At 67.0% G+C, this 56025-nt stretch carries 54 protein-coding genes and 1 pseudogene (2 of these 55 running past the window's edge); 26 read left to right on the top strand and 29 right to left on the bottom strand.

All coding sequences use genetic code 11. The features are described from left to right. Nucleotides 1-402, top strand: the 3' portion of a protein-coding gene (recG, locus tag PW734_07565) for an ATP-dependent DNA helicase RecG (protein MDE1171049.1). The gene continues 1689 nt to the left of window position 1, outside the view; the window shows 402 of its 2091 coding nt (coding positions 1690-2091); its start codon lies beyond the left edge, outside the window; its stop codon occupies nt 400-402. On the opposite strand, the gene PW734_07560 is transcribed toward recG, so the two are convergent. Both PW734_07560 and PW734_07555 read right to left on the bottom strand, forming a co-directional pair. Next, nucleotides 403-942 (bottom strand): hypothetical protein, encoded by a 540-nt coding sequence (locus PW734_07560; protein MDE1171048.1) that lies wholly within the window; start codon nt 940-942, stop codon nt 403-405. 45 nt (nt 943-987) lie between these two features. Further along, nucleotides 988-1518: a hypothetical protein gene (locus tag PW734_07555; protein MDE1171047.1), complete on the bottom strand. Its 531-nt coding sequence runs from the start codon at nt 1516-1518 to the stop codon at nt 988-990. Between the two features lie 100 nt (nt 1519-1618). Between PW734_07555 and PW734_07550 the strand changes: the two genes are divergently transcribed. Next, nucleotides 1619-1792, top strand: coding sequence for a hypothetical protein (locus PW734_07550; protein ID MDE1171046.1), 174 nt, complete (start codon nt 1619-1621; stop codon nt 1790-1792). 32 nt (nt 1793-1824) lie between these two features. Here the strand turns inward: PW734_07550 and PW734_07545 are convergent, their stop codons facing one another. Next, a complete protein-coding gene (locus PW734_07545) occupies nt 1825-2013 on the bottom strand; it encodes a hypothetical protein (protein ID MDE1171045.1) in 189 nt (62 codons plus the stop codon). A 5-nt stretch (nt 2014-2018) separates the two neighbouring features. Continuing rightward, nucleotides 2019-2756, bottom strand: coding sequence for a hypothetical protein (locus tag PW734_07540; protein ID MDE1171044.1), 738 nt, complete (start codon nt 2754-2756; stop codon nt 2019-2021). Nucleotides 2757-2841: 85 nt separating this feature from the next. On the opposite strand from PW734_07540, the gene purB reads away from it, so the two are divergent. The 4 genes from purB to purL are packed head-to-tail and all read left to right on the top strand — an operon-like array spanning nt 2842 to nt 7378. Further along, nucleotides 2842-4164, top strand: coding sequence for an adenylosuccinate lyase (gene purB, locus PW734_07535; GenBank protein ID MDE1171043.1), 1323 nt, complete (start codon nt 2842-2844; stop codon nt 4162-4164). Between the two features lie 2 nt (nt 4165-4166). Then, nucleotides 4167-4412: a phosphoribosylformylglycinamidine synthase subunit PurS gene (purS, locus tag PW734_07530; protein MDE1171042.1), complete on the top strand. Its 246-nt coding sequence runs from the start codon at nt 4167-4169 to the stop codon at nt 4410-4412. Continuing rightward, nucleotides 4413-5126, top strand: coding sequence for a phosphoribosylformylglycinamidine synthase subunit PurQ (gene purQ, locus PW734_07525; protein ID MDE1171041.1), 714 nt, complete (start codon nt 4413-4415; stop codon nt 5124-5126). Continuing rightward, complete coding sequence (purL, locus tag PW734_07520; GenBank protein ID MDE1171040.1) at nt 5123-7378, top strand: phosphoribosylformylglycinamidine synthase subunit PurL; 2256 nt, start codon at nt 5123-5125, stop codon at nt 7376-7378. The genes purQ and purL overlap by 4 nt, the downstream gene beginning before the upstream one ends. A 17-nt stretch (nt 7379-7395) precedes the next feature. Here the strand turns inward: purL and rbfA are convergent, their stop codons facing one another. Continuing rightward, nucleotides 7396-7779 carry a 30S ribosome-binding factor RbfA gene (gene rbfA / locus PW734_07515; GenBank protein ID MDE1171039.1) on the bottom strand — a complete coding sequence of 128 codons (384 nt, stop codon included), beginning with the start codon at nt 7777-7779 and terminating at the stop codon, nt 7396-7398. Between the two features lie 62 nt (nt 7780-7841). On the opposite strand from rbfA, the gene proS reads away from it, so the two are divergent. After that, nucleotides 7842-9359 carry a proline--tRNA ligase gene (proS, locus tag PW734_07510; GenBank protein MDE1171038.1) on the top strand — a complete coding sequence of 506 codons (1518 nt, stop codon included), beginning with the start codon at nt 7842-7844 and terminating at the stop codon, nt 9357-9359. Here the strand turns inward: proS and PW734_07505 are convergent. Together PW734_07505 and PW734_07500 are read right to left on the bottom strand one after the other, a co-directional pair. Continuing rightward, nucleotides 9356-9613, bottom strand: a complete 258-nt coding sequence (locus PW734_07505) for a hypothetical protein (protein ID MDE1171037.1) — start codon at nt 9611-9613, stop codon at nt 9356-9358. The genes proS and PW734_07505 overlap by 4 nt on opposite strands. Next, on the bottom strand, nt 9610-10200 hold the full coding sequence (locus PW734_07500) for an SIS domain-containing protein (protein ID MDE1171036.1): 591 nt from the start codon (nt 10198-10200) through the stop codon (nt 9610-9612). The genes PW734_07505 and PW734_07500 overlap by 4 nt, the downstream gene beginning before the upstream one ends. A gap of 19 nt (nt 10201-10219) precedes the next feature. On the opposite strand from PW734_07500, the gene PW734_07495 reads away from it, so the two are divergent. The 5 genes from PW734_07495 (at nt 10220) to PW734_07475 (ending at nt 14078) form a co-directional block, all read left to right on the top strand. Next, nucleotides 10220-11320 (top strand): LptF/LptG family permease, encoded by a 1101-nt coding sequence (locus tag PW734_07495; GenBank protein MDE1171035.1) that lies wholly within the window; start codon nt 10220-10222, stop codon nt 11318-11320. 1 nt (nt 11321) lies between these two features. Further along, on the top strand, nt 11322-11792 hold the full coding sequence (gene bcp, locus PW734_07490; protein MDE1171034.1) for a thioredoxin-dependent thiol peroxidase: 471 nt from the start codon (nt 11322-11324) through the stop codon (nt 11790-11792). Nucleotides 11793-11896: 104 nt separating this feature from the next. Continuing rightward, nucleotides 11897-12388, top strand: coding sequence for an ankyrin repeat domain-containing protein (locus PW734_07485; protein ID MDE1171033.1), 492 nt, complete (start codon nt 11897-11899; stop codon nt 12386-12388). A 14-nt stretch (nt 12389-12402) separates the two neighbouring features. After that, the gene (locus PW734_07480) at nt 12403-13179 is read left to right on the top strand and encodes an ankyrin repeat domain-containing protein (protein MDE1171032.1); all 777 of its coding nucleotides are present in this window, start codon (nt 12403-12405) and stop codon (nt 13177-13179) included. Nucleotides 13180-13193: 14 nt separating this feature from the next. Continuing rightward, a complete protein-coding gene (locus PW734_07475) occupies nt 13194-14078 on the top strand; it encodes an ankyrin repeat domain-containing protein (GenBank protein MDE1171031.1) in 885 nt (294 codons plus the stop codon). Here the strand turns inward: PW734_07475 and PW734_07470 are convergent. Genes PW734_07470 through fsa form a run of 8 tightly spaced genes read right to left on the bottom strand, consistent with a single transcriptional unit; the run spans nt 14075 to nt 24456 of the window. Then, entirely contained in the window at nt 14075-15211 is a 1137-nt protein-coding gene (locus PW734_07470; GenBank protein ID MDE1171030.1) for an Lrp/AsnC family transcriptional regulator, read from the bottom strand. The two genes, PW734_07475 and PW734_07470, sit on opposite strands and share 4 nt — an antisense overlap. A gap of 10 nt (nt 15212-15221) precedes the next feature. After that, complete coding sequence (gene leuB / locus PW734_07465) at nt 15222-16301, bottom strand: 3-isopropylmalate dehydrogenase (protein ID MDE1171029.1); 1080 nt, start codon at nt 16299-16301, stop codon at nt 15222-15224. A gap of 3 nt (nt 16302-16304) precedes the next feature. Next, complete coding sequence (locus PW734_07460; GenBank protein ID MDE1171028.1) at nt 16305-16853, bottom strand: 3-isopropylmalate dehydratase; 549 nt, start codon at nt 16851-16853, stop codon at nt 16305-16307. 31 nt (nt 16854-16884) lie between these two features. After that, nucleotides 16885-17538, bottom strand: a complete 654-nt coding sequence (locus PW734_07455) for a hypothetical protein (protein MDE1171027.1) — start codon at nt 17536-17538, stop codon at nt 16885-16887. Continuing rightward, nucleotides 17528-20068 (bottom strand): DEAD/DEAH box helicase, encoded by a 2541-nt coding sequence (locus PW734_07450; GenBank protein ID MDE1171026.1) that lies wholly within the window; start codon nt 20066-20068, stop codon nt 17528-17530. The genes PW734_07455 and PW734_07450 overlap by 11 nt, the downstream gene beginning before the upstream one ends. After that, nucleotides 20065-22746, bottom strand: a complete 2682-nt coding sequence (locus PW734_07445; GenBank protein ID MDE1171025.1) for an ATP-dependent DNA ligase — start codon at nt 22744-22746, stop codon at nt 20065-20067. Before PW734_07445 ends, PW734_07450 begins: the two co-directional genes overlap by 4 nt. A 50-nt stretch (nt 22747-22796) precedes the next feature. Beyond that, the gene (locus tag PW734_07440; protein ID MDE1171024.1) at nt 22797-23804 is read right to left on the bottom strand and encodes an aspartate-semialdehyde dehydrogenase; all 1008 of its coding nucleotides are present in this window, start codon (nt 23802-23804) and stop codon (nt 22797-22799) included. Nucleotides 23805-23808: 4 nt separating this feature from the next. Further along, the gene (gene fsa, locus PW734_07435; protein ID MDE1171023.1) at nt 23809-24456 is read right to left on the bottom strand and encodes a fructose-6-phosphate aldolase; all 648 of its coding nucleotides are present in this window, start codon (nt 24454-24456) and stop codon (nt 23809-23811) included. A 124-nt stretch (nt 24457-24580) separates the two neighbouring features. Here fsa and PW734_07430 point away from each other — a divergent pair, with 124 nt between their 5' ends. The 3 genes from PW734_07430 to PW734_07420 all read left to right on the top strand — a co-directional run bounded on the left by PW734_07430 (nt 24581) and on the right by PW734_07420 (nt 28117). After that, complete coding sequence (locus PW734_07430) at nt 24581-26197, top strand: family 1 glycosylhydrolase (protein MDE1171022.1); 1617 nt, start codon at nt 24581-24583, stop codon at nt 26195-26197. Continuing rightward, a complete protein-coding gene (locus tag PW734_07425) occupies nt 26194-26841 on the top strand; it encodes an MBL fold metallo-hydrolase (GenBank protein ID MDE1171021.1) in 648 nt (215 codons plus the stop codon). Before PW734_07430 ends, PW734_07425 begins: the two co-directional genes overlap by 4 nt. A gap of 112 nt (nt 26842-26953) precedes the next feature. Then, nucleotides 26954-28117 carry a fatty acid desaturase gene (locus tag PW734_07420; GenBank protein MDE1171020.1) on the top strand — a complete coding sequence of 388 codons (1164 nt, stop codon included), beginning with the start codon at nt 26954-26956 and terminating at the stop codon, nt 28115-28117. 23 nt (nt 28118-28140) lie between these two features. On the opposite strand, the gene PW734_07415 is transcribed toward PW734_07420, so the two are convergent. The 3 genes from PW734_07415 to PW734_07405 are packed head-to-tail and all read right to left on the bottom strand — an operon-like array spanning nt 28141 to nt 31050. Further along, nucleotides 28141-29565: a hypothetical protein gene (locus PW734_07415; protein ID MDE1171019.1), complete on the bottom strand. Its 1425-nt coding sequence runs from the start codon at nt 29563-29565 to the stop codon at nt 28141-28143. Continuing rightward, nucleotides 29552-29806, bottom strand: a complete 255-nt coding sequence (locus tag PW734_07410; GenBank protein ID MDE1171018.1) for a hypothetical protein — start codon at nt 29804-29806, stop codon at nt 29552-29554. Before PW734_07410 ends, PW734_07415 begins: the two co-directional genes overlap by 14 nt. 44 nt (nt 29807-29850) lie before the next feature. Beyond that, complete coding sequence (locus PW734_07405; protein MDE1171017.1) at nt 29851-31050, bottom strand: DEAD/DEAH box helicase; 1200 nt, start codon at nt 31048-31050, stop codon at nt 29851-29853. An 81-nt stretch (nt 31051-31131) separates the two neighbouring features. Between PW734_07405 and PW734_07400 the strand changes: the two genes are divergently transcribed. The 3 genes from PW734_07400 to PW734_07390 all read left to right on the top strand — a co-directional run bounded on the left by PW734_07400 (nt 31132) and on the right by PW734_07390 (nt 34638). Beyond that, a complete protein-coding gene (locus tag PW734_07400; protein ID MDE1171016.1) occupies nt 31132-32382 on the top strand; it encodes a DNA recombination protein RmuC in 1251 nt (416 codons plus the stop codon). A 9-nt stretch (nt 32383-32391) separates the two neighbouring features. After that, complete coding sequence (locus tag PW734_07395; GenBank protein MDE1171015.1) at nt 32392-33117, top strand: SIMPL domain-containing protein; 726 nt, start codon at nt 32392-32394, stop codon at nt 33115-33117. Nucleotides 33118-33210: 93 nt separating this feature from the next. Continuing rightward, the gene (locus PW734_07390; GenBank protein MDE1171014.1) at nt 33211-34638 is read left to right on the top strand and encodes an aspartate aminotransferase family protein; all 1428 of its coding nucleotides are present in this window, start codon (nt 33211-33213) and stop codon (nt 34636-34638) included. 9 nt (nt 34639-34647) lie between these two features. On the opposite strand, the gene PW734_07385 is transcribed toward PW734_07390, so the two are convergent. From PW734_07385 to PW734_07365, 5 genes are all read right to left on the bottom strand, one after another. After that, nucleotides 34648-35412 (bottom strand): hypothetical protein, encoded by a 765-nt coding sequence (locus tag PW734_07385; protein MDE1171013.1) that lies wholly within the window; start codon nt 35410-35412, stop codon nt 34648-34650. Between the two features lie 97 nt (nt 35413-35509). Beyond that, nucleotides 35510-36412 carry a hypothetical protein gene (locus PW734_07380; protein MDE1171012.1) on the bottom strand — a complete coding sequence of 301 codons (903 nt, stop codon included), beginning with the start codon at nt 36410-36412 and terminating at the stop codon, nt 35510-35512. 8 nt (nt 36413-36420) lie between these two features. Beyond that, a complete protein-coding gene (locus tag PW734_07375) occupies nt 36421-39198 on the bottom strand; it encodes an MMPL family transporter (GenBank protein ID MDE1171011.1) in 2778 nt (925 codons plus the stop codon). A gap of 10 nt (nt 39199-39208) precedes the next feature. Then, entirely contained in the window at nt 39209-40360 is a 1152-nt protein-coding gene (gene lpxB / locus PW734_07370) for a lipid-A-disaccharide synthase (protein ID MDE1171010.1), read from the bottom strand. Beyond that, the gene (locus PW734_07365; GenBank protein MDE1171009.1) at nt 40357-41337 is read right to left on the bottom strand and encodes a Gfo/Idh/MocA family oxidoreductase; all 981 of its coding nucleotides are present in this window, start codon (nt 41335-41337) and stop codon (nt 40357-40359) included. The genes lpxB and PW734_07365 overlap by 4 nt, the downstream gene beginning before the upstream one ends. Nucleotides 41338-41459: 122 nt before the next feature. On the opposite strand from PW734_07365, the gene PW734_07360 reads away from it, so the two are divergent. After that, complete coding sequence (locus PW734_07360) at nt 41460-42644, top strand: acyltransferase (GenBank protein ID MDE1171008.1); 1185 nt, start codon at nt 41460-41462, stop codon at nt 42642-42644. Here PW734_07360 and lpxI read toward each other — a convergent pair. After that, nucleotides 42619-43467 (bottom strand): UDP-2,3-diacylglucosamine diphosphatase LpxI, encoded by an 849-nt coding sequence (gene lpxI, locus PW734_07355; protein ID MDE1171007.1) that lies wholly within the window; start codon nt 43465-43467, stop codon nt 42619-42621. The two genes, PW734_07360 and lpxI, sit on opposite strands and share 26 nt — an antisense overlap. A 153-nt stretch (nt 43468-43620) precedes the next feature. Here lpxI and nusA point away from each other — a divergent pair, with 153 nt between their 5' ends. The 4 genes and pseudogenes from nusA to PW734_07335 all read left to right on the top strand — a co-directional run bounded on the left by nusA (nt 43621) and on the right by PW734_07335 (nt 47588). Continuing rightward, entirely contained in the window at nt 43621-44895 is a 1275-nt protein-coding gene (gene nusA, locus PW734_07350; protein ID MDE1171006.1) for a transcription termination factor NusA, read from the top strand. Nucleotides 44896-44927: 32 nt separating this feature from the next. Beyond that, nucleotides 44928-45242 (top strand): annotated as a pseudogene (locus PW734_07345) (hypothetical protein). 295 nt (nt 45243-45537) lie between these two features. Then, nucleotides 45538-46908, top strand: a complete 1371-nt coding sequence (infB, locus tag PW734_07340) for a translation initiation factor IF-2 (GenBank protein ID MDE1171005.1) — start codon at nt 45538-45540, stop codon at nt 46906-46908. Between the two features lie 56 nt (nt 46909-46964). Further along, a complete protein-coding gene (locus PW734_07335) occupies nt 46965-47588 on the top strand; it encodes a hypothetical protein (protein ID MDE1171004.1) in 624 nt (207 codons plus the stop codon). 9 nt (nt 47589-47597) lie between these two features. Here PW734_07335 and PW734_07330 read toward each other — a convergent pair whose 3' ends face one another. Together PW734_07330 and PW734_07325 are read right to left on the bottom strand one after the other, a co-directional pair. Continuing rightward, on the bottom strand, nt 47598-48164 hold the full coding sequence (locus PW734_07330) for a hypothetical protein (protein MDE1171003.1): 567 nt from the start codon (nt 48162-48164) through the stop codon (nt 47598-47600). A 41-nt stretch (nt 48165-48205) separates the two neighbouring features. Then, complete coding sequence (locus PW734_07325) at nt 48206-49348, bottom strand: tetratricopeptide repeat protein (protein ID MDE1171002.1); 1143 nt, start codon at nt 49346-49348, stop codon at nt 48206-48208. Nucleotides 49349-49451: 103 nt separating this feature from the next. Between PW734_07325 and PW734_07320 the strand changes: the two genes are divergently transcribed. Beyond that, nucleotides 49452-51089: an NAD+ synthase gene (locus tag PW734_07320; protein ID MDE1171001.1), complete on the top strand. Its 1638-nt coding sequence runs from the start codon at nt 49452-49454 to the stop codon at nt 51087-51089. On the opposite strand, the gene PW734_07315 is transcribed toward PW734_07320, so the two are convergent. The 3 genes from PW734_07315 to PW734_07305 form a co-directional block, all read right to left on the bottom strand. Continuing rightward, on the bottom strand, nt 51079-51720 hold the full coding sequence (locus tag PW734_07315) for a hypothetical protein (GenBank protein ID MDE1171000.1): 642 nt from the start codon (nt 51718-51720) through the stop codon (nt 51079-51081). The two genes, PW734_07320 and PW734_07315, sit on opposite strands and share 11 nt — an antisense overlap. A 70-nt stretch (nt 51721-51790) precedes the next feature. Further along, nucleotides 51791-52222, bottom strand: coding sequence for a thioesterase family protein (locus PW734_07310; protein ID MDE1170999.1), 432 nt, complete (start codon nt 52220-52222; stop codon nt 51791-51793). Beyond that, nucleotides 52219-52932, bottom strand: coding sequence for a hypothetical protein (locus PW734_07305; protein MDE1170998.1), 714 nt, complete (start codon nt 52930-52932; stop codon nt 52219-52221). The genes PW734_07310 and PW734_07305 overlap by 4 nt, the downstream gene beginning before the upstream one ends. 100 nt (nt 52933-53032) lie before the next feature. Here PW734_07305 and gnd point away from each other — a divergent pair, with 100 nt between their 5' ends. Together gnd and zwf are read left to right on the top strand one after the other, a co-directional pair. Continuing rightward, a complete protein-coding gene (gene gnd / locus PW734_07300; protein MDE1170997.1) occupies nt 53033-54484 on the top strand; it encodes a decarboxylating NADP(+)-dependent phosphogluconate dehydrogenase in 1452 nt (483 codons plus the stop codon). Next, nucleotides 54481-56025: the 5' portion of a glucose-6-phosphate dehydrogenase gene (gene zwf / locus PW734_07295; GenBank protein MDE1170996.1), read on the top strand. It continues 3 nt past the right edge of the window; only the first 1545 of its 1548 coding nucleotides appear in the window; the start codon lies at nt 54481-54483; its stop codon lies beyond the right edge, outside the window. Before gnd ends, zwf begins: the two co-directional genes overlap by 4 nt.

The following is a 56025-nucleotide window of genomic DNA, read 5'->3' as shown; positions in this document are numbered from 1 at the left end:
GTGATCGAGAACGCGGAGCGCTTCGGCCTGGCCGCGCTGCACCAGCTGCGGGGCCGCATCGGCCGCGGGGGGAACAAGTCCTACTGCGTCCTCATCGGCCAGCCGCGCAGCGCCGACAGCTGGCGGCGGCTGAAGATCATGGAGGAGACGACCGACGGTTTCCGCATCGCGGAGGAGGATCTGCGCATTCGCGGCCCGGGGGACATTTTGGGAACCGACCAAAGCGGCCTCCCTCCCCTGCGCTTCGGCGATCCGGTGCAGGACTGGGAGATGCTGCGCCGCGCCCGGACGGACGCGGAGGCGCTCTTCCGGAAAGACCCGGCGCTCAAGAGCATGCCCGCCCTGCGCCGGCTCTTAGACCGGGGAGTGGCCGGGCATCACTCCCTGGCGGCCGTCAGCTAGTTAGCTGCGGTGCAGCAGCCGGTCCAGGAAGCTGGGCTTCTTTTCGGGCTCCACGGAGACGGCCTCGGCCCGGCGGGCCTGTCCGTTCATGGCGGCGGCCAGCTCCTTCCCCTTTTCCGTCTCGCGGAAAGCCCGGTAGGCGTCATGCCGCAAGTGGAGGAAAAGCGCAGCCTGGTCCCACAAAGGCAAGGTCGGGTATTGGAGATAGGCCTTGGAACCGTGGGGGTGCCAGGGCTCCTTGGCGTGGGCCCGCATGGTTTCCTTGCCGACGATCTCTTCGGCCTTTTTCGCAAGGAGTTGATGCGCGTCCACCACCGTCCAATCCGGGAAGTCTCCGCGGGAATCATAGACCGCCTTCAATAAATTGTGGGCCGCGGTATCGAGGCCGTCTGGATAGTGCCCCCCCGTCTGAATGCTCTCCTGGGCCGCCCCGATGGAGACCTCCGCCAGGGCGTCGGCCAATTCCCGGGGCTGGTTGCGAAGCCGGTTGGCTTCATGGGGCTCGGCAAAGCGAAGGGCGTAAGAGGCTTGGAATTTCATAAGGGGTGATTGGCTATGAGTGGCTAGCTGGCGGCCGTCAGCTAGTTAGCTGCGGTGCAGCAACCGGTCCAGGAAGCTGGGTTTCTTTTCGGGGGCGACGGCCTCGGCCCGGCGAGCCTGTCCGCTCATCACAGCGGCCAGCTCCTTCCCTTTTTCCGCGTCCAGGAAAGCCCGGTACGCATCGTGCCGCTGATCGAGAAAGTGCGAGGCCTGGTTCCACAAAGGCAGGGTCGGGTATTGGAGATGGGCCTTGGAACCGTGGGGGTGCCAGGGCTCTTCGGCGTGGGCCTGCATGGTTTCCCTGCCGACGATCTTTTCGGCCTTTTTCGCAAGGAGTCGATGCGCGTCGACCACCGTCCACTCCGGGAAGCCCTCGCGGGAATCATAGACCGCCTTCAATAAATTGTGGGCCGCGGCATCGAGGCCATCCGGGTGGCTCCCCTTTAGGATATTCTCCTGAGCCGCCGAGATGGAGACCTCCGCCAGGGCGTCGGCCAATTGCCGGGGATGGTTGCGAAGCCGGTTGGCTTCATGGGGTTCGGCAAAGCGAAGGGCACAAGAGGCCTGGGATTTCATGAAGGGTAATTCGGCTATCGGAGCGCCGTTTTCCCTAAAAAGCCCCACCTTGCCAATTTTCCCGGAACCCCTAGGCTAAGGGAAAAGGAGGATCCCCACCATGTCACCGACCAAGAAAAAACAGGGCGAGCATACGGGCGAAGGTTCCCGAAAGAACCAGCCGGTGGTGAAAATCAGCGAGACTCCCGGCCCCCAAAAGCCGGTCGAAGAGCTGGAAAAGGAATCCTTTCAGGCCAGCCGCAACGGGCGGCCTGCGCCGGAAAAAGACCTTTAAACGATAGAAAACCGCGGCAGGGCCGGGGCCTTTTACTGGCCCATCATGCTGCCGAGCGCCCCGCCCGTTTCCCAGGATTGGGGGCGGTTCCACGGAATCGTCGAGACGGGCTGGCCGCTGGCGTCGACGTCGTTGGAGGAGGCGCTGGCGGAGTCCCCGGAGCTGGCGCAGCCCACGGTAAGGGCGGCCAGGCAGGCGAGGCAAAAGAGGCGGAATTTCATTTCGGCTAGTCGAGGACGTCGTCCCCGGTTTCGATCTGGCCCTGGAGGGTGTTGACCTCGATGTCGGCCACGGCGGTGTTGGCCTCCGTGGAGACGATGCGGACGCGGCCGATGACCTGCTTGTTGCGGGAGACGATCAGTTCGCCGTTTTCCACCAGGCCGTCCTTCTCGCCGATGTTGAGGACGACGAAGTTCCAGTTCCGGTTGACGCTGACGATCTTCCCCATGATGCCGGGCGGCAGGGTGCCGGTCTTGGAGCGTTCCATGACGTCCTTCAGGCGGGAGGCCTCCGCGTTGGCTTTCTGGAGCTGGTCTTCGACTTCCCGGCGCTTCTTTTCCAGGTCGTCGGCCTTTTTCTTGGCCTCGGCCACGGCGGCCTTTTCGGCGCCGACCTGCTTTTCGGTGTCGGAAAGCTTGGCTTGGGCGGCGTTGGCCTTTTCCTCGGCGGCGGAGGCGCGGGTTTCCAGGTCGGCGGCCTTGGACTGGGCGTCCTTCAGCTGGGCCTGGATGCCCTGGTTCTTGGTCGTCAGGTCGGTGATCTTGCCGTTGGCGTCGGTCAGGCTGACCTGGACGGTCTTCAGGTCCTTGGAGGTCTTGGTGAGCTCCGTCTTGGTGGTGGAAAGGGAGGTCTCCGCCTGCTCACGCGCCAGTTCAGCCTCCTTCTTCTTGCCATTGGTGAGGAAGCCGAAAACGCCGGTAATAATCCCGCCCAATATGGCCAGGATGAGGAGGATGCGAACCATCTTGGCCGTGCTTATAATGTAAAAGCACCGTCCCGACAACCCAGGAGTTGATAAAATCGGCCCACACCCTAGCGTGGGCGGCTCGATGATCGAACGTTACACGCGCCCCGCCATGCGGGCCTTGTGGGAAGAAAAGACCAAGCTGGACCACTGGCTGGAGATCGAAATCCTGGCCGTGGAGGGCATGGCGCAGCTGGGCCAGATTCCCGCCGCCGACGCCCGCACGGTGCGAAAGAAGGCCGCCTACCGGATCGAACAGGTCCGCGAGAATGAGAAGCGGACGCAGCACGACGTGCTGGCCTTCCTGGAGGAAGTGGCCGTCCACGTCGGCCCCCCGGGCCGATGGATCCACCAGGGCCTGACCTCTTCCGACCTTCTGGACACCACCCTGGCCCTGCAGCTCCGGGCCGCCGCCGACATCCTTTTGGACGGCCTGCGCTCTCTGCGCCGGACGATCGCCGCCTCCGCCAAGAAGCACGCCTACGTCCCCATGATCGGCCGCTCCCACGGCATCCACGCGGAGCCCCTCACCTACGGGCTGAAGCTGGCCCTCATGTATGACGAGTTCGGCCGCGCCGAGGCGCGCCTGAAGGAGGCCCGGGCGCAGATCGCCGTGGGGAAGCTTTCCGGCGCCGTGGGCACGCACGCCCACCTGGACCCGCGGGTGGAGGCCTTCGTCTGCCGCAAGCTGGGCCTGACGCCCGCCGCTTTAAGCACCCAGATCATCCAGCGGGACCGGCACGCCCACTTCATGACCACGCTGGCCCTCATCGCCAGCAGCGTCGACCGCTGGGCAACGGAGTTCCGCCACCTTCAGCGGACCGAGGTTCTTGAGGTGGAGGAATACTTCGCCCCCGGGCAGAAGGGCAGCAGCGCCATGCCGCACAAGCGCAACCCGATCATCGGCGAGCGCCTCAGCGGCCTGGCCCGCCTGATCCGCGGCCATTCCGTGGCGGCGCTGGAAAACGTGGCCCTGTGGCACGAGCGGGACATCTCCCACTCCTCCGTGGAGCGGGTCATCTTCCCGGACGCCACCACCGCCCTGGACTACATGCTCTCCAAGCTGGACGGCCTGGTGGCCAAGCAGGTCGTCTACCCGGAGCGGATGCTCCGCAACCTGGAGCTGACGCGCGGCCTCTACGGCTCCCAGAGCCTGCTGCTGGCCCTCACCGACCACGGCACCCCGCGCCGGGACGCCTACGAGGCGGTGCAGGAAGCCGCCATGGCCTGCTGGAAGTCGGGCCGGCCCTTCGTGGAGCACGCGCGGGAATCGGCCGCCATCACGCGCCACCTCTCCGCCAAGGAGATCGCGGAGGCCTGCTCCCTCGACAAGCATTTCCGGCACGTCGCCGGGACCTTCCGCAAGCTCGGCCTCGGAACCCCCAAACCGCCCAAGAAAAAGAAATAGCCATGCCCATCGCCCGCATCATCGTCACGCCGAAGAAAAGCGTCCTGGACCCCCAGGGAGAGGCCGTCCGCCGCGCCATCGAGGCGCAGGGCCTCGTCGGCGTCTCCTCCGCCCGCGTGGGGAAGTTCATCGAGCTGGAAGTCGCCCAGGACGACGCGGAAACGCGCCGCTGCCTGGAATCGATCTGCCACGAGCTGCTTTCCAACCCCGTGGTGGAGGACTACTCCCTCCGCATCGAGGCGAAGTAAATGCGCTGGGCCGTCCTTCAATTCCCCGGCTCCAACTGCGACCAGGACTGCCTCCACGTCCTGCGCGACGTCCTTAAGCAGGACGCCCGCTACCTCTGGCACAAGGAGGAGAGCCTGCACGGCGCCGACGCCGTGATCGTCCCCGGCGGCTTCTCCTACGGCGACTACCTGCGCTGCGGCGCCATCGCCCGCTTCGCCCCCGTCATGGCGGCGGTGAAGAAGGCGGCCGCGGAGGGGATGCCCGTCATCGGCATCTGCAACGGCTTCCAGATTCTGTGCGAAGCGGGCCTCCTGCCCGGCGCCCTCCTGCGCAACCGCGACCTCCACTTCCGCTGCGAGACGGCCCGCGTCCGCGTGGAGCGGCCCGACTCCCTGGTCACCCGCCGCTACCGCACCGGCCAGGTCCTGGAGCTGCCCATCGCCCACGGGGAAGGCAATTACTACGCCGACCCGGCCACCCTGGCCGAGCTGCAGCACCACGGCCAGATCCTCTTCACCTACTGCGACGCCGACGGCAAGACCGTGCCGGACGGCCCGCTCAACCCCAACGGCTCCGCCCTCGGCATCGCGGGCATCTGCAACCGCGCCGGGAACGTCGTGGGCCTCATGCCCCACCCGGAACGCGCGGCGGAGCCCATCCTCGGCTCGGACGACGGCCTGGGCTTCTTCCAGTCCGTCCTCGACGCCGCCTCCGCCGGAAAGGCCCGCTCATGATCCAGGAACCCGCCATCACCCCGGAGCTCGTCGCCAAGCACGGCCTGACCCCGGAGGAATACCAGCGCATCGAAAAGATCCTGGGCCGCGCGCCGAACTGGACGGAGCTGGGCATCTTCTCCGTCATGTGGAGCGAGCACTGCTCCTACAAGAACTCCCGCCCGGAGCTCAGGCACTTCCCCACCACCGGCCCCACCGTGCTGGTGAAGGCCGGGGAGGAAAACGCCGGCGTCCTGGACATCGGAGAGGGCTGGGCCGTGGCTTTCAAGATCGAGTCCCACAACCACCCCAGCGCGATCGAGCCCTTCCAGGGCGCGGCCACCGGCGTGGGCGGCATCCTGCGCGACATCTTCACCATGGGGGCGCGCCCCATCTTCGGCCTCAATTCCCTGCGCTTCGGCGACATCCGGGGGGATTCCCCCGCCGCGCGGCACAACCGGCGGCTCCTCTCCGGCGTGGTGGGCGGCATCTCCCACTACGGCAACTGCATCGGCGTGCCGACCGTCGGCGGCGAGGTCCAGTTCGACGACTCCTACCAGGGCAACCCCCTGGTCAACGCCTTCTGCCTGGGCATCCTGCGCAAGGGGGAGATCCGCCTGGGGAAGGCCACCGGCATCGGCAACCCCGTCTTCTACGTCGGCGCGCGCACGGGCCGCGACGGTCTGGCCGGGGCCGCCTTCGCCTCCCGCGACCTGACGGAGGGCTCCAAGGCCGACCGCCCCGCCGTCCAGGTGGGCGATCCCTTCCTGGGCAAGCTCCTCTTGGAGGCCTGCCTGGAACTCTTCGCCCATCCGGAGGCCGTCGTCGGCGTCCAGGACATGGGCGCGGCGGGCCTGACCTGCTCCACCTGCGAGACCGCCGCGCGCGGCGGCGCCGGGATCGAGATCGACCTCCAATACGTCCCCCAGCGGGAGCCCGGCATGGTCCCCTACGAGGTCATGCTCTCCGAATCCCAGGAGCGGATGCTCATCATCGTCCGCAAGGGGCATGAGTCGACCGTCCGCGCCATCTTCGAAAAATGGGACCTTCCCGTGGCGGAAATCGGCCGCGTCACCGACGACGGCATCATGCGCGTGAAGGACCACGGCAAAGTCGTGGTGGAAATCCCCGCCCGCTCCCTGACGGACGAGGCCCCCATCTACCACCGGGAAGCCCGCATGCCCGACCACCAGGAGGAGCTCAACCGCTTTGACCCCTCCATGGCCCCGGAACCCGCCGACTACCGCGCCGCGCTCCTGCGCCTGATTTCCGCCCCCTCCCTGGCCAGCAAACGGTGGGTCTACCGCCAATATGACCACACCGTGCGCGTCGGCACCGCCGTTCCGCCGGGGAGCGACGCCGCCGTCATCCGCCTGAACCTGGACGGCAAACAGCGGTTCCTGGCCGCCACCGTCGACTGCAACGCCCGCTACTGCCTGCTGGATCCCCGGCGCGGCGGCCTGATCGCCGTGGCGGAAGCCGCGCGCAACCTGGCGGTGAGCGGCGCCGTCCCCCTGGGCGTCACGGACAACCTCAACTTCGGCAACCCGCACCACCCGGAGATCTTCTGGCAGCTGAAAGAGGCCGTGCAGGGCATCTCCCAGGCCTGCCGCTTCTTTGAAGTCCCCGTGACGGGCGGCAACGTAAGCCTCTACAACCAGTCTCCCGCCGGCCCCGTCGATCCCACGCCCACCATCGGCATGGTCGGCCTCATCGCGGAGGAAAAGCAGATCACCACCATGCCCTTCAAGCGGGAGGGAGACGCCATCGTCCTCCTGGGCGACTGGGGCTGGGAAATCGCCGCCACCAGCTACCTGCAGGAAATCCACGGCCACAAGCGCGGCCGCACGCCGGAGATCGACCTGGAGCGGGAGCGCCGCCTCCACCGGACGATCCTGACCCTCATCGGCTTCGGCTGGGTGCGCAGCGCCCACGACCTGAGCGAGGGCGGCCTGGCCCTGGCGGCCGTCGAGTCCTGCCTGGGCCTGCGCCGGGACCGCGCCCTGGGCGCCGTCATCGAGCTGCCGGAACATCAGCGCGCCGACGTCACCCTCTTCAACGAAAGCCAGAGCCGCGTCCTCCTCAGCGTGGCGGAGGAAAACCTCTGCCAGGTGCTGGAGCACTGCTCCGCCGCCGGGGTGCCGGCGTGGAAGATCGGGACGGTGGGCGGCCAGGAACTGGCCTTCCGCCACGGCGGCAGCCGGATGGCCTGGACCCTGGACGAGCTGGAAGAGGCCTGGGGCGGGACGATCGACCGCATCATGGCGGCCTAGGTGGCTTTAGGCAGGGATTAGCCCTGCTTCTCTTCGTCCGGGTGGATGGCCTGCTCGGCCTCCTTCTGGCGCTCGATTTCCTGCATCAGCTCCATCACCCGGTCGCCGCGCGCCTGCGCCTCGTCGAAGTGAAAGTGGAGCTTCGGCGTGAACTTCGCCCCGATGCGGTGGCCCAGGGCGCTCTGCCAGGCGGCCCGCGCCTTGTTCATGGCGGCCAGGATCTGGCCCTTGCCCATCTCCTGCTCGATCGCGCTCACGTAGACGTAGGCGTGCTTCAGGTCGGGGGAAGTCTCCACGCTGGCGATCGTCACGATCTGCCCTTCCAGGGAGGCCTCCCGCTGGATCAACGTGCTCAGTTCCCGCCGGATCACCTCCGACATACGATCGGTCCGTTCGCTCATATCCCTTACCTTATAAGCTGGCTTGAAATTGGCAACCGTCCCGCCAGTTTGATGCTTCCCTCATGAACGCCCCCGCCACCGCCATCACGCCGACCCGCTCCGCCGATTTTCCCGAATGGTACCAGCAGGTCATCACCGCCGCCGACATGGCGGAGAATTCCGAAGTCCGCGGCTGCATGGTCATCAAGCCCTGGGGCTACGGCATCTGGGAGCTGATCCAGCAGCAGATGGACCGGATGATCAAGGAGACCGGCCACAAGAACGCCTACTTCCCCCTCCTCATTCCCCTCTCCTACCTGGAAAAGGAAGCCCAGCACGTCGAGGGCTTCGCCAAGGAGTGCGCCGTCGTCACCCACCACCGGCTGGAAGCCGGCCCGGACGGCAAGCTGGTCCCCTCCGGCAAGCTGGCGGAGCCCTACATCATCCGCCCCACCTCGGAAACCATCATCGGCGCCGCCTACGCCCGCTGGGTCCAGTCCTACCGCGATCTGCCCATCCTCATCAACCAGTGGGCCAACGTCATGCGCTGGGAGCTGCGCCCCCGCGTCTTCCTCCGCACCACCGAGTTCCTCTGGCAGGAAGGCCACACCGCCCACGAAACCCAGGCCGAGGCGGAGGAGGAAACCGAGAAGATGCTGGGCGTCTACGAAACCTTCGCCCGCGAGCACCTGGCCCTCCCCGTCCTGACGGGCGAGAAATCGGCCAACGAACGCTTCCCCGGCGCCGTCCGCACCCTCTGCATCGAGGCGATGGTGCAGGACCGCAAGGCCGTGCAGGCGGGCACCTCCCACTTCCTGGGGCAGAACTTCGCCAGCGCCTACGGGATCAAGTTCCTGGGCCGGGACAAGAAGCAGGAAACCGCCTGGACGACCAGCTGGGGCGTCAGCACCCGCCTGATCGGCACCATGATCATGGCCCACAGCGACGACGACGGCCTGGTCCTCCCCCCGCGCGTGGCCCCCACGCAGGTGGTCATCATCCCCGTCATCCCGAAGGAGGACCAGCGCGAGGCCGTCCTGGACGCCTGCCATCAGCTGGCCGCCTCCCTCCGCGCCCAGAGCTACGCGGGCGAGGCCGTGCGGGTCGAAGTCGACGCGCGCGACCTGACCGGCAGCGCCAAGGGCTGGGAATGGATCAAGAAGGGCGTGCCCGTCCGCGCGGAGATCGGGCCCCGCGACCTCGCCTCCGGCAGCGCCTTCGTCGGCCGCCGGGACAAGGGAGCGAAGGAAAAGGCCTCCGTCCCCGTCGCCGAGCTGGCCGCGAACATCGCCGCCATCCTGGCGGAGATCCAAGGCAATCTCTACGCCCGCGCCGAGGCCCACCTGAAAGAGCACACGAAGCGGATCGACACCAAGGAGGAGTTCTACACCTTCTTCACTCCGCAGAACGCGGAGAAGCCGGAGATCCACGGCGGCTTCGCCCTCACCCACTTCGCCGGGGACACCGCGCTGGAAGAGCAGCTGAAGAACGACCTGAAAGTCACCATCCGCTGCATCCCCTTCGACAAGGGCGAGCCCGGCACCTGCCCCTTCACCGGAAAGCCGAGCGCCCAGCGCGTCGTCTTCGGGAAATCCTACTAGGACCCCTCGCCGGCCCGCGGCGTCACCTCGATGGTCGGCGCCGTCGGGGCAGGGGCGCTCTGCGGGGACAGGGAGGGCGCCTGCGGGCTGGCCGTGGGGGCCAGGGGCTGGAGTTCCTCCTCCTGGGCCTGCGGCTGATGAATGCCGTAGGCGGGGGCCAGATGGTCCAGCTCATCGCCGCGCTGGTGGAGGAAAAACCACAGCGCGGCAGCAAAGACCGCCAGCGACACCAGGTAATTCTTCCCCAAGCTCATGCCGCGGCGGGAAAGGCGACTTCGACGCACTCCAGGATGGAATGCATCGCCCACGTATGGAGCTCCTGGACGCGCGGGGAACCGCCGGGGGCGATCCAGGCGATGTCGGCCAGCGGGGCCAGCTTCCCGCCGTCCTTGCCCAGGAAGGCCAGGACCAGGATCCCCTTTCCCTTCGCCTCACGGGCGGCTTCCAGGAGATTGGCCGAGTTGCCGCTGGTGGAAAAGAGGACCAGAACGTCGCCGCCGCGGCCCAGGCCTTCCACCTGGCGGGAGAAAATCTTGTCGAACCCGTAATCGTTCCCGATGCAGGTCAGGGCGGTGGCGTCGGCCGTCAAGGAGATGGCGGGAAGGGAAACCCGGTTCGTCCGGTAGCGGCCCACCAGCTCCTCCGCCATGTGGAGGGCGTCGGCGGCGCTGCCGCCGTTGCCGGCGCAAAGAATTTTATTTCCGGCCCGCAGGGCGGCGACAACCGTCTCCGCCATCAGACGGACGGTGTCCAGGGTCTCGGCCAGGCGCCCGGCGGCGGCTTGCAACTCCCGCATCTGCGCTTCGACGATTGACCCGAACGGGACCTCTTCGCTAGCCATAATAGTTCGGGATCGTACCGTGAAGATTCTCCTGCGCTACCTTTTTGTTGCCCTCCTCCAGGCATTTATTTTCTGTGCGGTGGCGTGCCTTTTCCTGCCCTTCATCTTCGACCTCTTCAGCTCCCTCAACGAGTTCCTCCAGAACCGGAGCCAATACGACCTCCTTTTCAGCTACTACGAGGCGTTCTTCCCCTACATCCTGCCGATGGTGCTGCCGCCCGCGCTCCTCTTCGCCACGCTCTACACGCTGCTTTCCATGAACCGGACTAGCCAGCTGGTGGCCATGCAGGCGGGCGGGATCAGCGCCTTCACCCTCTTCACGCCCTTCCTGGGACTGGGGCTGGTGGCCACCCTCATTCTCTACGGCATCTCCCTGACCGTGGGCGGATCGGCCCGCGCCCGGCAGCGGGAAATCATGAACACGCTGCGGAACCCGGAGATCGCCCAGGGAATGCATCAGGCGCAGGTCTACCGCAACCGCGCCTCCCACCGCACCTGGTACGCGCAGACCCTCAACCCCCGGAAGAACAACGCCACCGGCCTCGACGTCGCCGACCAGGACGACGACGGCCGCGACGCGCAGAAAGTCTTCGCCCGCTCCGGCTCCTGGGACGGCAATTACTGGACCTTCCAGGACGCGCTGGTCGTCACGTATAATCCGGACGGCACCGTCGCCAGCCGCCAGATCTACGAGAACCTGCCGGAGCCCGACTGGCACGAGTCGCCCAAGGAGATGGTCCGCATCCTCCTGCGCCCGGACGAGATGACCGTGGCCGACCTGCGCCACACCCTGCACGACGGCGATGTGGAGGCTGCCCGCTCCGCCCCCTACCGGACGCGCCTGTGGGAACTTTTCTTTTCCCCGCTCATCGGCTTCATCCTCATCGGCTTCGCCTTGCCGCAGGGGCTCCAATACGGCCGCCGGGACGTGAGCTCGGGGGTCTTCAACGCCATCTTCCTGCTGCTCGCCTTCTACATCGTCTGGAACTTCTTCCTGGCCCTGGGGGCGGGCGGGCGCTTGCCCGCGCCGCTGGCCGTCATCATCCCCATCCTCGGCTTCGCCGGGCTGGCCCTCTGGCGGCTCGCTCCCCACGTCGGCTGGCGCCTGCCGGCCAAATAAGATGGCTTCCCAAAAAGTCGGCGGGAAAGCGCCCGCCTTCTCCGGCGAGACGCAGGACGGCGGGAAAATCTCCCTGAAAGACTTTGCGGGAAAGCCGCTCGTCCTTTTCTTTTATCCCAAGGACAACACCCCCGGCTGCACCGTGGAGAGCTGTGACTTCCGCGACCGGCACGACGCGCTCCTGACAGCGGGCGCCGCCGTCGTCGGCGTCAGCCCCGATCCGGTGAAATCCCACCAAAAATTCGCGGAAAAGTTCGGCCTGCCTTATCCGCTTTTAGCCGATGTGGAGAAGAAAACCTCCGAAGCCTACGGAGTCTGGGTGGAAAAATCCCTCTACGGCCGCAAGTACATGGGCATCGCCCGGACCACCTTCCTCATCGACCCGGCTGGGAAAATCGCCCGCATTTGGGAAAAGGTGAAGCCGGAGGGGCACGCCTCCGAGGTTTTGGCCGCTCTGAAAGACCTCTCTTAGCCTTCGGAAGGGCGGCTCGGCCTTGGGAATAGCCGAATTACTCTTTCATGCCCGGTGAAAGAGCCAAAAAATCCCTGCCTTTGAGTCCCAGGACAGCGGAACTATTGGTCAGATCCCTCAAAAACGATGCGTTTCTCTCCTTCAACCAGGACTACGCGCTTTCCCTGGAACATTTTCTCATCGAAAACCAGAACGGTCACGGCGACACCCCTTTGCATCAAGCCGCCTGGCATCGCCGCCTCGACCAAGTCATCGCCGCCCTGAAAGATTCCGGGGAAACATTCTCCCCGACGCATTTCCTGGTCAAAGACGATCATGGTTACACCGCCCTGCACGGCGCGGCCCGGGAAGGCCAGCTCGATCAAATCTTCCAGCCCTCCCTTTGGCAAGGCCGCCTGACGGAGATGCTCCAGCTCTGGAGCCACGTCCCGGAAAAAGACCGCTCCCAAATCGATTTTGAGCAGGTTTCCGGCGAAGCCTCCCTTTCCAGCCGTCCGGCGCTTCCCCGCCCCGCCGCCGACGCCTTCCGCGCCGCCCGCCGCCCGGGTTTCTCCCCGCCCGACGGGGAATCCCCCTCCCTTCAACGCGGCCAATAGCCGAATCAAGGTTCATGGACGCTCCCATCGAAAAAATCGTGCCGCTTCCAACCGTGGCAACCTCCACACGGTTAAGAAGCGCCATCCTGAACGGGGAGCTGCCCGCCTTAACCGCCGAGTTTGCCTTTTCCCGGGAACACTTCCTCTCCCTGGACGGGGACGGCTATTACCCCTTGGTGTGGGCGGCCCAGGAAGGGTGCCTCCCGCAGGTCGCTTCCGCCGTAAAGGAAGCGGGGCAAAGGCTCATCCTGGAAGATTTTCTTACCCCCACGCGCTTCGGAGACTCCTCCGTCCATCCCGCGGCGCTTACGGGGCACCTCGACCAAATCGCCGCCGTTGTGAAAGAGTCCGGCCAACGCCTGACACTGGAGCACCTCCTGGCCGGCAACGGATCGAATAGCTCCCCCCTCTATTGGGCGGCCCACGGCGGCCACCTCGATCAAGTCGCCGCCCTTCTTAAGGATTCCGGCGAAACACTCGCCGCCGAGCACTTCCTGGCACCGAATGCTTCCGGCAAGACGCCGCTGATCCAAGCGGCGGAGCATGACAACCTCCGCCAAGTCTTCCAACCCTCCCTCTGGCATGGCCGCGTGCCGGAAATGCTCCGCCTCTGGTGCCATGTGCCGGAAGAAAACCGCTCCCAAATCGACTTCCCCAAAATCACCCGGCAGACCCTTTTCTTAAGCCGCACCGTTCCTCCCCGCCTGGACCCCGACGCCTTCCGCGCCGCCTCCCGTCCGGCCATTGCCCTTCCCACCAGGGAAACCCCCGTCCGCGAACACGGCCAATAGCCGAATTGAGTCTCATGGCCGACGCACCCGAAAAAACCGCGCTTCCCCTTTCCCGGGAAACGGAATGGCGGATCTACGAGGCCATCACCGAATACGAGCTCCTCCCGTTCGCGGAAAAACACCAGCTCACCCACGCCCACTTCCTCCTGAAAAGCAACAAGGGGTACACGCCCCTGCATTGGGCGGCCCGGTATGGTTGCCTGAACCAGGTGGCCTCCATCCTGGAGGACACGGACCACCCCCTCTCTTCTAAGGACCTTTCCCTCCGGGACAGCGCCGGCGACACGCTCTACTATTGGGTGGCGATGTTCGGTCACTTCGATCAGGCAGCAGCCATCTTGAACCAGGACGGGGAAACCCTTTCCCTCCACCATCTGCTGACCCACGGCAGCCGGGGCAGGACTCCCCTGCATCAGGCGGCGGAAGAGGGGCACCTCGATCAAATCGCCTCCCTTTTGAGTCCGGGCCAGAAATTGACTCCCGAGCACCTGCTCCTCCCGGATGGCGATGGGTGGACTTCCCTGCATGCCATGGCCAGCAACGGGCACCTGGGACAGGCGGTGGCTATCCTGGGGCCGCAGCTGACCGCCCAGCACTTCCTGACCGCAAACGACGCCGGGCGGAGCGTTCTAAGCACCGCCACGCACGCGGGAAACCTGGAGCAGATCTTCCAGCCCGGCCTTTGGCAGGGCCGCATCCCGGAAATGCTCCAATTGTGGGAACAGGTGCCGGAGGAAAGCCGCTCCCAAATCGATTTCGGCCAGATCGCCGACGAGACGCTCCACCGCAGCCTCCCTTCCCTGCCGCGCCTGGAGAGAGGCGTCTTTCATGCGGCCGCCCGGGCCTCCCTCCCCGGCGTGGAGGCGGCGCTCCCGCCGCAAAAAACAAAAGGCCGTTAAGCCGTCATCTGGCGCCAGTCGACGCCGTTGGCCTCTGCCCAGGCCTTGTAGGCCTGAGGGGCGATTTCGGAGGGCTTGATCTCGCTCCGTCCGCCCCAAAAGATGTTGGTGTAGCTCACCGGGATGCCCATTTCCCGGAGATGGGCGTCGATGGCCGCCTTGTGGCCCTGGACCTTTTCCTTATCGGTGCCGTGGGCCACGGCCATGATGTTGACGTGGTTGAACTCCGGCCCGCCCTCCCGCCAGTAGGCGTGGGTGAGGATGTGGAAGCGGCCCACCTGGCAGCCCGCCTCCAGCTCGCGCCCCTTGGGCACGGCCCAGTGGAAGAGGGCGTTGAAGCGGGTGACCCGCTCCCCGGCCGCGTTGGCCTTCACATGCTCCAGGAAGGTGGAGAAACGGCCGACGACGCCGCGCTTCACCAGCCCCTCGGCCACCTCGTAGAATTTCTCCAGGGAGATCCCGGCCTCCGCCGCGCGGGCGGCCCAGAGGTCCGGCACCAGCTCCTCGACGGCGAATTCCCGCTTGAGGGCGACCAAGACCTGCCACTCCAAATCGGAAAGGGCCTGCACCTCGATGGCGTGCATCGCGGCGGGGGCCTCCCCCTTCGAGCCGAAGGGGATTTCCCGCCGCCGGACGTGGCCGACGCCCAGGACGAAGATGCCCTTGGCGGGCATCAGCTTGAAATGGTCGGCGCCGATCTGCCGGGCCAGGTATTCCCCGTGCTTCTGCATGGAGAAGCCCTGGGGAACCTTGAGGGTGGTCCAGAGCTTGTATTGGGAACCGGCCGTCTCCGCGTCCGTGGAGCGGACGACGACGTGGCCGCTGAAGGGGTCCTTTTGGAAGAGGTAGTCGAAGGCCGCGTCGAGCCGCTCCTGCGGCACCCGCCAGGCGACGAGGGCGCCGGGGGCCAGGTCGTTGGCCATCAGGGTCTGGCGGACGCGCCGGATGGTGCCCGCCTGAAGCATGGCGCGGATCCGCTCCACGACGGTTTCCAGCGGCACCTCGGAAAGGCGGGCGATCTCGTGCAGGGGCTGCCGGTGGAAGCCGCCGATGCGGTCCTCGGAAACGGCCAGGATCTGGGCGTTGACGGGGTCGTGCGTGCTGACAGGGACGGATTCGGCGGCGGCGGTCATGAATGGCGTTTTAGATTCGTTCCAGGATGGCCTGGCCCATCTCCACGGTGGAGACCTTCTTGGTGCCGGGGCTGTAGATGTCGCCCGTGCGGTAGCCGTCGGCGATGGCGCGGCGGACGGCCCCCTCGATGGCGGCGGCGGCCTCTTCCTTCCCCAGGCTGAAGCGCAGGAGGAGGGCGGCGGAAAGGATCTGGGCGATCGGGTTGGCGATTCCCTTCCCCGCAATGTCCGGGGCGGTGCCGCCGGAGGGCTCGTAGAGGCCGAAGCGGCCCTCGCCCAAAGAGGCGCTGGGCAGGAGGCCCAGGGAGCCGGTGACGGCGGCCACCTCGTCGCTGAGGATGTCGCCGAACATGTTTTCGCACAGCAGCACGTCGTAGGCGGCGGGGTTCTTCACCACCTGCATGGCGGCATTGTCGACGTAGACGAAGTCGAGGGCCACGTCCGGGAATTCCGGCGCGATCCGTTTCACCGTCTTGCGCCACAGGAGGCTGGTTTCCAGGACGTTGGCCTTGTCCACCAGGGTGACGCGCTTGCGGCGGCCCCGGGCGGCCTGGAAGGCGGAGCGGGTGATCCGCTCGATCTCCGGCGTCTCGTAAACCATGGTGTCGACGGCGCGCTCGCCGCGCTCCGTGGCGACGGTCTCCTTCGGCTTGCCGAAGTAGAGGCCGCCGGTCAGCTCCCGGACGACGAGGATGTCGAAGCCCTGGGGGATCAGCTCGTTCTTGATCGGGGAGGCGTGGATCAGCTCCTGGTAGCAGATGGCCGGGCGGAGGTTCGCGTAGAGGCTAAAGATCTTCCGCAGCGGCAGGAGGGCGGCGCGCTCCGGCTGCTCGTTGGGGGGGAGGTGTTCCCACTTCGGCCCGCCGACGGAGCCGAAGAGGATGGCTTCCGCCGCGCGGCAGGTTTCCACGGTGGCCTCCGGCAGGGCCTTGCCCGCCGCGTCGATGGCGGCGCCGCCGACCAGGGCCTCCGTGAACTCGAACGAAACGCCGAAGCGCCCGCCGATCTTTTCCAGGAGCGGCAGGGTAACGGACATCACCTCCGGGCCGATGCCGTCGCCGGCCAGCACCGCGATCTTATGCGCGCCCATGGACTAGGCGGAGGGGATCATGCCCGACTGGCGGGCGTAGTTGAAGATGCCGCCCGCCTCGATGACGGGGCGGACGTCGCCCAGGGGCTTGAGCTGGTAGGTCTTGCCGTTGGCGCGCAGCTGGTCCTTGTCGAAGTCGATCTCCACGTGGTCGCCCGTCTTGATCTCGTCGACCAGGCGCTCGTCGATGTCGTAGGGGAAGACCTCGCCGGTGGCGATGCAGTTGCGGAAGAAGATGCGGGCGTAGGACTGGGCGACGGCCACCTTGCACCCGGCGGCGCCCAGGGCGATGGGGGCGTGCTCGCGGGAGGAGCCGCAGCCCAGATTCTTTCCGCCGATGAGGATCGGGTACTTGGTCTTCGTCTCCCCCGCGGCGATGAAGCGGGTGGGGTATTCCCCCTCCGGCAGGCCGCACAGGGCGTAGGAGCCGAGCTTGTCGTATTCGGCCGGAACGGTGGGGACCAGCATCAGGTATTGGGCGGGGATGATCTGGTCGGTGTCGATATTGTCCTTCACCACGAAGGCCGGACCGGAGATGACTTTGGAGCTCATGGAATTGGGGAGGTTCCAGCCTACCCGTCCCCTACCCCGCCCGCCACGAAAAAATCCGGCGCGGGGAGAGCAGCCAGACTCGGTCCTCCCCCTTCAGATGGGGCGTCCAATCGGTCCCCGCCGCCCAGGGGGAAAGGGCCGGGACGATCCACCGGCCCGGTTCCTGGACCAGGACGGGCAGCTTCAGCCGCAGGCCCGCCCCGTCCCCCCAGGAGAGAGCCGGGTGGAAGTGGCCGACGACCTCAATGTCTCCCTCCCGCCGGGGCTCGGAGAATTTCTGGTGGCCATGGTGGAAAACGTAGCGTCCCAGGCGGCAGGAATCGGCCGTGACGGCGGGCCAACCCCGGTCGTGGTTGCCGGAAAGGACGACCTGCTCCAGCGAAGGGTCGAGGGAGGCGAGGAACTCCTCCGCCGGTTCCCGGCCCGCCGCGTCGTGGAGGGCGTCCCCCAGCCAGATCATCCGGGCGGGGGTGTAGGCTTCCAAAAGTTCCAGAAGGGCGGCGCGCAGCTGGGCGTCTCCCCAGTGGGGATAGAGATGCCCGCGGGCCCGGAAACTGCGGGCGTAGCCCCAGTGGAGGTCGGCCAAGACGAGGGTCCCGTGCTCCTTGAAGTAAAGGGCGCGCGCGGCGTCGAGCCAGACGCCGGGGGCGACTTCCTGGCGGACGCGCTTCGGCTCAGGCGGCATCGGCGGTCCTTTCCAGGTCGTGATAGAGCTCGTGGTAGAGGCGCTCGATGGCCGTCTCCGGGTCCTCCATCATCATCGTCTCCTTGATCCCGCTCACGTAGATGCCGAAGGAAAACGGGCTGACCCGCTCCACCGGCACCCAGCGGACGGGGAGCGTCAGCGCCTCCTCCATAAATGCGACAGCCCGCTTGATGTCGAGGAATCCGTGGGTGGCGTCCTCGTAGGCCTGTTCCAGGAGCGGGTGGTCGGGCTCGTGCTTCTGCAGGACCTCGAAGAGGATGTCGCTGCTCCACTGAAGGACCTTGGGCCGCCGCGCCTCCCCGCGCACCTGGCGCGGGACCATGAGGCCGGTCTGGGCCACGCCGCGAAAGTGCCATTTCACCAGGTCGGCCTCCCGCAGGGACTCGCGCAGGTCGGCCTCCGCCCCTTCCGGGTTGAGGAGGGCGCGCCAGTCCTCCGCGTCGAGGGCCTGGAAGTCCCTTAAGGAAAGGAGGAGACCGTAGTCGTCGACGGTGACCAGGGCGTTGCCCCCCTTCCGCCGCCGGACGCGCCAGGCCAGCACGCGGGAGAGCGCGTCGTTGGCGGAGCGTCCGATGAGGGAGTGGAGGAAGTAGTGGACCTTGTTCCCCTCCCGCACGATCTCCGCGACCAGCTCCCGCGTGGTGGGGATCACGGAGACGCGGGCCTGCATCGCCATCTGGCGGGCCAGGGCCTCCGCGTTGCGGACGGTGATGCCGTATTCCTCGACCAGCCATTCGATCGCGGGCGCCAGGTCGTGCGGGCCGCCCCCCTCCGGAAAGAAACGGGCCATCCGCTCCCGCATTCGCGCCACCTCCCGGGCCAAGCCGGAGGCCAGAGGCATCTTGTTGGCGAACCAGCGCGGCACGTTCGGCACCGCGCCGCGCGCATCGACGACGGTGGCGGTGAGGAACTGCGTCTTCACCAGCCGGACGGTCTGCCCGTTGAGGACGAAGACGCCGCCCGGCTCGACCCGCTTGATGAAGTTCTCCTCCACCTCTCCCAGGTTCCGGCGGCCCTTCCGCACGCGGACCATGCTCTCCGAGACGATGGTGCCGACATTCTGGTAGAACTGCCGCGCCACCTGGGGCCGGGGCAGCGCCAGCGCCCCGCCTTCCGCCAAGGCCACCTTGCCGAAGGTTTCCGTGTAAGCCTGTTCCAGGCTTTTCCCGCCCCCTGCCAGGTAGCGGAGGACGCGATCGAACTCCCCGCGCGGCAGATCGCGGTAAGGATAGGCGCGCCGCACCAGCGCGAAGGCGGCGTCCGGCGTGAAGCCGCCCCAGGCGGCCAGGGCCACTAGGTGCTGCGCCAGCACGTCCCGGTTGTTCCGCGGAATGCGGACCGGCTCCAATTCCCGGCGCTCCGCCATGCGGGCGGTGACGCAGCACTCGGCCAGATCGTTAATGTTCGTCGCCACCAGGATGCCCCGGCTGACGCGGTCGACGGCGTGGCCGGAGCGGCCGATCCGCTGCAGCGCCCGGGCCACCCCCTTCGGCGCGGAGATGAGGACGACCAGGTCGACCGAGCCGATGTCGATCCCCAGCTCCAGCGTGGCGGAGCAGACGACGGCCCGCAGCTCCCCGCGCTTCAGCCGGTCCTCCACGTGGAGGCGGATCTCCCGGTCGAGCGAGGCGTGGTGGACCTCGATCCGGTCGGCCAGATCCGGGGCAGCGTTTTTCAGCCCGTAGCCGATCCCTTCCGCGCCGCTGCGCGTGTTGGTGAAAATGAGCGTCGTCCGCGTCTCCGCGACCAGCGCGGCCAGCTCCTTCATGACCCGTCCGGCGGTGTACCCCGCGGACGGATAGGGATCCCGGCGGAGCGGGGAAAAAACCTCGATGAGGGTCTTCCGCTCCGCCTCCGCCGGCGGGGCGACGATGACGGGCCGCTTCCCCCCGCCTCCCAGGTAGGAAGCCATTTCCTCCAGCGGCGCGATGGTGGCGGAGAGGCCGATGCGGACCAGGCCCCGCGGGGCCAGCGCTTCCAGCCGCTCGGCGCTCACCATTAAATGAACGCCCCGCTTGTTCTCCGCCAGGGCGTGCAGCTCGTCGACCACCAGGTAGCGCAGGGAGGCGAAGGAATCGGCCAGCTTCGGCTGGGAAAGGAGGAGGAGCAGGCTCTCCGGCGTCGTGACGAGGATGTGGGGCGGCCGCCGCCGCTGGGCGGCCCGCTCCTTCGCCGTGGTGTCCCCCGTGCGGGAGCCGACGCGGACGAAGCCGAGGCCGATCTCCTCCAGCGGGCCCTGGAGGTTCTTCTGCAGGTCGTAGGCCAGGGCACGCAGCGGGGAAACGTAGACGGCGACAATGCCGGAGGGGAGCACCTGGGCCTCCTGCGCGCGCAGGAGGTGGTCGAAGACGCCCAGGAACGCGGCCAGGGTCTTCCCCGTTCCGGTAGGGGCGGAAAGAAGGACGGAGCGCCCTTCCAGGATCTCCGGGATCGCTCCCGCCTGTCCGGCGGTGAAGCGGCCGAACTTCCCCTCGAACCAATCCAGGATGCGGGGATGGAGGCCTTTCATGCCGGGGCCGCCGCCTCCATGCCCGCCGCCAGGCGGCGGCAGGTTTGCAGGGTGTCAATCTCCGCCGGGCTCTTGTCCGGCCGCAGGCGGGCGATACGCGGGAAGCGCAGGGCGTAGCCGGAGGCGTGCCGGTCGCTCGACTGGATGCCGTTGAAGGCGACCTCGATCACCACCTGCGGGTCGACGATCCGCCGCCGCCCGCGCGTTTCCAGGGTGTGTTCCAAAAAGAACTCGGTCAGCCGGGCGATCTCGGCGTCGGTCAGGCCGCTGTAGGCCTTGCCGACGGGCAAGAGCGCGCCGGTCTCCTCGTCCCGGACGGCGAAGGTGTAGTCGGAGAGGACGTCCCGCCGCTTGCCGTGGCCCAGCTCGACGGCGACGACGACCACGTCGAGGGTGGCGTAGGCTTTCTTGAGCTTGATCCAGGAGAGGCCCCGGCGGCCCGGCGTATACGGGCTCTCCGGGTCCTTCGCCATGAGCCCCTCGTTCCCCCGCTCGCGGGCGCGGAGGAAGGCGGCCTCCACCTCCACCGCGTCGGCGGCCAGGGAGCGCGGGGCCAGGCCCACGCCGGGCGGCAACGCCAGCTTTTCCAGCCGGGCGCGCCGCTCGCGCAGCGGGAGCTTGAGGAGGCTCTCCCCGTCCTGCCAGAGGAGGTCGTAGAGGAGGAGGGTGACCGGGATCTCCTGCCCCAGGAAGAAGTCGTCCCCCTGGCGGCCCAGCCGCTTCTGCAACGAGGCGAAGGGAAGGGCGCGGCCCTTTTCCCAAGCCAGGATCTCCCCGTCGGCGATCAGCTCCCCCGGCAGCCCGGCGGCCGCGCGGACGATCTCCGGGAACTGGCCCGTCGTCCGGCGCAGCTCGCGGGAGTAAAGCTCGACGCCTTTCGCACCTGCTCCTTTATGGATCTGGCAGCGGATGCCGTCGTATTTCTCCTCCAGCCAGACCGGCGCGCCGAGCCGCTCGACCACCGCCGCCGCGTCCGGCTCCGGGCTGGCCAACATGAGCTGGAGCGGATGAAAGAGGGAGGGCTGAAGGGAAGCCAGCGCGTCGCCCAAGGCGGCCCGGGCCACGGCGGACAGATCGCCCGCCAGGAGATTGGCTTCCCGCACCGCTTCCAGCGGGCGGCCCGTGGCCCGCGCGAGGGCCTCCTCCACCAGGCCTTCCTTCAAGCCGATGCGGAGGTCCCCTGTGACGATCTTGGAAAGATACTTCCCTTCCCGGGCGGAGAGGCGGCGGAGCATCGTCTCCAGCCGCTCGACCTTCTGCGCGGGACCGGAGGTGGCGGCCAGTTCCCGGAACCACCCTTCCAGCTCCGGCAACGGCAGCGGCGCGGGCCGGGTTTTGCCTTGCAGGAGCGCCTCCACAGTGTCGCCCGTGTCGCTGAAACGGCGATAGAGGGCGCGGAACTCTCCCTCATGCGTCCCCGCAATCGCCAGGACCGCCCGGCGGATGAGGGAGCTGCCCAGGTTGAGCGTAAGGTGGGCCGAGGAAGGGAAAGGCCGCCCGGTGAAGAAGACCGCCGCGGCGGCCAGGCCGTCGGCATCGAGCTGCCCCAGGTAATCGGCCAAGAGATCGCGCTTCTCCAATTTGCCGGAAACCTTGCCCACCGCCTCCGCCGTGGCGGCCAGCGCGGCGAAGGTCCCCGGCGCGGCCTCCGCTTCCGGGACCAAGGGAAAGGCGACCGGCACGGCGGGTTCCGGCGCGGCAAGGAACAGCTCGGTCTGGTTGTCCCCTTCCAGGGCCCAGGCCTCGATCCCCTGCGCGCGGAGGGTCTGCGCGAACTCGTGCGCGTAGCCGTGGACGGTGTAGACCCGTCGGGGACCGACCCGCTCAATGAATTCAAGGAGCTGCGGGAAATCGGCGTGGTCGGAAAGGGGGAAGGCCGCGTCGCACTGGTAGCGGTAGACGGCGTTGGGATCCATCGCCCAGCCGGTCACCGCCGCGACGCGCCGGGGCCGGATCCTTTTGAGCCACGCGGAACCGTTGGCCTGCGGCGGGCAGATGACGACGCGCCCGGCGCATTCCGGCAGGTCGAAGGAGCGGTAGGGCGGGAAGACGATCCCCATCGCCTCGTAGATCTTGGTCATCCGCTCCGTCTGCGGGTGGAGCATGAGGGGGAGCCGGGCCTCGGCCAGGCTGGCCAACAGCTCCTGGCTCTTCCCCAGGGAGTAGCCCAGGAGGACCGGCACCTCCCCTTCCTCCAGCGCGGCGCGGCAGAATCCGGCGATCCGCTTCAGGACTTCCTCCGTGGGCGGGAAGACATAGTGGGGAAGGCCGAAGGTCGTCTCCAGGATGGCGACGTCGGCTTGCGGGACGGCGCACTTTTCGGCGGAGCGGCCTTCCCGCAGCTTGAAGTCGCCGGTGTAAAGGAGGCTTTCCCCTTCCCGCCGCAGCCAGAGCTGGGCGGAGCCGTGGATATGCCCCGCCGGGTAGAGGCGCAGCTCCGTCTCCGCGTCGAGGGCGTAGGGCGTGTCGTAGGGCAGGACGATCTCCTCCCGCTCCGCGGGCATCCGGGCCGCCATGAGGCGGGAGGTCCCCTCCGTCAGGATGACCCGCCGATGGCGGGCCATGTGGTCGAAGTGGGCGTGGGAGACGAAGGCCCGGTCGACGGGAAAGGGGGGATCGAGCCACAGGTCGACCTGCGGCAGGCGAATCCCCCTTTCATGGACGACCTGCCAGCTCACTCCCTTAAGTTAAATCGCCCCGGGAAAAGGGCAAACGGGAGGGGCCGCCGCTAACCCTTCGCCAGCGTCTCGGCGATCTGGACGGCGTTCCAGGCCGCGCCCTTCAGCAGCTGGTCGCCGCTGATGAAGAGGGCCAGGCCGTGCGGGTGGGAGAGGTCCTCCCGGATGCGGCCGACCAGAATGTCGAGCTCGCCGCTGGCCTCCAGCGGCATGGGGAAGTGGTTGGCGTCCCGGTTGTCGACGACGCGGACGCCAGGGGCCTGGGAAAGGATCTCGCGCGCCTCCTCCGGGGAGAGTTTCTTCTTCGTCTCGATGACGACCGATTCCGAGTGGGCGCGGAGCACCGGCACGCGGACGCAGGTCGCGCAGATGGGCAGCTCCGGCTCGTGGAACATCTTCCGCAGTTCCTCGCGGACCTTGTTCTCCTCCTCGTTGTAGCCGTTCTCGCCGATCGGCGTGTTGTGGGAGAAGACGTTGAAGGCGATCTGGTGAGGAAAGACGCTCTTTTCCAGCGCCGCGCCGGCGGCGTAGGACTTCACCTGCCCTTCCAGCTCCGCCATGGCCTGCGCGCCCGCGCCTGAGGCGGACTGGTAGGTGGAGACGACGATGCGGGTGATCTGGGCCTTTTGGTGCAACGGCCAGAGGGCGGTGCCCAGGATGGCGGCGGTGCAGTTCGGGTTGGCGACGATCCCCTTGTGCTTGGCCAGGTCGCCCGGGTTGATCTCCGGGACGACGAGGGGGACGTCCGGGTTCATCCGGTAGGCGGAGGAGTTGTCGATGACGACGGCCCCGGCTTTCACGGCCAGCGGAGCGAAGTCGCGCGAGCGCCCCGCCCCGGCGCTGAAGACGACGAAGTCGAGCCCCGCCATCCCCTCCTCCGTCAGGGGGAGGAGCGGCAGCTCGTGCCCGCCAAAGCGCAGGGTCTTCCCCGCGGAGCGGGAGGAGGCGAAGAGGCGCAGCTCGCCGATGGGGAAGGCGCGCGTCTCCAGAAGGCGCACGACCTCCTGGCCGACCGCGCCGGTCGCCCCGACGACGCCGACGTTGTAGGTCCGGCTCACGGGACTACTTGCTCTTCGTCTTTTCCCAGTCTTCCAGGAACTTCTTCAGGCCGCTGTCGGTCAGGGGGTGCTTGATGATCTGCTGGAGGACGGAGAAGGGAGCCGTGATGACATCGCTGCCGATCTTGGCCGCTTCCAGGAAGTGCATCGGGCTGCGGGCGGAGGCGGTGAGGATCTTCGTCTCGTAGCCGTAGTTGTCGAAGATGACGCGGATGTCCCGGATCAGCTGCATGCCGTCCGTGCTGATGTCGTCCAGGCGGCCGACGAAGGGGCTGACGTAGGTGGCGCCGGCCTTGGCGGCCAGGAGGGCCTGGTTCGCGTTGAAGCAGAGGGTGACGTTGGTCTTGATGCCTTCCTCGGTAAAGCGCTTCACGGCCTTGAGCCCCTCGGGGATGAGGGGGACCTTCACGACGATGTTCTTGTGCCAGGCGGCGTATTCCTTGCCTTCCTTGACCATCTCGTCCGCGTTGAGGCTGACGACTTCCGCGCTGACCGGGCCGTCGACGATCTGCAGGATCTCGTGGATCAGCTCCTTGAAGTTCTTTCCGCTCTTGGCGGCCAGGGAGGGGTTGGTCGTCACTCCATCGACGGTGCCCCAGGAGGCGGCTTCCTTGATTTCTTTCGTATCCCCGGAATCGATGAAGATTTGCATAAGGCATCCAATCTATAGGCACGTTGGAATTAGACAAGGCCGTCTTGGCGAATTACCCTGAGGGGAAAATGGGAAACCGGGTTTTGATCTTTTCCGCCAGCGCGGGAACCGGGAAGGCGAAGGCATGAGCAGCCGCCGCCCCCCGGAAACTGTCTGGCCGGGAAACCTGCCCCATCCCGCCAGCACCCACGCCGCCTCCCAGCACGACTTCCTCTGGGGCGTCTCCTCCTCCGCCGAGCAGCACGAGGGCGGTTTCAACGGCCCCCTGCAGCCGCAGACGAACTGGGCCTGGGCGGAGCGGGAGGGGCGCGTGGCCCCTTCCGGGGAGGCGGCCGGGTTCTGGACCCGCGCGGAGGAGGACTTTGCCCGCTGCCGGGAGATGGGGCTCAACGCCTTCCGCCTGGGCCTCTCCTGGTCCCGCATCCAGCCGGGCCAGCCCGCGCCGGACCGCCTGGCGCCCCCTCCCCGCACCGCCCCGCCCTTCGACCCGGAGGCGCTCCGCCGCTACGCGGAGATCCTCACCGCCTGCCAGGCGGCGGGGCTGGAGCCGGTCGTCACCCTGCACCACTTCGCCCACCCGGCGTGGCTAGGCCTGGACGCCTGGCTTTATCCGGAAACGATCGACTACTACCTGGACTACGTGCGGGAAACCGCGCTCTACCTGCTAAAGCATCTCCGCCGGGACCTGGACGGGCGCGGCGGGCCGCCCCGCTACTTCATCACCATCAACGAGCCGAACGTCCTCTCCCTCTGCACCTACCTGAGCAGCGCCTTCCCCTCCGGCCGGCGCGGCCCCCGGGCCGCCCTCCGCTGCATGGCCCACCTGCTGGAGGCCCACCTGCGCGCCCGGCGGCTCCTCCACGCCCTCTACGCGGAACACGATCCGCTGGGCCCCGCTCCGCAGGTTTCCTTCAACAATTACTGCAACGACCTCTACTGGTTCGACCAAGGGTGGCTCGACCTCCTCTTCGCCCGCGCGCAGGGGGTGCCCCGGGGGCGCCTGTCGGCGCACCTGCGGGAGCAGGCCGGCGCCTTCGAGGCCTCCCTCCTCCGCGCCCGGATTCCCATCCGCTCGCCGCTGCGCCGGTGGCTGGGGGAGGCCCTCAAGCGCGCCCACCACGGCCTGGCCCGCCTCTGCGCGATCGACGAGAGCTGGGAGCGCCTGGCCGACCTGGTCTATGAATCGCCCGACGCGCCCGTCGACTTCCTGGCGATCGACTACTACGACCCCTTCGTCGCCCACGCCCTGCGCTGGCCGCATTGGAACGACGAGGACCCGCTGCAAAAGACCCGCCGCCGCCCCTTCCGCGAGCGCCTGTTCGACGGCATGATGGCGAAGTGGTGGGACTGGAAGGTCCTGCCGGAGGGGCTCGACTTCTTCCTGCGGGCCGTGGAGCGCTTTCACCTCCCCGTCCTCATCGCGGAGAACGGCATGGCCACGCGCTCCGACCTGGAGCGCCACCACCCCCGCCCGGACGGGCTGCGGCGGAGCGACTACATCCGGCAGCACCTCGCCGTCGTCCGGCGGATGAAGCGGGATGGCTGGCCCCTCATCGGCTACCTTCACTGGTCCCTGGTCGACAATTACGAGTGGGGCACCTACGCCCCGCGCTTCGGCCTTTTCACCACGGCGCGGGAACCCTCCCCCGGGGACGACGCGGCCGCCGCCTACGCGGAGGAAATCGCCGCCACGCGCCTTGACTTCTCCCGCCCGGACCCCGACTTTTTCCCCCGCCCATGACCCAACCGATCCTCTACACCGGCGGCGCGCTGGAAACCAACGCATACCTCCTGCCCGGCGCGGAGGGCAGCTATCTCTGCTTCGACGCGCCGGAAGGGCTGGCGGAGGCTGTAAAAAGGCAGGGATTGAAGATCGAAGCCCTCCTCCTTACCCACGGCCACTTCGATCACATCTGGGACGCCGGACGGATCGAGGCCGACCACCACTGCCCCGTCTACCTCCACCCGGCCGACCGCCCCCTGGCGGAGAACATCGACTACCTGGACCGCTTCGCCATCGTGGAGCGCTTCCCCCTGGTCAAAAACCTGACCGACCTGGCCGTCCCCGAACAGGGCAGCCTGGCATGGGCGTGCGGGGGGCGGGACTTCCAGCTCTTCCACATCCCGGGGCACTCCCTGGGCAGCGTCGCCTTTTACGACAAGGCGGAAGCCCGGGTGCTGGGCGGCGACGTCCTCTTTGCCGGAGCAGTGGGCCGCTGGGACCTGCCCGGAGGCTCCCAAAAGACTTTGCTGGAAGGCATCGCACGCCATTTGGTCCCGCTGCCGGACGAAACCGTGGTCTATCCCGGCCACGGCCCGGCGACGACGATCGGCCAGGAAAAGCGGACCAACCGCTACCTTCAGCCCCCCTACATTCAGAGCTAACTCTCTCTTGGGGAGCAATTCCGGACAAAGGGGGGTGGGGTAATTCCCTTGCAATCCCCCGGGACCTCCATACCCTGACCCTTTAACCCATACCCGCCCCGCGCCCTTTTTTATGTTTGGAATCACCAAAGCCCACGAAATCAATTGGACGACGACCCTCTTCCTCTTCGGCACGTTCCTGATCGCCGCCGTCGGCACCCCGCTTTACCTCGCCCACTACGGCTGGAGCTGGTTCCTCTTCGCCTTCTTCCTCTTCATGTTCTCGGCCTGCGCCATGAGCATCACCCTGGGCTACCACCGCCTCTTCTCCCACAACGCCTTCAAGGCCTCCTGGCCGGTGAAGATCGCCACCCTCCTCTTCGGCGCGGCCGCCTTTGAGAACTCCGTCCTCATGTGGGCCTCCGAACACCGCCGCCACCACAAACACGTCGACCACGACGACGACCCCTACGACATCAGCCGGGGCTTCTGGTACGCCCACATGGGCTGGCTCTTCCTCCGCTACACCCCGGAAGTGCCCCTGGACAACGTGGGAGACCTCCGCAAGGACAAGCTGGTCATGTTCCAGCACACCTACATCCAGCGCCTGGCCTTCCTGATGGGCTTCATCATGCCCATGGCCGTCGGCTGGTTCTGGAACGGCTGGGCGGGCGTCCTGGGCTGCCTCATCATCGTCGGCTTCCTTCGCGTGGTCTGCGTCCACCACGTCACGTTCTTCATCAACTCCCTTTGCCACACCGTGGGCAACCAGCCCTACTCCGCCAAATGCAGCGCCAAGGACAGCTGGATCATGGCCATCTTCACCTTCGGCGAGGGCTACCATAACTACCACCACGAGTTTCAGCACGATTACCGCAACGGCGTGCAGCGCTGGCAGTGGGATCCCACCAAGTGGACCATTTGGCTGCTCCACCGCCTGGGCCTGGCCGAGAACCTGCGCCGCGTGCCGAACGAGAAGATCATGCTGGCCCAGATCGCCGAGAAGGAGCGCCTCCTGCGCGTCCGCATGGAAACCAAATCCGAGACCCTTTCCGAAGCCAGCCACCGCCTGCTGGAAGCCGCACGCGCCCACCTGCACCACGCCGCCGAGGCGTGGGAAACCCGCCGCCAGGAATACGCCCGCGCCACGGAAAAGAAGCTGGAGCACTCCCGCCAGCGCCTGAGCGAACTTCGCTCCGAGCTGCGCGCCTCCACCCGCGAGCTGCGCGCATCGATGCGCGCCTGGCACCGCGCCTACCGTCAAGCTTCCCTGGTCCCCGCCGCGGTCGCGGCGTAAGACCCAGGCAGAGTGTTAACGGCCTAATCCGCCCGGCCGCCCTTCCGGCGGGACGCATGCGTCCCTTGCGTCTCGTCCGGATGGAGGCCCAGCCTGCCCGGCTTGCGGAAGGCCACCCCGTTCAGCCGCTGCCAGTCCAGCGCGTCCCGCTCGTCCCCCAAGCGGTCGCTGCGGAAAAGATGGCCCGCATGGCGCAGGAGCGCCGCCTGGGGCGACTTCACGTCCGCCTTCATTCCCTTTAAATTATCCCATTCCAACGCCTGGAGGAACGTCCGGCTGTAGTGCGGCGCCCGTTCCCGGTAAGCCTCCAGCAGTGGCCGCAGCGACTTGGCGTGGCCCGTCGCGGCGCCGATCTGGAGCAGGCGGCCCAGGAGTTCCGGCTCGGCCTTGGCGGCCATCCGCTCCCACTTCTCGTCCGACCAATGCTCCCGCACGGGAGCGGGCGGGCGCCACAGGCGGCTGCTGACGCCCATCTTCTCCGCCAGCTTCCGCCACTGGGCCGGATTGGGGGAGGAAAAGTGCTCGAAGAGAATCTGGTCGGCAATGTTCCGGGCATAGACCGGGCTGGCGGGGAAACCCATCTTCACCCGGCCCCGGGGATCGCCGTAGAACTCAAGAAGGGTGCCGTACATCTCCGGCACCGCCGTCTTGAAAAAGGCGGCGCGCCGGTGCGGCTCCTTAAGGCGGCTGAGGACGCCCTCCCGGATGTCGAGAGCGGCCTGCCAGGCGGCGACGTCCTCCGGACGGCCCTGGGTGCCGGGAGCGAAGGAGCCAATCTCTTTTTTCCCGCCCAGGACGCCGGAGAGGGCCACCAGCTCCCGCCGGTTCTGCGGCGGCTCGTGCCCCTGCCGGACGTAGGAAGCGACGATCTGGTGAAGCCGGGCCTGGTTTTCCCGGTAGAGGAGCGGATAGATCTCATGCCGTTCCCCCTGGTCCTTGCCGGCCAGGGTACGGCGCAGCTCGGCGTGGCGCTGGGCGGTCTTATGCTCGCTCTCTTCCCGCGCCAGGAGAGGCTCCAAAACCGGCCCCACGCCGCCCCAGCGGGTCTTTTCCAGCGGCGTCTCGTTCCGGTCGACGCCTAGGATAAAGTCGAGGTTGGCGGCATGGAACTGCATGAGGTGGATCGTCTCATGCGCCAGGACGGCGGCGTCCAGCTCCCGGGAGCCCCGGCGGGAGAAGGAAGAGGTGATCGACGGTTCGAAGTCGTAGATCTCCCGCAGATGCCCGCGATCCAATTCTCCGGGATGCTCCGGCAAGCTCAGGAAGCCCCGCGCGACGGCGAAGGTCCCCTCTCCCCGCGCCTGGTTGCGAAAGATGAAGCGCTGCTGAAGCAGGGCATCCGGATCGTGGTCCGGCACCGGCCAACGGCCCAAGTCGAGGGACAAGACGTCCTTCGGCTGCGCGTGGCCCCGGCTCAGAAGAGCGGCCAATTTCTTATCGACCGACATGTTCCCGCCTTTCCAAAACGCCCGCCCGGACCAAGCCGTCCAGGAAAAGCCCCTCGCTGATGGGGTCGTTGCCGGTGGGAAGATCGAGGTTCACCTGGGCCTTCCAAAGGTCCCGGTTCCATTCCTTCCACTCTTCCAGGGAGCACTGCCATCCCTTTAAAGCCTCGCCATGAAGGACTTGCAGCACATCACGCGGGGTTTCCCCCTCATACGTGCCTAAGTGGTTGGCGTAACGGAGCATGGCCTTTTCCTTATAGCAGGAAAAAGGCCGAAAGACGGTAAAAACTACTTCCGGCGGCGGACGCCGAGCTTCCGCGCGGGCCGCTTGGCGGCGGGGGAGGTGCTGAAGAGGGCGGTGTAGCGGTAGGGGAAATCGTCCAGCTTCAGGCGGGGAACCTTTTGGCCGATGAAACGCTCGATCGACTCGACGGCCTTCTGCTCCTCGGCGGTGACCAGGGTGAAGGCGTCGCCCGTGCTCTGGGCGCGGCCGGTGCGGCCGATGCGGTGGACGTAGTCCTCCGGGTGGAGGGGGACGTCAAAGTTGATGACGTGGCTGACGCCCTGGACGTCGATGCCGCGGGCCGCCAGATCGGTGGCGACCATGACCTCGTACTTGCCGCTCTTGAAGCCCTCCAGGGCGTCGAGGCGCTCCCGCTGGGTGCGGTTGGAGTGGAGGACGGTGACGGAGTGCTTCATCTCTTCCAGCCGCGCGGCGATCTTGTCGGCGCCGAACTTTGTCCGGGCGAAGACCAGGACGCTGTCATAGTTGGTCCGGTCCAGGAGGGCCTGGAGGAGATCGTACTTCTGAGAGACGGAAATGGGGTAAAAGGCGTGGGTGACCGTCTCGGCCGGAGAGCGGCGGCCACCGATCTCGATGGTTTCCGGGTCCTTGAGGACGAAGGAGGCGAGGCGCTCGATCTCCGGCGGCAGCGTGGCGGTAAAGAGCAGGGACTGGCGCCCTTCCTGGCGGCACTGGCCGACGATCCGGCGGACGTCGGGGATGAAGCCCATGTCGAGCATGCGGTCGACCTCGTCCAGGACGAGGAAGTCGATCTGGCTCAAGTCGACGACTTTTTGCTCCATGAAGTCGAGGAGGCGGCCCGGCGTGGCGACGATGACGTCGACGCCCTTCTGCAAATCGGTCTTCTGGGGGCCGTAGCCGACGCCGCCGTAGAGGGCGACGGTGCGGAGGTCGTTGAACCGGCAAAAGTCGCGGAAGGCGGTTTCCACCTGGGCGGCCAGCTCGCGGGTCGGTTCCAGGATGAGGCACCGGGGCCGGCCCTCCTTGTGGGAGCCCAACTTGCTCAGGATAGGGAGGCCGAAGGCGGCCGTCTTACCCGTGCCGGTCTGGGCGGAGCCGATGAAGTCCTTTCCTCCCAGAATGAGCGGAAAGGAGCGGAGCTGGATAGGCGTCGGATCGACGTATCCCATGCACTGCACCCCGTGGACGATGCTCTCGGAGAGCCCCAGATCTTGAAACGACATAAGCGAGGCCGAAACTACCCGACCCGCCCGGCGGCGCAAGGTTTCCTTTGCGGCGCGCCCGCCACGGCCTACCGTAGGGGAATGCTTTGGCTCACCGCACTTGCCGCCCTCCTCCTGGGAGCGGCCATCGGCTACCTTTACGCCGGACGGCGCGTGGCCGTCCTGCAAACGCGCCTGGAAGCCGCCGCGGAAAAGGAAGCCGCCCTCCAGGACGCCCAGCAACGCCTGAGCGATTCCTTCAAGGCCCTCTCCGGCGAGGCCCTGGCCGCCAACAACCGCAGCTTCCTGGAGCTGGCCAAGGAAAATCTGGAGAAATTCCAGGAAGCGGCCCGGGGCGACTTGGAAAAGCGCCAGATCTCCATCCAGGAGCTGGTCCGCCCGGTGCGGGAGAGCCTGGAAAAATTCGAGGTGAAGATCGGCGAGATCGAGAAGACCCGCGCCGGGGCCTACGAGGGGCTGCGCCAGCACCTGGAAAACATGGGCCAGAGCCAGGAACGCCTCCGCACGGAGACGGCCAACCTGGCCACCGCCCTCCGCTCCCCCTCCGCCCGCGGGCAGTGGGGGGAACTGCAATTGCGCCGCGTCGTGGAGATGGCGGGGATGCTCCGCCACTGCGACTTTTTGGAACAGTCGGTCGGCGGCGGGGAAAACGGCCGCCAGCGGCCCGACCTGATCGTCAAGCTCCCCTCCCAGCGCACCGTCGTCGTCGACGCCAAGGCCCCCCTTTCCGCCTACCTGGAAGCGATCGAGGCGCCGAACGAGGAAATCCGCCGCCAGAAGCTCAAGGAGCACGCCCGCCAGATCCGGGAGCACGTCACCGCGCTGAGCCGGAAGAAGTATTGGGAGCAGTTCTCCCCCAGCCCGGAGCTGGTCATCCTCTTCCTGCCCGGGGAGCACTTCTTCGGCGCGGCGCTGGAGCACGATCCGGCCCTGATCGAGGACGGCGTGAAGGCCCGCGTCCTCATCGCCACGCCGACGACCCTCATCGCCCTCCTCCAGGCCGTCGCCTACGGCTGGCGGGAGGAACACCTGGCGGAAAACGCCCAGGAAGTCCGGGACCTGGGGGCGGAGCTCTACGGCCGCTTCCTGACCCTGGTGGAGCACTGGAACAGCCTGGGCAAGAGCCTGGGGCAGTCGATGGCCGCCTACAACAAGGCCACCGCCTCCCTGGAAAGCCGCGTCCTGGTTTCCGCCCGCAAGCTGAAGGAGCTGGGCGCCTCCGACCACGGGGAAGAGCTGCCCGCCGCCCAGATCGTCACCGACGCGCCGCCCCGCGCCCTGCCGCTGGAACTCTTCTCGCTTTCGGATCGACCGGAGGGGAAAAAGGGTTAACTTGCGGGCATGATTTCCCGCGGATTCCTCGTCCTCGTCGGCTTCTTCCTGCTGGTCTGGCTCTGCGCCTCGGGCATCGCCCGCTCCGCCCGGAGCCAATCGGCCGACACCTCCACCCTGGAGACGAGCGGCGAGGGCCGCGTCGAGCTGGCCGCCAGCCGTGCGGAAGCCACCGTCGCCATCGTTCTCCATGAGGCGACGCTGGAAGACCTCAACGCCCACCTGGGCCAGGCCTCCCACTCCCTGCAGGAATTCCTCTCCGGCCAGCGCGCGGAAAAGATCCGGACGGAAACCGTCTCCGTCAATCCGCACAACGACTTCGTCAACGGCGCGGCCAAGCCGAACGGCTTCGACGGCCGGATCTCCGTCCACTTCGAGGTCCCCGTCGAGAAAGTCGGGGAACTGGTCACCGGCTCCCTGGCCCACGGAGCGACCGCCGTGGAGGGAGTCCGCCCCTTCGTCTCCGACGCCGACCGGACCGCCGCCCGCGGCCAGGCCATCGCGCTGGCCGTCCGCGACGCCCAGGCCAAGGCCCGGGCCGCCCTGGACGCCGCCGGCCTCAAGGAGGGCGCCATCCGCCACCTGAGCATCAACGCCGACCAGCCCGGCCCCCGCCCCTTCCTCCGCGCCATGGCCCTAAAGGCCGCCCCCGCCTCCGCCCCTGTCCCCATCGACGTCCAGGGGGGCACCCAGGAAGTGACCGCCTCCGCCCAGCTGACGGTCGACATCCGGTAAACTACTCAGAGAAAACGGCTTTTCTCCCCCCTGTTTTAAACAAGGGGACGCTTGATCCCCCCGGGCCGGAGTGCTTGAATCAGGGCTTCTTTTATGCCCCTCGACCTCAAGGAATTGGTGACCACCCGTCTGGGTGAGAATTACGATCTGCACGACAAGTATCTGAACCGCACGCTGGTCAAGGTCCAGCGGATGATCGGTTTCGACAAGGTCTACGCCCGCGCCGAAGGGGCTTACCTGTACGACATGGACGGGAACGACTACCTCGACTTCCTCTCCGGCTACGGCACCTACAACATCGGCCGCAACCACCCCGTCGCCCAAAAGGCGATCCGCGACGTGCTGGAAATGAACCTGCCCAACATGGTGCAGATGGACTCCGCCCTCATGAGCGGCCTGCTGGCCGAGGCCCTGGTCAAGCGCCTGGCCAAGCAGGGCGCGCCCCACCTCAACTCCGTCTTCCTCTGCAACAGCGGCACGGAAGCGGTGGAAGGGGCCCTCAAGTTCGCCAAATGCGCCACGGGCCGCCCGCGCATCGTCTCCCTCAAGAACTCCTACCACGGCCTGAGCTACGGCTCCCTCTCCGTCACGGCCAACCCCTACTTCCACGAGGGCTTCGGGCCCTTCGTCCCCGGCGCGGCCAATGTGGCGCTGGAAAACCTGGCCGATCTGGAGGCCGAGCTGAAGAAGGGCGATGTGGCCGCCCTCATCGTGGAGCTGGTGCAGGGCAAGGGCGTCTTCTTCTCCAAGGGCGACACCTACGCGCAGGCGCAGGCCCTCTGCCGCAAATACGGCACCCTCTTCATCTGCGACGAGGTGCAGACCGGCCTGGGCCGCACGGGCAAGTGGTTCGCCTTCGAGCACTGGAACCTGGAGCCGGACATCATCACCCTGGCGAAGACCCTCAGCGGCGGCTACGTCCCCGCGGGCGCCGTCATCACCCGCCGTTCCATCTACCAGAAGGTCTACTCCCGCCTGGACCGCTGCATCGTCCACTCCACGACCTTCGGCCGCAACAACCTGGCCTGCGCCTGCGGGTTGGCGGCCCTTGCGATTCTGGAAGACGAGCAGCTGCCGGAGAACGCCGCGCGCCAAGGCGCCGAGCTGGAGCGCCAGCTCCTGGCCCTCAAGGAAAAGCACGAGGTCATCAAGGACGTCCGCGTGAAGGGCCTCATGGCCGCCATCGAATTCGGCGAGCCGAAGTCGATGATGATGAAGATGGGCTGGAAGGCCGTCCACGCCATGGATGAGAGCCTCTTCCCCCAGCTGCTGGTCACCCCCATGCTGACCAAGCACCGCATCCTCACCCAGGTGGCCGCCAACAAGAGCGACACGGTGAAGATCCTCCCTCCCCTCATGATCGGGCAGAAGGAAGTCGACCGCTTCATCACCGCCTTCGACCAGGTTTTGACCGACCTGCGCAAGTTCCCCGGACCGCTCTGGGAAATGGGCGCCAACTTCGTCAAGGCGATGAAGGCCGGCGCGCCCAGCGACGCCAGCGAGGAAACCGTCGCGGCCTAGCCCGCGGCGCTACTTCCGCAGCGAAACGCCCCGGTCGGGACTCTGGCCGGGGCTTTCTTTTTGCCGGGGCCGCTCGAAGAGCGCGGCAGCCCGGTCAAGGGCGCCTTTCCAAAGCGAGGGCCGCTCGGGAACGGCCAGCGCGTAGCGGTTGTCGCGGATCGTCTCCCCCATGCGCGTGTAGGGCACCGCCTCCACGGCGACGCCGTTGAGGACCCGGCAGCGGTTCAGCCAAACGCCGGGGCCGACGCGGCTGCCGCCCTTCACCGTGGTCATGAAAAGGTCGGCCTTCGCCTCCACGATCCCGTTCTTGATCTTGGAAGCGCTCACCAGCGCCTGGCCCGTTACGGTGGCGCGGCGCAGCTCGGAGCCGTGGATGTAGGATTCCCGCACCGTCGAATCGCGGAGATAGGCGTTCGCATCCCGGCTGCCGGTCACATAAGAGTCCTCGATCCGGCTCTTCCCCAAAATGCGCGTACCCGGCCCGATGACCGAGCGGCCCGTGACGGCCACGCCCGGCCCCAGGACGGTGAAGGCGTCCTGCGTCTTGAAATCGAACAGGTGGTCCAGAGGGGCGTTCGGCCCGAAGACGATGACGTCCTTCCCCAAATGGGCCTGAGGGGAAACGGAGCGCCCCGGCTCCGCCCATCCGTCCTGCACCCAGCCGCCCGGCTCGCCGTCCGGGTTGATGTGCCGGTGGAAGATGGCGTGGACGGCGTCCTGCGGATCGGCCAGGCGGCGGCGGATTTCCTCGCCCACCACCTGGAGGGTGGCCAAGTCCGTGCCGCGAGAAAGGGTGTGCCGCAAAAGGGCTTCGGCGCCGGCGCCCCCCCGAATAAGGCTCTTTGCGTCTTCCAGTCGATGGTTGGCCATTTTATTTCCTTAAGGGAAGCGTTCCCCGGTCGGGTTCCTGGCCGGGGTTCTCTTTTTTCTTCGGCCGCTCGAAGAGCCCCGCGGCCAGCTGAAGCGCGTCCTTCACCAGGGAGCGGGGAGGCCGCGCCACCAGGGCGTAGCGGTTGTCGTCGATCTTTTGATCCACGACCTTCTGCGGCACGTCGACGGAGACGCCCTTGGTCACCCGGCACCCTTCCAGATGGACGTCCTGGCCCACGCGGCTGCCGCCCTTCACCGTGCTGTCATAGACGACGGCGCCGTCCACCTCCCCGTTCTTGATTTGGGAAAGGGCGACCCACGCCTTGTTCTTCACGTCGGCGCGGCGGAGCACGGAACCGGAGACGAAGCTCTCCTTCACGGACGAGTCATGGAGGATGCACTGGTCGACCGCGATAAACGAAGTGATGGTCACCCGGTTGCTGAAGATGCCGAAATGCCGCGCGATCCCGTTGCCGGTCCGCGCGCCGCAGAGCGCCGAGTCTTCCACCCGGCTCTTTCCGTGGATCTGGACGCCTGGCCCGATCGCGGAGTGGCCGGCGATGACCGCTTCCGGCCCGACGGAGGTGAAGGTCATCCCCTCCCCGAGGGCAAAGCCGCTGGGGCCGAAGATGATGGCGTCCCGCCCGACCTGGGCCTTGGGCGAGACGGACCGATGGGCCAGGCCGTCCTGCACCCAGCCGCCCTGCTCCCCGTCCGGGTTGATGTGGCGGTGAAAGAAGGAGTGCACCGGGTCCTGCGGATCGGCCAGGCGGCGGCGGATCTCCCGCGTGACCACCAGGAGGGTGCCCAGATCGGTGCCGTCCTGGAAGGTGCTCTGGAGAAGGTCCCAGGCGCTCGTTCCCTGGCGGATGAGGCCCTCGGCGTATTCTTGGGAGTGGCTCATGCGCGCTCCTATTTCTTCAGGGGAACCGCTTCCCGGACGGGAGCGGAGGGGGCGTCTTCCTGCCGCAGCTTCAGGAGCTGGGGCATGACGCCGATGCTGGTGACCAGGCACATGCCGACGCCCAGGAACATGAGCAGGCCCAGGCTGAAGAGCCCCGGATAGGCGCTGATCATCATGGAGCCGAAGCCGATCATGGCCGTCAGCGCGGAAAGGACAATGGCCTTCCCCGTGCTGCCGTGGAAGAGGGAGAGGCGCTGGTCTTCCCGGTAGCGGTCGACGGTGTAGACGCCGTAGGCCACGCCGATGCCGATCACCAGAGGCAGGGTGACGATGTTGGCCGGGTTGAAGGGGTAGTGGAACGCGCCCATGAGCCCCAACGTCCAGGCGATGCCCATGGCCAGCGGCAGGAGGGTGAGGAGGATGAGCGAGGGCCGCCCGAAGTGGAGGCAGATGAGGATGACGATGGCGACGGCAGCCCACTTCGCCGCCTGCACGTAGCTGGCGCGCAGCAGGTCGATGTACTCGAAGTTCTGCACGGGCGCGCCGGTGACGCGGGGGTCGACGGTGCGGAGGTCGCGGACGAAGGCGGCGTCGGCCTCCCGGTTCCAGACGTTTTCCTTCGGGGAGATCTCGATGAGGATCTTCCCGTGCGGGGAGAGGTAGCGTTCCCGCAGCGGCAGGGGGATGTCCTCCACGGTGATGGCCCCTTCCGCCTTCTGCCCGGCCAGGAAGGCCAGGTTGCGCCGCATGGTGCCGAAGACGTTGACCTGGTAGCGGTTCAGGCGGCGGCCCAGCTCGGCTTGGGAGAGCCCTTCCATGGCCTTCTGCGCCCGTTCCAGGGGCGGGATCAGCTTGCCGAAGACCTCCACCGCCTCCCGCGCCTGCGGGATCAGCCGGTATTTGCGCGCCTGGGCGACGCCCTGCTGGCAGTCGTTCAGCAGCTCGCCGATCTTCACCCGCGCGCGGGCGACGTCGACGGTGTCGGAAACGTCGGTATTCAGCCGGACGCCTTCCAGGGAGGCGGCGATCTCCCGCACGATGGGCCGCTTCGAATCCAGGTCGCGCGGGGTCATGTCGACGATGGGGCAGCGGACGGCGGCGACGGTGGGCAGCGCCTGGAAGCGGGCGATGCGGGCGCGCGCGTCCTCCACGTTGTCCGCCACGGAGACGCCGAAGAGGATGGAGTTGCCCGGCGCGTTGAGGACCAGGGCTTCCCGGACGGACTCCAGCTTCGGGCTCTGGAGGTTCAGGAGATTGTAGTCGAAGCGGACCTTGGGGATGAAGAAGGCCGCCGCCACGGTGGCCGCGGCCGCCGCGCCCAGGACCAAGCGGGGATGGCCGAAGAGGACGGCATCGATCCGCTGGCCCGGCAGGGAGGAAGCCGCCGCGCGGGAGCGGAGCACCTGGGGGGACTTCCGCCGGTCCATGAGGACGTAGACGGCGGGCAGGAGGACAAGGTTGGCGACCAGGCAAAGGACGACGCCGGAGCCCGCCACCACGCCGAACTCCGCCAGGCCGGTGAAGTCGTTAAAGCACATGGTGAAGAAGGCCAGCGCCGTGGTGGTGCCGCCGGTGACGACCGCCGCGCCGGTGTAGCCGACGCCCGCGACGAGGGCGTTTTCCAGGGCGGAGCCGCGCGCCAGCTCCTCCTCATAACGGCCCATGATCTGGATGCCGAAGTCGATCCCCAAGCCGATGACCATGGCCACGAAGGCCTGGGAGATGATGTTCAGGTGGCCGACGGTGAGGACGGTCAGGCCCAGCGACCAGCTGACCGCCATGAGCAGGACCAGCAGGGCGATGACGGGCCGGGTCCGCTCCCGGTAGCTGACAAAGAAGAGAACGGCGATGAGGGCGAAGGCCAGGGCCCCGGCCTCCGCGCTGTCCTTGGCGCTCATGGCCACCTCGTCGTCGGTCAGAACGGGCTCGCCGGTCAGGCCGATGTCGACGTCGGGATAGGCTTGGCGCGCCTCGGCCAGGACTGCGCGGATCTTCGGAATGACGACTTCGTAGGGGCGGCCTTCCTTCTTCCCTTCGGCGGGAGAGGCGGTGATGACCAGGGTGCGGCCTTCGTCGAAGCCGGGATACTCGTTCTCCTCCACTTCCTTGGAGATGTCGGCCAGCTTGCCCTGGGCGGCGGCCGCGCCGGGCTTCACCTTGGCGCCCTTGGCCTTGGGCGCGTCGGCCTTGTTCTCGATCTGGTCGGCCAGCTGGTCGAGCATGTCGGCGAAGCGGTCGACGAAGGGCTTGAACTCCTTCCAATTGCTCTTCTTGCGGAGGTACTTGTCGTTGAACATCGCGTCGGCCTGGTCGAGCATCGAGTTGAGGTCCAGGCGGACGTTGTTCTGCCGGAGCTGCGCGGCGTAGCCGCCGACTTCCTGCCGGATCCCTTCCAGGTCCTTGGCGTCCAGGAAGAGGAGGAAGTGGTCCTGCAGCTTGGAGAAGTCGATGTGATAGAGGACGCGCCGCAGATCCGGCTGCATCGCCTCCAGGCGGCTGCCGATGAACTGGGCGGCCTGGCGGTTCTTCGCCACGTCGTTGGAGCGGATGACGACGACGAAGTCTTCCGTGACGTTGAACTCCTTTACGTAGTCGAGGTAGTAGCGGTTGGCCGGAGACTTGGCGCTGACCAGGTTATCGGTGTTGGCGCTGACGGTCAGCTTGGTCACGGTCAGCCAGATGGCGGCGGCGGTGAGGACCACCCCCGTGAAGGCGATCAGCCGCGGCCAGCGGTGGATGAAGCGCGCCAGGCCGACGAGGAAGGATTGCAGGAGGCGATGGATCATGGGGAAAAGATTAGGCGGCGGGGGCGGCGCCGATTTCGGCGAGGACGGACCGGGCGGCGCGCTCCCCGGCTCCGGGGGGGCCCAGCTTGGCCACGGCCTCCGCCATCTGGCCGCGCATGGCGGCGCGGAGCCCTTCGTCGTCCAGGAGGTTTTCGGCCCGGTTGGCCAGGGATTCCGGGGTGAGCCCGGCCTGGATCATTTCCGGGATGATCTCCTTGCCGGCCAGGATGTTGACCATGCTGACGAAGGGGATTTTCACGACCATGCGGCCGATAAGGTAAGTCAGGGGGTGGACCTTGTAAAAGACGATCTGCGGAACGCCCACGCAGGCGCACTCCAGGGAGACGGTGCCGGAGGCCAGCAAGGCCAGGCCGCAGCGGCTCATGTGGGAAAGGGGGTAGCCGACGTAAGCCTCGATGGGCGGCCCGCCGGGATAGTCTTTGAGGATTTCCAGGCCGAGGCGCTGCGCCTTGGCGTCCGGGGCCAGCCAGACGAAGCGGAGGTCCCGCCGCTTCTCGTAAAGGTGGCGGGCGGCCTCCAGCAGGATGGGGAGGTGCTTCCTGATCTCTCCCTGGCGGCTGCCGGGCAGAAGGGCGACGCGGCGGACGGGACCGGAGTCCCCTTCCCGCTCCTGGACGAGCATGCGGTCCCAAATGGGATGGCCGACCCACTCGACCGGAAGGCTCGGCGCGTGCTGGGCGAACCATTCCTTTTCAAAGGGGAAGATGACCAGCAGGCGGTCGAGGAGGCGGGCCATGGTCTTGGCCCGTCCGCTCTTCCACGCCCAGACCTGCGGGCTGATGAAGAAGATGAGCTTGGTCTTCGGCGCGGCGCGGCGGAGCGCCTTGGCCAGGCGAAGGTTGAAGCCCGGATAGTCGATGAAGACGACGGCCTCCGGCTGCGCCTTCTTCACCGCGCGGACCGCTTGGTTAAAGAGGCCGCGCAGGCGGGGGTAATGGCGGAGCACCTCCACCAGGCCGACGACGGCGTGCTCCGTCAGGTCGTAGAGCTGCTCCTGCCCGGCGGCCTGCATGCGGGGACCGCCCGCGCCCAGGCAGCGGACGTCGGGCCGCAGGCGGCGGAGGGCCTCGATGAGGGCGGCACCGTGGGCGTCGCCGCTAGCCTCCCCGGCGAAGAAGAAGACGGAGGGGGAATCGCTCATGGAAGGGCGGGCATGCCGTTGCCGGAACCGATCTGCTCGACGATGCGCAGGGCCACCTCCAGCGCGTCGGCGGCCTGCGCGCCGTCCACCAAGGGGCGGCGCTTGGCGCGGACGCATTCCAGGAAGGACTCCAGCTCCAGCTTCAGCGGCTCTTCCTTGCGGACGGGGATCTTGTCCCGGGTGATCTTCCCATCCTGGCGGCGGTAGATTTCCCCGCTCTGGTTCTGGTAGTCGAGGGAGAGGTAGGCGTCGTCCTGGAAGACGCGGATCTTCCGCAGCTTCTCCGGGCTGATGCGGCTGGTGGTGATGTTGGCCACGCACCCGTTCTGGAAGCGGAGGCGGGCGTTGGCGATGTCCTCGCTGCGGCTTAAGACCGGGACGCCGACGGCGTCGATGCTCTCCAGGGGGGAGCGGACCAGGTGGAGGATGATGTCGATGTCGTGGATCATCAGGTCGAGGACGACGCCGATGTCGATGCTCCGGCCCGGATAGGGGGAAAGGCGGTGGGCCTCGATGAACTTGGGATGCGTCAGCATGGCCTCCAAAGCCTGAAAGGCGGGATTGAAGCGCTCGATATGGCCGACCTGAAGGACGGCCCCCTTCCGCGCGGCGATCTCGACGAGCTGGCGGGCCTGCTCCGGCCGGTCGGCGATCGGCTTCTCGATGAGGAGGTGGCGGCCCGCTTCCAGCGCCTGCGCGCCGATCTCGAAATGGGTCACCGTGGGCGTGGCGACGCTGAGGGCCTCCGCCCGGGCCAGGAGGTCCTCCAGCCGGTCGTAGGCGGGGACCTTGTATTGGGCGGCGATCTTCCGGGCGGCGTCCCGGTTCATGTCGAAGACGCCGACCAGGTCGGCCCCGGGCGCCTCGGCATATAAGCGGACGTGATGGCGCCCGATGTGGCCGACGCCGACGACGCCGACGGCGACTTTCTCGACGGCCGTCTCTTTAGGGACCGCGCGGCCCGAAAAAATGTTCATCTTTGGCAAAGCTCTCTCTAGACGGCCCCATAGGAGCCGAAGGGGTTATAGCGAAGGCGGGTTGGGGGAAGACGTCAAGCGCAGCCTTGCCCTCAAGGCGTACGGCGCGTAACCAAGGCGGGATGTCGTCGCAGAATCCCCTGGCTGCCGCGGAGGGCCATTCCCGCCTGGTGCCGCTGGAGGCGTGCCGCGGCTTGGCGGCCTGCATCGTGTTCTTCCACCACTTTCTGCTGGGCTTCGCGCCGCGTCTTCACGGGGGGCTCTATGAAGGGATCGGCCCTGGATCCCTGGCGGGCACGCTGGCCTTCCCCCTGGTCAACGGCACGGCGGCCGTTTCCTTCTTTTTTGTCCTCTCCGGCTACGTCCTGCCCTACCGCTATTTCCACACGGGGCGGACGGGAATGCTGGAACGGACGGCCTTTAAACGCTTCTTCCGGCTGGCCGGTCCGGCGGTGCTCAGCACCTTGCTGGTGGGCCTGGCGCTCGCCGCCGGTTTCGGTTTTTTCCGGGCGGCAGGCCATTTAAGCGGCTCCGGCTGGCTCATTCAAATGGCCAACCCGAAGACGGCGCCGGTTCCGTCTGTCCCCGGCGCCGTCCTGGACGGCCTGAAGGCCTTCTTCACGGGCTGGTCCTCCTACAATTCCAATCTGTGGACGATGCGGATCGAGTGGATCGGCAGCCTGCTGGTCTACGCCCTGGCTTACGGCGTCGCCCGCTGGCCGCAGCGGGCCGGGTGGGTCCTCTTCTTCGGCGCGGCCTGCGTCATCGGCAGCCCGTTCTATCTCTCTTTTCCCCTGGGCGCGGCGCTCTGCTGGCTCCACGCGCGACGCGGCACCCGGCTGGCCGCCGGCTGGGCCCTTCTTTTCCTGGCGGGAGCCTATTACCTCTACGGCTATCTCGTCTCACAAGGGCCTTACAAGGCTTTTGCCTCGATCTTACCCCTCTCCACGCCCGCGCTGCCGCGCCCCAGCCTTCACAGCTACCTCTATCTGCTGGCCTCCCTTTTAGTGATGCAGGCCCTCACTGGCTGGCGGGCGCTCTACCAGATGCTCGACCGCCCGTGGGGCGCGTTCCTGGGCCGGATCTCCTTCCCCCTCTACCTGATCCATCCGTTGATCCTCTTCACCTGGTCGAGCTGGCTCTTCGTCCATCTCCACGGGCGGGTTTCGGACGCGGCGGCGCTCTGGCTCACGCTATTGGGAACCCTGCCGCCGCTGGCGCTGGCGGTCGCCGTGATGACGTGGTTCGACGAGTTTTGGCTGGCCCGGGTGAACCGGATCTTTAAAGCGCGGAGTCGGAAGGACTGACGCCGACCAGGGAGATTTTAAACTCCCGGGCCAGGGCCTCCAGCCGCTCCCGTTCCAAAAGAAGGGTGCGGCCCGCCTCGCAGGCGATGGTGCCGATGCCCGCCTCATGCGCGGTCTGAAAGGTGTGGGGGCCGACGACCGGCACGTCGAAGCGGAAGTCCTGCCCCGGCTTGCTCACCTTGACCAGGACCGCGCCGCCCCGGCCCAGCGCCCCGCCGCGGCGGGCGGCGGCGTTGGTCCCTTCAAAGGCCTCCACGGCCAGGACGGTCCCGCGCTTCACCACGACGGTCTGGCCGATGTCGAGCCGGGCCATCTCCTTGGCGATGCGGAAACCGTAGGCGATGTCCTCCCGCTGGCGGCGGCCCGGGCGGGGACCGGCCAGAGGGCCGGGAGCGGCCAGGCAATCCTCCAGGAAAGTGGTGGCGGGCAGGACGATGGTGCCGCCCTCCCCCAGCTTGTCCGCGATGGCGCCGAAGATCGTCTCCGCGTTGCGTTCCTTAAGCTTGGCCAGGAGGAGGAGGGCCCGCCAATCGGGCTTCAGGTCAAAGAGGTGGCCGGGGGAGATCTGCCCCGCCATGATGGCCGCGGGGACCGCCTGGTCCCGGCAAAAGCGGAGGAGCTTCCCCAATTCGCCGACCCGGATGGAGAGGGACTCGTCGGCCAGGGGAAAGAGGGCGGGATCGGTCTCCCGGTCGAAGGCAACAAGGGAAAGGCGCTTCACGCCCGCCGCCCGGGCGGCCCGGGCGACCAGCAGGGGATAGCTCCCCTTCCCGGCGATAAGGCCAAGATGGTCCGGCAGAGGAGCTTGGGCGGGGGGATTCAATTTCAGGCCTTGACCCTCTCTCTTAAGTTGATAGGATCACTTGCTTTTCGCTCACCGGTTTGTTCGGAGCCGTGGAAACTTTCGCTAGTTTCCACTTTTTTGTCTCCGGATCCGAAAGAGAGAGAAGCAAGAAGCAATAAGAAGGAGGCGACCATGAGTCAAGAAATTGTAGCGATCATGGAATACATGGAGAAGGAAAAGGGGATCAAACGGGAGATCCTCATTGAAGCGATGCAAGCCGCATTGCTCGCTTCCTCGCGCAAAAGCTTCGGCCCGGCCAAGGATCTCCGCGTGGAGATCGACCCCAAAAGCGGCAAGCTCCGCGCCTTTGCCCGCCTGGAAGTGGTGGAAAAGGTGACCAACCCGGCCGACCAGATCACCCTCCTCAAAGCCCGCGACATCGACAAGGAAGCCCAGCTCGGCGGCGCCGTCGACATGGAGGTGACGCCGAAGGAATTCGGCCGCATCGCCGCCCAGGTCTTCAAGCAGACCATCAACCAAACCCTCCGCGGCATCGAGCGGAAGATGATCTTTTCCGAGTTCAAGGACCGCGCCGGCGCCATCGTCACCGGCACCGTCCGCCGCTTCGAGCGGAGCGACGTCATCGTCGACCTCGGCAAGTTCGAGGCCATCCTCCCCTCCCGCGAGCGCGTCCCCACGGAAGAATACAACCCCGGCGAGCGCATCCGCGCCTACGTCGTGGCCGTGGAAGAGGGCGTGCGCGGCCTGGAGATCATCCTCTCCCGCAGCCACCCCAACTTCGTCCGCAAGCTCCTGGAGCTGGAAGTCAACGAGGTCAACGACAAGACCGTGGAGATCAAGGCCATGGCCCGCGAGGCCGGCTACCGCACGAAGATCGCCGTCTGGTCCTCCAACGAGAAGATCGACCCGGTGGGCGCCTGCGTCGGCATCCGCGGCGCGCGCGTGAAGAACATCGTCCGCGAGCTGAACAACGAGAAGATCGACCTCTTCAAGTGGTCCCCCAACATCCGTGAGCTGGCCGTGGAGGCCCTCAAGCCCGCCAAGCTGAAGAGCCTGGAGGTCGACGAGGCCAACCACCGCCTGAAGGTCACCGTCGACAGCGAGAACTACTCCCTGGCCCTGGGCCGCAAGGGGCAGAACACCCGCCTGGCCACCAAGATCACCGGCTGGGAGATCGACATCCTCAAAGAGCACACCGCCGCCGAGAACTTCGCCGAGCAGATCACAAAGGCCGCCGGCGAGCTGGCCGCATCCCTCTCCATCGAGCAGGCCGTGGCCGACCAGATCGTCCGCGCCGGCCTCGTCAGCGTCGAGGCGATCGCGGAGGTCGACGAGGAAGACTTCCTCGGCGCCGTCCCGGGCCTCGAGCCCGAGGCCGCCAAGGGCATTCGCCAGGCCGCCATCGAGAAGACCAAGGCCGGGGCCGACCAGCCCGCGAACGCCTAAACCCGCATCCCACGCTAAGATCCACCGCCTGCATGCCTAAAGAAAAAGCCGCCACCGTCGAGACCAAGAAGACCGCCGACAAAGCCGCCGCTCCCAAAAAGAGCGCGGCTCCGAAGGCGTCTGAGGCCCCGGCGACGGAGGCCCCGCAGGCCGCCTCGACCGAGCCCGCCTCCGCCGAGGCTTCTGAACCCGCCCCCTCCGCCCCCGCGGAAGGGAACGTCACCTCCTCCCCGGCGGACAAGACGATCGCCATCAAAGGCCCCATCGTCGTCAAGGATCTGGCCACCCACCTCGGCCTCAAGCCCTTCCAGCTCATCCACCACCTGATGGAGCTGAACATCTTCGCCACCCTCACCCAGGTCCTGGACGAGGAATCGGCCAAGAAAGTCAGCGCCAAGCTCGGCTTCAGCTTCCAGACGGAAAAGCGGGACCGCGTGGCCCATCCGCCCGCCCCCTCCAAGCCCGTCGAAAAGCCCAAGCCCGCCGCCGAGCTGGAGCGCAAGCTGGAGCACCGCGACCCCGTCGTGACCTTCATGGGCCACGTCGACCACGGCAAGACCTCCCTCCTGGACGCCATCCGCAAGACCCGCGTCGCCGCGGGCGTAAGCCGGCGGCATCACCCAGCACATCGGCGCCTACACCGTGAAGCGCGGGGAACACGGCATCACCTTCATCGACACCCCGGGCCACGCCGCCTTCACCGCCATGCGCGCGCGCGGCGCCTCCGTGACCGACATCGTCGTCCTGGTCGTCGCCTCGGACGACGGGCTCATGCCCCAGACCCTGGAGGCCATCAGCCACGCCAAGGCCGCCGGCGCCCCCATCATCGTCGCCATCAACAAGTGCGACCTCCCCGCCGCCAACCCCATGCGCGTGAAGGGCCAGCTCCAGGAGCAGGGCCTCGCGCCGGAAGAATACGGCGGCCAAACCATCACCGTTGAAGTCTCCGCCACCAAGGGGACGGGCATCGACAAACTTTTGGAGATGATCACCCTCCAGGCCGAGCTCATGGAGCTCAAGGCCCACTTCCGCGGCGAGGCCAAGGCCCGCGTCGTGGAGGCCCAGACCGAGGTCGGCCGCGGCCCCACCGCCACCGTCCTCGTCCAGGACGGCATCCTGAAGGTGGGCGAGCCCGCCCTCTGCGGCCCCTTCTACGGCCGCGTGAAGGCCCTCATCAACGACCTGGGCCAGAACGTCAAGGAAGCCGGCCCTTCCACCCCCGTGAAAGTCATCGGCCTCTCCGGCGTCCCCTCCCCGGGCGAGGAGCTGGTCACCATGGACAGCGACAAGAAGGTGCGCGAGATCGCCGAGGAGCGCGCCGCCTCCCTCCGCCTCAAGAAGATCGAGGCCGCGCCGAAGGTCACCCTGGAAAACCTCTTCGACACCATCGCCGACGGGCAGAAGAAGACCCTCAACCTCATCATCAAGGCCGACGTCCAGGGCTCCATCGAGGCCGTCGTGGGCCAGCTGCGCAACATCGACAGCAAGAAAGTCGACCTGGAGATCGTCCACACCGGCGTCGGCCCGATCGCCGAATCGGACGTCATCCTGGCCCGCGCCAGCTCCGCCGTCGTCATCGGCTTCAACACGAAGACCGACAACGCCGCCGCCAACGCCGCCAAGCGCGAGGGCGTTCAGATCAAGCTCTTCTCCATCATTTACGAGCTGGTCGACCAGATCAAGGAGGCCATGGCGGGCCTCCTCGACCCCGAGCTGCGCGAGACCCAGCTGGGCACCGCGCTGGTCAAGAAGGTCTTCGAGCTTTCCAAGTATCCCGTGGCGGGCTGCGCCGTGCAGACCGGCCGCATCGTCCGCAACGCCCGCGCCCGCGTCATCCGCAAGAAGCAGCCGATCTACGACGGCGGCATCCACACCCTCAAGCGGTTCCAGGACGACGCGTCCGAGGTCCGCTCCGGCCTGGAGTGCGGCATCCGCCTGGGCGATTTCACCGAATACGAGGAAGGCGACGTCATCGAGTGCTACCAGCTCGAGAAGGTCGCCCAGACCCTCTAGCCGTTTCCCCGAAAAAGCGGGGAATCCGGGGGGCGGAATAGCCGAATTAGAAGGATATGCCGTCCCGCCCTTCCATCACGCTCAAGACCCAGGCTGACTGGGACCGCCTTCAGACGACCGCCCGCGGCCAGGCCCGCCTGAACCGGATTCCCACCCCCCTCGTCCACATCCAGGGGGATGTGAAGATCCATACGGATTCCTCCCTCAACTTCGTGATCGAAAAGGACGCCAAGCCGACTCTCATCCTTCAGGGCGGCGGCCGCGCCACTGTCGACGTTCAGGACAACGCCCAACCCCTCATCTCCGTCACGGAAGGCGCCGCGCCGGACATCACCGTTTGCGGCAAACAGGGGAAGGAAACCACGATCGTCGTGGAGGCTTCGGAAGTCAGCATCTACAGCCGCCGTCCCAATATCGTCACCAAGGGGGAGGCAAAGCCCAGCATCGTCCTGTCCGACACGATTTCCATCGTCTCCTGCGAGGAGAAGTCCGCCCCCCACATCACCGTCCAGCCCACGGCCAGCATCGACATCCATTTTAAGGATAACGCCCGCCCCACCGTGGCCGATCCTACCGGCAACAAGCACACCACACTCTCCGGTGCCGGGCGCCTCCTGACCCGCAGCACCGGCAAAACGGGCACCGATTGGACAGTGGAACGCCCGTTCCGCGCTTACTAGTTCCCGAACCTAGGGAGCGGGGCTTTCCTTCGCCCCCGCGGTGTCCCCGCCGGTGTTTTTCTTATACTCGTCATACGCGCGGCGGGCCGCCGTGTTGCCGCCCACTTTCACGCGGTAAAGGGCGCCGTTGGAATAGATCTCCAGCACGTAGCCCTGGTAAACCGCCCCGCCAAACCAGGTCACATGGTGGGTCGAATCGCCCGTGACGCTCGACTTCACCTCGACCGATCCCATTTCGACCTCCTGGGAGGCTCCGGCGGGCAGGCTGGCCTTTCCTTCCAGGATCTCCTGGATGCGGCCCTGGCGCTGGTCCTCCGTTTCCGTGCGGATCCAATTGTGGGCCACGGCCACGTAGAGCTTCAGGGTGATGTTCGGCATATCGTCCATGCCGGTGTTGGAGAGCTTGACCGTGAACGTGGGCGCGGTGACCGTTTCCTTCCCTTTCCCCTTCGTGCCGCGGTCGATGTCCCCCGTGCTTTCATGCATGAGGACCTGGACGGAGGCGTCCAGATCGTCCGCCCAAACCGGAAGAAGAAAAACCGCCAGCCACAGTCCCGCCGCCGCCCAGATTTTCATCCCGGGAGATTAGGCAAAGCCCCTGATCCAGGGCAAGGCCGTCAACGCTCCTCTTCCCCGCCCAGCTTGGCCTCCAGGGACTCGACCAGCTTCCGGTGGGCCGGATGCTGGGGCTGGAGGCGCAGGCTCTGCTTGGCCGCCTCCAGGGCCACGGACCAGTCCTTCATCTGCACGGCGCACAGCTCGATCCCCTGCCAGGCGCCGAAGTGGTCCGGCTTCATCGTCACCACGCGGCGGCAGAGGCTCAGGCTCTCCTCATACCGCTTGGAGAGGTAGCAGAGGGTGGCCAGCTTGTTGACCGCCTCCGCCCAATCGGGATAGTCGTTCATCAGGCGGCGGAAGAGCCTCTCGGCAACGGGAAAATCGCTTTTCTCCATGAGCTGGACGCCTTTTTCGATCAGATGGCGCGCGGCGGGGCCGGCCTCGTTCAGCCAGCACTCCCACAGGCCCTGGCTAGCCAGCTGGGAGACGGCGGTTTGCTCCGAGGCGAGGAGGGCCGTGAAGACCGGTTCCGCCCGGGCCTGGACCAGGGCGTGAAGCGCCACGGCGCGCGCGGCGGCGTCCCCTTCCGTCAAATGGCGGACGTAGACGCGGAGCGCGGCCGACTCGTTCGGCAGAGCGGGAGCCTTCGGCGCCGCGAACTGCTGCGTCTTGGGCGGAGGGAGGATCGCCGGAGGCGGGGATTGGGGCGCGGGCAGCGGGCCGCGGTTGCGCAGGGGGGCCAGGTCGGGATCGTTCTGGGCGTTCTTGGCCAGCTTGGGGTCGAGCCGCAGGGCCTGGGCCAGGTGGCGGGCGGCCGCCTCGCACTCGTCGAGCTGGGCGGCGTAGCAGGCCAGGTTAAAGGAGATGAGGGCTTCCGCCGGGTGAAGCCGCAGGGCCTTTTCCAGGATTTCCCGCGCCGCCGGGATGGAAACCTCCCGCCGCAGGGCGTAGGCCCAGGAAAGGAACCAGGCGGGCCGGACCGGCTCCCGTTCCGCCGCCCGGGCGGCGATCTCCCGCATGGTGGTCCATCGCTCCGCCCGTTGCAGAATATTCAGGCGCAGCTCGTCCAGCTTGGCGGAGGGGCCTTCGGCCTGGCGGCTTTCGGCCTCGTCGACCTCGGCCAGCGCCTCGTCCCACATCCCCAGGTCGCAGTAGCCCAGGACGGCCTGCAACTCGTGCTTGATCGAATCGGGATCGCTCATGACGGACTTCCCTTAAGATTAGCCCGCCGCCTCCCCCGATTCAAACCGGCGAAGACGAATTTGTTTTCCCTCTTTCTTCCGCCGGTTAAATATTCAGGACCGGATGAAAATCGGCCTCCTCCAGCTCAACGCCACCATCGGCGATTACGCGGAGAATCTCCGCCAATTGGGGGAGGGATACCGGAAGCTGGCCAAGGAAGGGGCGGAGATCGTCGTGGCCCCGGAGCTTTTCCTGTGCGGCTACCCGCCGCGCGACCTCCTCCTGCGGCCCGACTTTATCGAGGCCGGGGAGGCCGCCCTGGCCCAGGCCGCCGCGCTGACGGCGGGCGGTCCGGCGCTCTGCGTCGGCTGCGTCCGGCCGAACGCCCAGCGGCCCGGCCGCCCCCTTTGGAACGCGGCCGCGTGGCTGGAGGACGGGCGCATCCAGCACACGGCGCACAAGGCCCTGCTGCCCACTTACGACGTCTTCGACGAGGACCGTTACTTTGAACCGGCCGCCGCGCCGACTTTGGTGGCCTGGCGGGGAAAGAAGATCGGCATCACGATCTGCGAGGATATCTGGAACGACGCCGACTTCTGGCCCGACCGCCGCTACCGCCTGGACCCGGTTTCCGAGCTGCGCCGGTCCGGGGCGGAGGTGATCCTCAACCTCTCCGCCTCCCCCTGGTATCGGGGGAAGGAAAAGCTCCGCACGGAGATGGTGGCCCGCGCCGCCAAGGACGAGGGCGTCCCCATCGTCCAGGTGAACATGGTGGGCGGCAACGACGAGCTGATCTTCGACGGCCAGAGCGCCGCCTTTGACGCGCACGGGAAGGTCCTTTTCCAGGCTCCGGCGTTTGAGACGGGCGGCTGGGTCGTCGACCTCAAGGGGGCCTGCCCTCCCTCCGCCTCCCGCCTGGACGAGGAGGAGACGGTCCGCCGCGCCCTGGCCCTGGGCATCCGGGATTATGTGGGAAAGTGCGGCTTCCGCTCCGTGGCGCTGGGCCTTTCCGGCGGGATCGATTCGGCCGTCGTCGCCGCGCTGGCGGTGGAGGCTCTGGGGCCGCAGGCGGTCTTCGGCTTCTCCCTGCCCGCCCGCTATTCCAGCCCCGGCAGCCTGAGCGACGCGCAGGCGCTGGCGCACAATCTGGGCATCGCGCATGAGGTGGTTTCCATCGAGAACGCCTTCCAGGTCGTCGAGAAGGAGCTGGGGCCGGTCTTTCAGGGCCGCGCGGCGGACGCCGCGGAGGAGAATGTGCAGTCCCGCCTGCGGGGCCTCATGCTAATGGCGGTTTCCAACAAATTCGGCCACCTGGTGCTGACGACGGGGAACAAGTCGGAGCTGGCGGTGGGCTACTGCACGCTCTACGGCGACATGTGCGGCGCGCTGGCCCCCATTGCCGACCTGACGAAGAGCGAGGTCTACGGCCTGGCCCGCGCGATCAACCGGCAGCGGGAGCTCATCCCGCAGAACTCGATTTCCAAGCCGCCCAGCGCCGAGCTGCGCCCCAACCAGACCGACCAGGATTCCCTGCCGGACTACGCGGTGCTGGACCAGATCCTGGAGCTATACGTGGTGCAGCACCGGAGCAAGGCGGAGATCGTGGCGGCGGGCTTTGACGCGGCCGTGGTGGCGGACGTGCTGAACAAGGTGACGTTCAGCGAATACAAGCGGCGCCAAGCGGCGCCGGGTCTGAAGGTTTCCCCCCGCGCCTTTGGCATGGGGCGGCAGATCCCGGTGGCGCAGCGGTTCAGGACTTAGCCTGAATGTGCTCCCCGGAGCCGGGGGTCTTCGGCACCTCGCCGGAGCGGGTGGCGCCCAGTTCGCGCAGCGCCTCGATGTCCTGCAGGTGGGCCCGGCCGGGCGCGTTGCCCTTGCCCAGATTGTTTTTCACGGCGCGGGCCTGGTGGTCCAGGGACATGTCGACGGGCACGACGCGGAAACCGTCCGCCGCGGTGCGGACGTGTGTCGCGGCGAAGGCATCGGCGGAAAAGCCGTCATAATAGGTTTTTCCCGCCGCGTCCTTTTGCTCCAGGAGCATGTCGCCCGGGGCCAGCTTGATATCCTCTCCCCAGGCGGTTTGGAAGGAAACGGCTTCTTTCACCCGGACGGCGCGGAAGGGCGCGCCGAGGTGCTCGTGGGTTTCCTCCTTGTCGGTCAGATGGAGGTTTCCGTATTGCCGGCGCAGGACGTCGAGATCCTCGACCTCCACGCGGCCGTCCCGGTCGGTGACGATCCCGGCGATGCTCTTCAGCACCTGCGGCCCGTGCGCCGTCTCCACTCGCTGACCGGGGTGCCCCAGAGAGATGTCGACAACGGTTTCCCGCGCGAAAAAGGCGGCTTCCTCAACATGGGCGGCAAAATAGGCCTTGGGATCGATGGGCGTGCTCATAGGGAATCTCTCTTGTACTAATTCGGCTATTAGGACGGGGAATGCCCCATTTATTCACCCGCGTGAAGGACTATTCCCGGACGCCGACCAATTCCGGGTAAGCGGCGGTCCAGGCTTCCGGCACCGGCTGGGGGCGGCCCGTCGCCAGGTTGACCGTGACCATGGTCTGGTGGCTGCGGGCCAGGAGGACGCCATCGGCGTCGCGAAAGAGCTGGAATTCCAGGTGGAAGCGGATTTTCTCCAGCTTCGTCACCCGGCCCTCGATGCGGAGGGTGTCGCCCAGGCGGGCGGGCTTGAGGTAGTCGATCTCCGTGCGGGCGACGACGGGGACCAGCCCGGTGCGCCCCATTTCCTCCAGGGTCCAGCCCATGGCGTCGGCCAGCTCGGTACGGGCCACCTCCACCATGCGGAGGTAGGCGACGTTGTGGACGACGTTCCCTGCGTCCGTATCGAAGTAGTAGACCTTGATCCGGGTGGTGTGGGAGGCGGGCGGGCGGCTCATTTGAGCTGGCGGTCGAGGGCGGCGACGATGGTCTTGAGCACCTTCAGCCGGGCGAAGGACTTGCTGTTCCCCTCCACCAGATGCCAGGGGGCGTGGCGGTGGTCGGTCTTGTTGACCATGTCCTGGGCATAGTCCAGGTAGCGGTCCCACTTCCGGCGGTTGCGCCAATCCTCCTCCGTCATCTTCCAGTATTTGGCGGGGTCGGCCTCCCGCTCGCGGAAGCGCCGGAGCTGCTCCTCCTTGCCGATGGAGAGGTAGAACTTGAGCAGGATGGCGCCGTCGTCGGCCAGCTGGCGCTCGAACTCGTTGATCTCCCGGTAGGCCCGCTTCCACTCCGCGTCGGTGGCGAATTTCTCCGCCCGCTCCACCAGCACGCGGCCGTACCAGGACCGGTCGAAGATCGCGATCTCCCCGTAGGCGGGCAGCCGGGTCCAGAAACGCCACATATAGTGGTGGGCGTATTCCTCCGTGGTCGGCTTGAGGACGGAATAGACGCGGACGGAGCGGGGGTCGAGGTGCTCGGTCACGCGCTTGATGACGCCGCCCTTGCCGGAGGCGTCCGGCCCCTCGAAGACGAGGATGAGGGAGCGCTTGTCCTGGCGGAGGCGCAGCTGCCGCTCTAAGAGCCGCAGCTGCAGCTTCTTAAGGGTGGCCTGGTATTCGGCTTTGCTGACGTCTTTTGAGAGGTCGAGGCGGCGGAGGCGTTGCATCGGAGACCTATTGGTTAAGCCACCGCGCCCGGGGGGACAAGCGGGAAAAAAGGGAGTGGCCTTGCCGGAGAAATTGAGGCAGAACCATCTTCCCTACTTTATGAATCCCACCGCTGACATCGGCCTGATCGGCCTGGCCGTCATGGGCCAAAACCTCGTCCTGAACATGAACGACCACGGCTACACCGTCGCCGTCTTCAACCGCACGGTGAAGAAGGTCGACGAGTTCCTGGCCAACGAGGCGAAGGGGACCAAGGTCGTCGGCGCCCACTCCATCGAGGACTTCGTGAAACTGCTCAAGCGCCCCCGGCGCGTCATGCTCATGGTGAAGGCCGGCGCGGCGGTCGACGAGTTCATCGAGCACCTCCTTCCCTACCTGGAGAAGGGGGACATCATCATCGACGGCGGCAACTCCCACTACCCCGATTCCGTCCGCCGGACGAAGTATCTGGCCGAAAAGGGCCTCCACTTCATCGGCACGGGCGTTTCCGGCGGCGAGGAAGGCGCGCGTTTCGGCCCCTCCATCATGCCCGGCGGCGCCAAGGAAGCCTGGCCCGCGGTGAAGGAGATCTTCCAAGCCATCAGCGCCAAGGCCGACGGCGAGCCCTGCTGCGACTGGGTGGGCGAGGACGGCGCGGGCCACTACGTTAAGATGGTCCACAACGGCATCGAATACGGCGACATGCAGCTGATCTCCGAGGCCTACCACATCATGCGCGAGACCCTGGGCATGACCGCGGACGAGCTGGCCAAGACCTTCACCGACTGGAACAAGACGGAGCTGGACTCCTACCTGATCGAAATCACCAGCCAGATCTTCGCCTACAAGGACACGGACGGAAAGCCGCTGGTCGACAAGATCCTCGACGCCGCCGGCCAGAAGGGCACGGGCAAGTGGACCGTCGTCTCCTCCCTCGACACCGGCACCCCGGTGACCCTCATCGCGGAGGCCGTCTTCGCCCGCGCCCTCTCCGCCATCAAGGACGACCGCGTGGCCGCCTCCAAGGTCCTCAGCGGGCCCAAGGACAAGTTCGCCGGCGACAAGGCCGCCTTCGTCGAGGACATCCGCAAGGCCCTCTACGCCTCCAAGATCGTCTCCTACGCCCAGGGCTACATGCTCCTGCGCGCGGCGGCCAAGGAGAACAACTGGCACCTGAACTACGGCGGCATCGCCCTCATGTGGCGCGGCGGCTGCATCATCCGCAGCCGCTTCCTGGGCAACATCAAGACCGCGTTCGAGAAAAACCCGGAGCTTTCCAGCCTCCTCTTGGACGGCTTCTTCCAGGCGGAGATGGAGAAGTGCCAGGCCTCCTGGCGCAAGGTCGTCTCCCAGGCCGCCCTCCTGGGCGTCCCCTCCCCGACGTTCTCCACCGCCCTGGCCTTCTACGACGGCTACCGCTCCGCCAACCTGCCGGCCAACCTCCTGCAGGCCCAGCGCGACTTCTTCGGCGCCCACACCTACGAGCGCCTGGACAAGCCCCGTGGCGAATTCTTCCACACCAACTGGACCGGCAAGGGGGGCACCACCTCCTCCACCAGCTACAACGCGTGAGCATCGACTTCCCCACCCCCGGCAAGGGCACCTTCATGAACCAATCCCCCAAGGTTCCCGCCACGGCCACCGTCATCTTCGGCGCCACGGGCGACCTGACGCACCGGAAGATCGTCCCCGCCTTCTACCACCTGCAGAAGAACGGGCAGCTGCCGGAAGGCTTCACCATCATCGGCTTCGCCCGCCGCCCGAAGACGGACGAGGAGTTCCGCAAGGACCTCAAGGAAGCCCTCGACAAGTTCTCCCAGACCAAGCCCGTCGACGAGGAAGCCTGGGCCAAGCTGGCCCCCCACATCTACTACCAGCAGGGGGACCTCCCCAACCCGGACGACTACAAGAAACTGGCCGAGCGGATCAAAGGCCTCCCGGAAGCCGCCCAATACGGCGAGAACTGCCTCTTCTACCTGGCCACCGCGCCGAACTTCTTCGGCGTCGTCGCCGACAATCTGGCCAAGGCCGGCCTCAACCCCCAGCCCGGCGCCAAGCACCTGCGCCGCCTCATCGTCGAAAAGCCCTTCGGCACCGACCTGGAGAGCGCCCAGAAGCTCAACACGGAGCTGCAGCGGTCCTTCCCGGAAAAGTCGATCTACCGCATCGACCACTACCTGGGGAAGGAAACCGTCCAGAACCTGCTCTACTTCCGCTTCGGCAACTCCATCTACGAGCCGCTCTGGAACCGCCGCTACATCGACCACGTCCAAATCACCGTGGCGGAGACCGTCACCGTGGAGGGCCGCGGCGGCTACTACGAGGAGGCCGGCGCCTCCCGCGACATGGTGCAAAACCACATGATGCAGCTCCTCTCCCTCCTGGCGATGGAGCCGCCCGCCTCCCTTGACGCCGAGTCGATCCGCGACGAGAAGGTGAAGGTCCTGCGCACCATCTCCACCCCCACCCAGGAATACGTCCGCCGCAATTCCGTCCGCGCCCAATACGGCGGCGGGCAGCTGAACGGCCGCCAGATCCCGCCCTACCGGCAGGAAGAGCGCGTCGCCCCGGACTCCATGACGGAAACCTACGTCGCCCTCAAGCTGGAGCTGGACAGCTGGCGCTGGGCGGGCGTCCCCTTCTACCTGCGCACCGGCAAGGGACTGGGCCACCAATACAGCGAGATCAACATCGTCTTCAACCGGCCCCCGGGCGTCCTCTTCGCCAACACGTCGAGCCGCATCCACCGGAACCGCCTGCGCATCCGCATCCAGCCGAACGAGGGCATCCACCTCCACTTCAACACCAAGACCCCCAACCAGGCCACCCTGCAGACCGTGGGCATGGACTTCCACTACCGGAAGGACGGCGCCCACTACTTCCCGGAAGCCTACGAGCGCCTCATCTGCGACGCGCTGCTGGGAGAGTCGACCCTCTTCACCCGCAGCGACGAGGTGGAGCAGGCCTGGCGCGTCATCGACGCCGTCCGCGGCGCATGGGCGGCGGAGGACGACTCCTCCCTGCCCCTCTACTCCCCCGGCTCCATGGGCCCCGTGGAGGCCGACGAGCTGATGCGCCACGACGGGCGCGGCTGGGCTCCCCCCTTGGAAGCG

The sequence above is a fragment of the Verrucomicrobium sp. genome (genome assembly GCA_028283855.1).
GTDB lineage: Bacteria > Verrucomicrobiota > Verrucomicrobiia > Methylacidiphilales > GAS474 > GAS474.
Note: the sequence above shows the minus strand (reverse complement) of the source record. Positions and strands in the feature narration are given on the sequence as shown.

Coding starts and splice junctions, on each gene's coding strand:
- PW734_07560 (MDE1171048.1), bottom strand. CDS start 942: ATGAAATTCCAAGCCTCTTACGCCCTTCGCTTTGCCGAGCCCCATGAA.
- PW734_07555 (MDE1171047.1), bottom strand. CDS start 1,518: ATGAAATCCCAGGCCTCTTGTGCCCTTCGCTTTGCCGAACCCCATGAA.
- PW734_07550 (MDE1171046.1), top strand. CDS start 1,619: ATGTCACCGACCAAGAAAAAACAGGGCGAGCATACGGGCGAAGGTTCC.
- PW734_07545 (MDE1171045.1), bottom strand. CDS start 2,013: ATGAAATTCCGCCTCTTTTGCCTCGCCTGCCTGGCCGCCCTTACCGTG.
- PW734_07540 (MDE1171044.1), bottom strand. CDS start 2,756: ATGGTTCGCATCCTCCTCATCCTGGCCATATTGGGCGGGATTATTACC.
- purB (MDE1171043.1), top strand. CDS start 2,842: ATGATCGAACGTTACACGCGCCCCGCCATGCGGGCCTTGTGGGAAGAA.
- purS (MDE1171042.1), top strand. CDS start 4,167: ATGCCCATCGCCCGCATCATCGTCACGCCGAAGAAAAGCGTCCTGGAC.
- purQ (MDE1171041.1), top strand. CDS start 4,413: ATGCGCTGGGCCGTCCTTCAATTCCCCGGCTCCAACTGCGACCAGGAC.
- purL (MDE1171040.1), top strand. CDS start 5,123: ATGATCCAGGAACCCGCCATCACCCCGGAGCTCGTCGCCAAGCACGGC.
- rbfA (MDE1171039.1), bottom strand. CDS start 7,779: ATGAGCGAACGGACCGATCGTATGTCGGAGGTGATCCGGCGGGAACTG.
- proS (MDE1171038.1), top strand. CDS start 7,842: ATGAACGCCCCCGCCACCGCCATCACGCCGACCCGCTCCGCCGATTTT.
- PW734_07505 (MDE1171037.1), bottom strand. CDS start 9,613: ATGAGCTTGGGGAAGAATTACCTGGTGTCGCTGGCGGTCTTTGCTGCC.
- PW734_07500 (MDE1171036.1), bottom strand. CDS start 10,200: ATGGCTAGCGAAGAGGTCCCGTTCGGGTCAATCGTCGAAGCGCAGATG.
- bcp (MDE1171034.1), top strand. CDS start 11,322: ATGGCTTCCCAAAAAGTCGGCGGGAAAGCGCCCGCCTTCTCCGGCGAG.
- PW734_07480 (MDE1171032.1), top strand. CDS start 12,403: ATGGACGCTCCCATCGAAAAAATCGTGCCGCTTCCAACCGTGGCAACC.
- PW734_07475 (MDE1171031.1), top strand. CDS start 13,194: ATGGCCGACGCACCCGAAAAAACCGCGCTTCCCCTTTCCCGGGAAACG.
- PW734_07470 (MDE1171030.1), bottom strand. CDS start 15,211: ATGACCGCCGCCGCCGAATCCGTCCCTGTCAGCACGCACGACCCCGTC.
- leuB (MDE1171029.1), bottom strand. CDS start 16,301: ATGGGCGCGCATAAGATCGCGGTGCTGGCCGGCGACGGCATCGGCCCG.
- PW734_07460 (MDE1171028.1), bottom strand. CDS start 16,853: ATGAGCTCCAAAGTCATCTCCGGTCCGGCCTTCGTGGTGAAGGACAAT.
- PW734_07455 (MDE1171027.1), bottom strand. CDS start 17,538: ATGCCGCCTGAGCCGAAGCGCGTCCGCCAGGAAGTCGCCCCCGGCGTC.
- PW734_07450 (MDE1171026.1), bottom strand. CDS start 20,068: ATGAAAGGCCTCCATCCCCGCATCCTGGATTGGTTCGAGGGGAAGTTC.
- fsa (MDE1171023.1), bottom strand. CDS start 24,456: ATGCAAATCTTCATCGATTCCGGGGATACGAAAGAAATCAAGGAAGCC.
- PW734_07430 (MDE1171022.1), top strand. CDS start 24,581: ATGAGCAGCCGCCGCCCCCCGGAAACTGTCTGGCCGGGAAACCTGCCC.
- PW734_07425 (MDE1171021.1), top strand. CDS start 26,194: ATGACCCAACCGATCCTCTACACCGGCGGCGCGCTGGAAACCAACGCA.
- PW734_07420 (MDE1171020.1), top strand. CDS start 26,954: ATGTTTGGAATCACCAAAGCCCACGAAATCAATTGGACGACGACCCTC.
- PW734_07415 (MDE1171019.1), bottom strand. CDS start 29,565: ATGTCGGTCGATAAGAAATTGGCCGCTCTTCTGAGCCGGGGCCACGCG.
- PW734_07410 (MDE1171018.1), bottom strand. CDS start 29,806: ATGCTCCGTTACGCCAACCACTTAGGCACGTATGAGGGGGAAACCCCG.
- PW734_07405 (MDE1171017.1), bottom strand. CDS start 31,050: ATGTCGTTTCAAGATCTGGGGCTCTCCGAGAGCATCGTCCACGGGGTG.
- PW734_07400 (MDE1171016.1), top strand. CDS start 31,132: ATGCTTTGGCTCACCGCACTTGCCGCCCTCCTCCTGGGAGCGGCCATC.
- PW734_07395 (MDE1171015.1), top strand. CDS start 32,392: ATGATTTCCCGCGGATTCCTCGTCCTCGTCGGCTTCTTCCTGCTGGTC.
- PW734_07390 (MDE1171014.1), top strand. CDS start 33,211: ATGCCCCTCGACCTCAAGGAATTGGTGACCACCCGTCTGGGTGAGAAT.
- PW734_07380 (MDE1171012.1), bottom strand. CDS start 36,412: ATGAGCCACTCCCAAGAATACGCCGAGGGCCTCATCCGCCAGGGAACG.
- PW734_07375 (MDE1171011.1), bottom strand. CDS start 39,198: ATGATCCATCGCCTCCTGCAATCCTTCCTCGTCGGCCTGGCGCGCTTC.
- lpxB (MDE1171010.1), bottom strand. CDS start 40,360: ATGAGCGATTCCCCCTCCGTCTTCTTCTTCGCCGGGGAGGCTAGCGGC.
- PW734_07365 (MDE1171009.1), bottom strand. CDS start 41,337: ATGAACATTTTTTCGGGCCGCGCGGTCCCTAAAGAGACGGCCGTCGAG.
- PW734_07360 (MDE1171008.1), top strand. CDS start 41,460: ATGTCGTCGCAGAATCCCCTGGCTGCCGCGGAGGGCCATTCCCGCCTG.
- nusA (MDE1171006.1), top strand. CDS start 43,621: ATGAGTCAAGAAATTGTAGCGATCATGGAATACATGGAGAAGGAAAAG.
- PW734_07335 (MDE1171004.1), top strand. CDS start 46,965: ATGCCGTCCCGCCCTTCCATCACGCTCAAGACCCAGGCTGACTGGGAC.
- PW734_07330 (MDE1171003.1), bottom strand. CDS start 48,164: ATGAAAATCTGGGCGGCGGCGGGACTGTGGCTGGCGGTTTTTCTTCTT.
- PW734_07325 (MDE1171002.1), bottom strand. CDS start 49,348: ATGAGCGATCCCGATTCGATCAAGCACGAGTTGCAGGCCGTCCTGGGC.
- PW734_07320 (MDE1171001.1), top strand. CDS start 49,452: ATGAAAATCGGCCTCCTCCAGCTCAACGCCACCATCGGCGATTACGCG.
- PW734_07315 (MDE1171000.1), bottom strand. CDS start 51,720: ATGAGCACGCCCATCGATCCCAAGGCCTATTTTGCCGCCCATGTTGAG.
- PW734_07310 (MDE1170999.1), bottom strand. CDS start 52,222: ATGAGCCGCCCGCCCGCCTCCCACACCACCCGGATCAAGGTCTACTAC.
- PW734_07305 (MDE1170998.1), bottom strand. CDS start 52,932: ATGCAACGCCTCCGCCGCCTCGACCTCTCAAAAGACGTCAGCAAAGCC.
- gnd (MDE1170997.1), top strand. CDS start 53,033: ATGAATCCCACCGCTGACATCGGCCTGATCGGCCTGGCCGTCATGGGC.